Source organism: Coleofasciculus sp. B1-GNL1-01, from assembly GCF_040220235.1.
Classification (GTDB): Bacteria; Cyanobacteriota; Cyanobacteriia; order Cyanobacteriales; family Coleofasciculaceae; genus Coleofasciculus.
The window spans coordinates 173,014-223,647 of sequence record NZ_JAVJTO010000051.1 but is presented as its reverse complement, the minus strand read 5'-3'; the positions used below and the strand labels follow the sequence as shown (position 1 = coordinate 223,647).

45 protein-coding genes (1 of these 45 only partly in view) are annotated in these 50,634 nt (G+C 46.2%); 20 read left to right on the top strand and 25 right to left on the bottom strand.

From position 1 onward, the window contains the following. Positions 1-63: 63 nt before the first annotated feature. The 3 genes from RID53_RS13215 to RID53_RS13205 all read right to left on the bottom strand — a co-directional run bounded on the left by RID53_RS13215 (position 64) and on the right by RID53_RS13205 (position 2,412). Positions 64-879 carry a phosphatase PAP2 family protein gene (locus tag RID53_RS13215; RefSeq protein ID WP_446388530.1) on the bottom strand — a complete coding sequence of 272 codons (816 nt, stop codon included), beginning with the start codon at positions 877-879 and terminating at the stop codon, positions 64-66. Between the two features lie 17 nt (positions 880-896). Then, positions 897-1,406: a cupin domain-containing protein gene (locus RID53_RS13210; protein ID WP_446388529.1), complete on the bottom strand. Its 510-nt coding sequence runs from the start codon at positions 1,404-1,406 to the stop codon at positions 897-899. Positions 1,407-1,617: 211 nt separating this feature from the next. Then, positions 1,618-2,412 (bottom strand): class I SAM-dependent methyltransferase, encoded by a 795-nt coding sequence (locus RID53_RS13205; protein WP_446388528.1) that lies wholly within the window; start codon positions 2,410-2,412, stop codon positions 1,618-1,620. 441 nt (positions 2,413-2,853) lie between these two features. Between RID53_RS13205 and RID53_RS13200 the strand changes: the two genes are divergently transcribed. Further along, a complete protein-coding gene (locus tag RID53_RS13200; protein WP_446388527.1) occupies positions 2,854-3,180 on the top strand; it encodes a hypothetical protein in 327 nt (108 codons plus the stop codon). A gap of 240 nt (positions 3,181-3,420) precedes the next feature. Further along, positions 3,421-5,871, top strand: a complete 2,451-nt coding sequence (locus RID53_RS13195; RefSeq protein ID WP_446388526.1) for a VIT domain-containing protein — start codon at positions 3,421-3,423, stop codon at positions 5,869-5,871. A 224-nt stretch (positions 5,872-6,095) separates the two neighbouring features. On the opposite strand, the gene rpsU is transcribed toward RID53_RS13195, so the two are convergent. After that, on the bottom strand, positions 6,096-6,287 hold the full coding sequence (gene rpsU, locus RID53_RS13190; RefSeq protein ID WP_006103066.1) for a 30S ribosomal protein S21: 192 nt from the start codon (positions 6,285-6,287) through the stop codon (positions 6,096-6,098). Between the two features lie 364 nt (positions 6,288-6,651). Beyond that, a complete protein-coding gene (locus RID53_RS13185; RefSeq protein ID WP_446388525.1) occupies positions 6,652-6,939 on the bottom strand; it encodes an RNA recognition motif domain-containing protein in 288 nt (95 codons plus the stop codon). Positions 6,940-7,158: 219 nt separating this feature from the next. Between RID53_RS13185 and RID53_RS13180 the strand changes: the two genes are divergently transcribed. Then, the gene (locus RID53_RS13180; protein WP_446388524.1) at positions 7,159-9,549 is read left to right on the top strand and encodes an exonuclease domain-containing protein; all 2,391 of its coding nucleotides are present in this window, start codon (positions 7,159-7,161) and stop codon (positions 9,547-9,549) included. Between the two features lie 19 nt (positions 9,550-9,568). Here RID53_RS13180 and ppsA read toward each other — a convergent pair whose 3' ends face one another. From ppsA to RID53_RS13165, 3 genes are all read right to left on the bottom strand, one after another. Continuing rightward, positions 9,569-11,956 (bottom strand): phosphoenolpyruvate synthase, encoded by a 2,388-nt coding sequence (ppsA, locus tag RID53_RS13175; RefSeq protein WP_446388523.1) that lies wholly within the window; start codon positions 11,954-11,956, stop codon positions 9,569-9,571. Positions 11,957-12,282: 326 nt separating this feature from the next. Next, positions 12,283-13,302 (bottom strand): type I glyceraldehyde-3-phosphate dehydrogenase, encoded by a 1,020-nt coding sequence (gene gap, locus RID53_RS13170; protein ID WP_446388522.1) that lies wholly within the window; start codon positions 13,300-13,302, stop codon positions 12,283-12,285. A 525-nt stretch (positions 13,303-13,827) separates the two neighbouring features. After that, the gene (locus tag RID53_RS13165; protein WP_446388540.1) at positions 13,828-14,196 is read right to left on the bottom strand and encodes a PAS domain-containing protein; all 369 of its coding nucleotides are present in this window, start codon (positions 14,194-14,196) and stop codon (positions 13,828-13,830) included. A 353-nt stretch (positions 14,197-14,549) separates the two neighbouring features. Here RID53_RS13165 and RID53_RS13160 point away from each other — a divergent pair, with 353 nt between their 5' ends. Continuing rightward, complete coding sequence (locus RID53_RS13160) at positions 14,550-14,813, top strand: hypothetical protein (RefSeq protein WP_446388521.1); 264 nt, start codon at positions 14,550-14,552, stop codon at positions 14,811-14,813. A 359-nt stretch (positions 14,814-15,172) separates the two neighbouring features. Here the strand turns inward: RID53_RS13160 and RID53_RS13155 are convergent, their stop codons facing one another. The 3 genes from RID53_RS13155 to RID53_RS13145 all read right to left on the bottom strand — a co-directional run bounded on the left by RID53_RS13155 (position 15,173) and on the right by RID53_RS13145 (position 16,279). Beyond that, positions 15,173-15,379, bottom strand: a complete 207-nt coding sequence (locus RID53_RS13155; RefSeq protein WP_446388520.1) for an RNA-binding S4 domain-containing protein — start codon at positions 15,377-15,379, stop codon at positions 15,173-15,175. A 34-nt stretch (positions 15,380-15,413) separates the two neighbouring features. After that, entirely contained in the window at positions 15,414-15,860 is a 447-nt protein-coding gene (gene msrB / locus RID53_RS13150; protein WP_446388519.1) for a peptide-methionine (R)-S-oxide reductase MsrB, read from the bottom strand. A 191-nt stretch (positions 15,861-16,051) separates the two neighbouring features. Further along, on the bottom strand, positions 16,052-16,279 hold the full coding sequence (locus RID53_RS13145; RefSeq protein WP_446388539.1) for a photosystem II protein, Psb35-related: 228 nt from the start codon (positions 16,277-16,279) through the stop codon (positions 16,052-16,054). 140 nt (positions 16,280-16,419) lie between these two features. On the opposite strand from RID53_RS13145, the gene RID53_RS13140 reads away from it, so the two are divergent. The 3 genes from RID53_RS13140 (at position 16,420) to hetR (ending at position 19,948) form a co-directional block, all read left to right on the top strand. Continuing rightward, the gene (locus tag RID53_RS13140; protein ID WP_446388518.1) at positions 16,420-18,321 is read left to right on the top strand and encodes an FAD-dependent oxidoreductase; all 1,902 of its coding nucleotides are present in this window, start codon (positions 16,420-16,422) and stop codon (positions 18,319-18,321) included. 183 nt (positions 18,322-18,504) lie between these two features. After that, a complete protein-coding gene (gene patX / locus RID53_RS13135; protein WP_446388517.1) occupies positions 18,505-18,771 on the top strand; it encodes a heterocyst-inhibiting protein PatX in 267 nt (88 codons plus the stop codon). Between the two features lie 277 nt (positions 18,772-19,048). After that, the gene (hetR, locus tag RID53_RS13130; RefSeq protein ID WP_446388516.1) at positions 19,049-19,948 is read left to right on the top strand and encodes a heterocyst differentiation master regulator HetR; all 900 of its coding nucleotides are present in this window, start codon (positions 19,049-19,051) and stop codon (positions 19,946-19,948) included. 149 nt (positions 19,949-20,097) lie between these two features. On the opposite strand, the gene RID53_RS13125 is transcribed toward hetR, so the two are convergent. Beyond that, entirely contained in the window at positions 20,098-20,868 is a 771-nt protein-coding gene (locus tag RID53_RS13125) for a TIGR00297 family protein (protein ID WP_446388515.1), read from the bottom strand. Positions 20,869-21,176: 308 nt separating this feature from the next. Here RID53_RS13125 and RID53_RS13120 point away from each other — a divergent pair, with 308 nt between their 5' ends. After that, positions 21,177-22,409 (top strand): RNA-guided endonuclease InsQ/TnpB family protein, encoded by a 1,233-nt coding sequence (locus RID53_RS13120; RefSeq protein WP_446388514.1) that lies wholly within the window; start codon positions 21,177-21,179, stop codon positions 22,407-22,409. A gap of 130 nt (positions 22,410-22,539) precedes the next feature. Beyond that, positions 22,540-22,968, top strand: a complete 429-nt coding sequence (locus RID53_RS13115) for a VOC family protein (protein WP_446388513.1) — start codon at positions 22,540-22,542, stop codon at positions 22,966-22,968. A gap of 60 nt (positions 22,969-23,028) precedes the next feature. Here RID53_RS13115 and RID53_RS13110 read toward each other — a convergent pair whose 3' ends face one another. Then, positions 23,029-23,631 carry an esterase/lipase family protein gene (locus RID53_RS13110; RefSeq protein WP_446388512.1) on the bottom strand — a complete coding sequence of 201 codons (603 nt, stop codon included), beginning with the start codon at positions 23,629-23,631 and terminating at the stop codon, positions 23,029-23,031. A gap of 255 nt (positions 23,632-23,886) precedes the next feature. Between RID53_RS13110 and RID53_RS13105 the strand changes: the two genes are divergently transcribed. Further along, positions 23,887-24,996: an S-(hydroxymethyl)glutathione dehydrogenase/class III alcohol dehydrogenase gene (locus RID53_RS13105; RefSeq protein ID WP_446388511.1), complete on the top strand. Its 1,110-nt coding sequence runs from the start codon at positions 23,887-23,889 to the stop codon at positions 24,994-24,996. 273 nt (positions 24,997-25,269) lie between these two features. Here RID53_RS13105 and RID53_RS13100 read toward each other — a convergent pair whose 3' ends face one another. The 8 genes from RID53_RS13100 to RID53_RS13065 form a co-directional block, all read right to left on the bottom strand. Continuing rightward, positions 25,270-26,973, bottom strand: a complete 1,704-nt coding sequence (locus RID53_RS13100; RefSeq protein ID WP_446388510.1) for a dihydrolipoyl dehydrogenase family protein — start codon at positions 26,971-26,973, stop codon at positions 25,270-25,272. Between the two features lie 138 nt (positions 26,974-27,111). Next, positions 27,112-28,266 (bottom strand): threonine-phosphate decarboxylase CobD, encoded by a 1,155-nt coding sequence (cobD, locus tag RID53_RS13095; RefSeq protein WP_446388509.1) that lies wholly within the window; start codon positions 28,264-28,266, stop codon positions 27,112-27,114. 94 nt (positions 28,267-28,360) lie between these two features. After that, entirely contained in the window at positions 28,361-28,642 is a 282-nt protein-coding gene (locus RID53_RS13090) for an HU family DNA-binding protein (RefSeq protein ID WP_446335223.1), read from the bottom strand. A gap of 591 nt (positions 28,643-29,233) precedes the next feature. Continuing rightward, positions 29,234-32,059 carry an AMIN domain-containing protein gene (locus RID53_RS13085; protein WP_446388508.1) on the bottom strand — a complete coding sequence of 942 codons (2,826 nt, stop codon included), beginning with the start codon at positions 32,057-32,059 and terminating at the stop codon, positions 29,234-29,236. Between the two features lie 201 nt (positions 32,060-32,260). Further along, positions 32,261-33,040, bottom strand: coding sequence for a hypothetical protein (locus RID53_RS13080; protein WP_446388507.1), 780 nt, complete (start codon positions 33,038-33,040; stop codon positions 32,261-32,263). A gap of 7 nt (positions 33,041-33,047) precedes the next feature. Further along, positions 33,048-33,929, bottom strand: coding sequence for a PilN domain-containing protein (locus RID53_RS13075; RefSeq protein WP_446388506.1), 882 nt, complete (start codon positions 33,927-33,929; stop codon positions 33,048-33,050). 5 nt (positions 33,930-33,934) lie between these two features. After that, positions 33,935-35,038 carry a type IV pilus assembly protein PilM gene (pilM, locus tag RID53_RS13070; protein WP_446388505.1) on the bottom strand — a complete coding sequence of 368 codons (1,104 nt, stop codon included), beginning with the start codon at positions 35,036-35,038 and terminating at the stop codon, positions 33,935-33,937. A 396-nt stretch (positions 35,039-35,434) separates the two neighbouring features. Further along, a complete protein-coding gene (locus RID53_RS13065; RefSeq protein ID WP_446388504.1) occupies positions 35,435-37,087 on the bottom strand; it encodes an alpha-amylase family glycosyl hydrolase in 1,653 nt (550 codons plus the stop codon). Between the two features lie 855 nt (positions 37,088-37,942). Here RID53_RS13065 and RID53_RS13060 point away from each other — a divergent pair. Beyond that, a complete protein-coding gene (locus RID53_RS13060) occupies positions 37,943-38,887 on the top strand; it encodes a DUF4388 domain-containing protein (RefSeq protein WP_446388503.1) in 945 nt (314 codons plus the stop codon). A gap of 4 nt (positions 38,888-38,891) precedes the next feature. Here RID53_RS13060 and RID53_RS13055 read toward each other — a convergent pair whose 3' ends face one another. Further along, a complete protein-coding gene (locus RID53_RS13055) occupies positions 38,892-39,293 on the bottom strand; it encodes a hypothetical protein (protein WP_446388502.1) in 402 nt (133 codons plus the stop codon). A gap of 191 nt (positions 39,294-39,484) precedes the next feature. Here RID53_RS13055 and RID53_RS13050 point away from each other — a divergent pair, with 191 nt between their 5' ends. The 3 genes from RID53_RS13050 to RID53_RS13040 all read left to right on the top strand — a co-directional run bounded on the left by RID53_RS13050 (position 39,485) and on the right by RID53_RS13040 (position 43,780). Then, positions 39,485-40,231, top strand: coding sequence for a sirohydrochlorin chelatase (locus tag RID53_RS13050; protein ID WP_446388501.1), 747 nt, complete (start codon positions 39,485-39,487; stop codon positions 40,229-40,231). A 253-nt stretch (positions 40,232-40,484) separates the two neighbouring features. After that, positions 40,485-42,272, top strand: a complete 1,788-nt coding sequence (locus tag RID53_RS13045) for a tetratricopeptide repeat protein (RefSeq protein WP_446388500.1) — start codon at positions 40,485-40,487, stop codon at positions 42,270-42,272. A gap of 377 nt (positions 42,273-42,649) precedes the next feature. Continuing rightward, positions 42,650-43,780 (top strand): trypsin-like peptidase domain-containing protein, encoded by a 1,131-nt coding sequence (locus RID53_RS13040; RefSeq protein WP_446388499.1) that lies wholly within the window; start codon positions 42,650-42,652, stop codon positions 43,778-43,780. Between the two features lie 124 nt (positions 43,781-43,904). On the opposite strand, the gene RID53_RS13035 is transcribed toward RID53_RS13040, so the two are convergent. Both RID53_RS13035 and RID53_RS13030 read right to left on the bottom strand, forming a co-directional pair. Continuing rightward, positions 43,905-44,093, bottom strand: a complete 189-nt coding sequence (locus RID53_RS13035; RefSeq protein ID WP_446388498.1) for a chlorophyll a/b-binding protein — start codon at positions 44,091-44,093, stop codon at positions 43,905-43,907. Continuing rightward, positions 44,090-45,106, bottom strand: coding sequence for a succinate dehydrogenase/fumarate reductase iron-sulfur subunit (locus RID53_RS13030; protein ID WP_446388497.1), 1,017 nt, complete (start codon positions 45,104-45,106; stop codon positions 44,090-44,092). Before RID53_RS13030 ends, RID53_RS13035 begins: the two co-directional genes overlap by 4 nt. 567 nt (positions 45,107-45,673) lie before the next feature. Here RID53_RS13030 and RID53_RS13025 point away from each other — a divergent pair. Both RID53_RS13025 and RID53_RS13020 read left to right on the top strand, forming a co-directional pair. Next, positions 45,674-46,087, top strand: a complete 414-nt coding sequence (locus RID53_RS13025) for an AbrB family transcriptional regulator (RefSeq protein WP_446388496.1) — start codon at positions 45,674-45,676, stop codon at positions 46,085-46,087. Positions 46,088-46,192: 105 nt separating this feature from the next. After that, positions 46,193-47,035: a CPBP family intramembrane glutamic endopeptidase gene (locus RID53_RS13020; RefSeq protein ID WP_446388495.1), complete on the top strand. Its 843-nt coding sequence runs from the start codon at positions 46,193-46,195 to the stop codon at positions 47,033-47,035. Positions 47,036-47,221: 186 nt separating this feature from the next. Here RID53_RS13020 and RID53_RS13015 read toward each other — a convergent pair whose 3' ends face one another. Next, complete coding sequence (locus tag RID53_RS13015) at positions 47,222-48,097, bottom strand: tRNA (5-methylaminomethyl-2-thiouridine)(34)-methyltransferase MnmD (RefSeq protein WP_446388494.1); 876 nt, start codon at positions 48,095-48,097, stop codon at positions 47,222-47,224. A gap of 366 nt (positions 48,098-48,463) precedes the next feature. Here RID53_RS13015 and RID53_RS13010 point away from each other — a divergent pair, with 366 nt between their 5' ends. The 4 genes from RID53_RS13010 to RID53_RS12995 all read left to right on the top strand — a co-directional run. Then, positions 48,464-48,748, top strand: a complete 285-nt coding sequence (locus RID53_RS13010; RefSeq protein WP_446388493.1) for a DUF6812 domain-containing protein — start codon at positions 48,464-48,466, stop codon at positions 48,746-48,748. Between the two features lie 42 nt (positions 48,749-48,790). Next, positions 48,791-49,606, top strand: coding sequence for a TPM domain-containing protein (locus tag RID53_RS13005; RefSeq protein WP_446388492.1), 816 nt, complete (start codon positions 48,791-48,793; stop codon positions 49,604-49,606). Between the two features lie 120 nt (positions 49,607-49,726). Next, the gene (locus tag RID53_RS13000) at positions 49,727-50,281 is read left to right on the top strand and encodes a hypothetical protein (RefSeq protein WP_446388491.1); all 555 of its coding nucleotides are present in this window, start codon (positions 49,727-49,729) and stop codon (positions 50,279-50,281) included. A gap of 310 nt (positions 50,282-50,591) precedes the next feature. After that, positions 50,592-50,634 carry the 5' portion of a hypothetical protein gene (locus RID53_RS12995; RefSeq protein WP_446388490.1) on the top strand. Its footprint extends 488 nt past the window's final position, so the window shows 43 of its 531 coding nt (coding positions 1-43); its start codon is at positions 50,592-50,594; the stop codon falls past the right edge of the window.

Sequence of the window (50,634 nt, the reverse complement as noted above, 5' to 3'; positions counted from 1 at the left end):
TTTGTATTCCATAAACGTGAAAAGCGCTGTAAATACATTTTTATGTGCAATCAGATGAGCCACTTACCAAGTTTGGCGATGGAGAAGTCTAGGTACAACCTCAGTCGCGAATAGGGTAAGCAGACTGTAGCGCCAGTAGATGACCCATCCTTGATTCCGCCAGTCCCCTAATACCCATCTGGAACCGACAAAAAGGGTTAAGACTAAGATTAAACCGATTCCGCCAAAGAGTAATCGCCTTTTCCATGTTGAAGGGGGTATAAACTGAGGTTGGGTGAGAAAAAACCCTGTAATGACTCCTAAAGAACGCGCTAAAGGTTCCCATAAACTGGCGATAAAAAACGTCAGGATGACAACTGTAACCCGAACAATAAACCTTGGTTTTACCGGAATAGACCAGACTGTACCTATCCCCGCAAAAAGAATACCTACAATTAATCCGGCGACTACATCTATAGGAAAGTGAACCCCTAAGTAAAGGCGTGATATGGCAATTAAGGGGAGCAGAATTAGACTCCACACCCATAGCCAGAGGCGGTTGTGGTGTAAGGATAAGTAAATCCAAAAGGTTGCTGAACCTTGGACGTGTCCACTGGGAAAAGAGGCATTTTCACTCGTCGCGATCGCGTCAGCCGAGGCGATGTCCGGATTTAACTCGAAGGGACGAGGTATGTCAAACAGTTCTTTGAGGATTGTGTTACATCCATAACTAATCCCTAAGAGTAGTCCTAACTGGCGACCTGTCCATGGGTCAATTAACCAGTAATAGAGGGTTAGGAAAGCGATGTAGGCATATTCAGAACCAAGATTGGTAATCGCCAACACTAAAGGCTGCAAACGTTGTCCTAGCAGTTCCTGAATCCATTCAATCGTTGTCATCGTACCTGAAAATTTTGTTAAATTTGTGTCATTTTCTCAATTAAAGACTGATGTTGGGGATAACGCTTGATTAAGTCCTCTCGTTTGCCTAACTCAAAATCATTAAAATCAAAACCGGGAGCAACTGTACACCCAACTAAAGAATAGGATTGCGGGTCATTAACAGTCGCGCCAAACCAATCTCCCGCTTTAACTACGGCTTGAAACACCTCACCCTGATCAAAATTTTCACCTAACTTAATGGAACTATAGTTTCCCGATTGCTCAATAATATGAATGGTGAGTGAAGACCCAGTATGAAAATGCCATAACTCATCGGACTTGATGCGATGAAGCGCAGAAAAATCAGTCCCCGCTAATAAAAAGTAGATAGCTGTTGAAAAATTACGGCGTCCAGAAAAACGTTTTGGTAAACTCTCGTGGGCTATTTGTTCATCAGAAAGATAAGTCTCCTTGTAATATCCTCTTTCGGGATGTTTTTGAAGTCCAAGCTTTTCAATCCAGTATTCGGCGTTTTTTGTTGACATGTATTTTCAGGTTATAAATTAAGTCCTAACAATAAAGTATTATATCCTATTCATTTATGACTGAACTTGCATTCAGCTAAGCTGTTCGGCATTTAAACCTTAATGTCAAGAATCATGAAATCCTTGTAGTGCGTTAAGCGAAGCCATGCCGCAGGCTTTGCATCTTGCTCGCTATTAATACCCAATTTAAATGCATGACAGCTTAAAACCATTAATTTATACCTGAAATATTAGCCGTTTTACTTATATTATCTGCCCTGATCCCTTGCGTTATCGGCTTAATCCCAGACGTTACTTGATGAATCCATCCCACATATTCAGTTCGCACCTGTTTTAAAAAAGCCGCTATCATCCAATCTTCGACACTATGAGCAGCATAGTCCTTTGAATAAGGTTCTCGAAAGAGTTCTATCAACCAGTGAGCATAACGAAGTTTCCGTTGATCGCCATCCAGAATAATCAATTGTCCGCCAGGTTTCAGCAGGCGAAAGCATTCTTGTACAATTAACTGAGAAATCAGGGGCGGCGTTTCATGTAATACCATGGAGACTGTGACTAAATCAAAGGAAGCATTCTCAAAACCCGCAGCTTCAGCGAAACCCTGTTGCCATTGTATCTCTAGTCCTGCTTGCTGTGCTTTGTAATCTGCCACAATCAGCATATACGGAGACAAATCCAATCCGATAACAACAGCTTTCGGAAACGCCTGCTTTAACATCAATGTTGTCGAACCTGTACCACAACCGAGATCAAGAATTCGACTGGGTGGCTTTTCAATAGTCGTTATTAACTGTTCGCGAATTCGAGTTTCATTGGGTGGGGACGCATAAGCCGTCACAGTATCATAAGTAATAGCCGCTATAGGATTCAGATAGCCACCTTCAATACCATGAAAGTCGGGCTGGCTATAATAGTCGGGATAAATGAGATTAATTTGTCGGAAACGTTCACTCTGCTTTTGCCAATCAATGGTTTCATAGAACTGGAGTTTGTCTTGACCAATCACGATGCTTATGATTGGCTTTAAGAAAAGCTCTCCTATTCGGTTCTTACGGCTAGACATAAGTAGTCGGACTAAAGAAAACAGCAATTAAAAGTAAACCCTGTAGGGGCGACCTGCTGCACCAATGAACACCACCAACCGATTAATTATATCGGGTCGCCCTGGATTAGGTATCGGTAATTATCTGACATCGCCTACATTGGACTGGGGCGAGTCGAGACAAGTTAATTCTGACAGCGCCACATTTTATCAGCGACTATGGGTGTCAACTTAAGCTACAACCCCCTCACCCCCAGCCCCTCTCCCACCAGGGGAGAGGGGAGCAAGAAAGACAAAAAAGAAAGGGTATTCTTTTCACTGATAATCATTACAATCCCTAACCTTGCGGCAGAACCAGGAAATCTTCAGGGAGTTTTATGGTAAGCTAAGGAACATTCAAAATACTTGACTCTAAATTATGCAGTTAAAGTCTATCAAACAAAAAAAAACTTTTTCAACGCCATAAAAGTTATATCCACCAGTCTGATCAGTGGTGCAATTGCGCTAGAACTCTGGAATATTTATGCTTTATTCAGTGATCTGAGTGTCCCCACAATCCTTGAACCTGTTTTTTGGCTGGGGCGTTTTGCCGTTACCATTCATTTAGTGGAAGCGATTATCGCAGCAGCTTATGCGCCTTCTAGACAAAAGACACCCATCGTCTATGGAACTTATACGTTCTTTGTGGGTACAGTGGGTTTGTTAGAATTATTCGATCAGGAGGATGAGTAGATGTGGCGAAACTTTCCATCCTTGTTATCAGTCTGGATTACCCGATAGTCACAACTTAAGACTCTCGCACTCCCAACTCTTTTAAGTTATACTCATATCTTGCCTTACTGGTAATCAGCTTAAAGTACTCCTGTGGTGGGCAAGAGCAACGAACGATACTATAAGCATTTTGCATTTTATAACTCTTGCCCACCCTACATAAACTACATAAAGTTTCCAAACTTTTTTAATGAGACGTGTATGAAATTCATCGAGGCTATACCCATAACTTTATGCCTAAGTGGTATCTTCGTAGTCGTTCCGATAACCTTAGCTCAAGTTCCGGCTAAGGTTCCGACACGGGTAATTAGCCAAACGCTTACCAACACTCCAGAAGAACCTCCTGTTGGCGGCTTATATGTTCAATCGGAAGAGGGACAACAGCAAGTCTTTCCCCTCAAGCATACCGAGGTGAATGCCAAAGTGACGGGGAATGTCTCTCAAGTTGAAGTTACTCAAACCTTTGAAAATCCCTTTGCGGAACCCTTAGAAGCCGTCTATGTCTTCCCCTTGCCCGATGAAGCGGCGGTGTATGATATGGAGATTAGAATCGGCGATCGCACGATTAAAGGGGAGATTAAAAAGCGTGAGGAAGCCCAAGCCATTTACGAACAGGCGCGTCAGGAAGGACGAACGGCGGGACTCCTAGAACAAGAACGGGCAAATATCTTTACTCAGTCTCTGGCGAATATCAAACCCGGAGAACAGATTGATGTCACAATTCGCTACACCGATAGCCTAAAATTTGAGGGCGGTGACTATGAATTTGTGTTTCCCATGGTTGTCGGACCCCGCTATATTCCGGGTAATCCCAGTGGTAATCGTGGAAATACGAACCAAGTTCCCGACGCCTCCCGAATTACCCCGCCAGTTCTCAAGCCGGGAACTCGTTCGGGACATGATATTAATGTAACCGTAGAGATTAATGCTGGTGTACCGATTCAGGATGTGCGTTCTCCCTCCCATCAGATTCGCACCCAACGCCAAGGTGAAACCGTACAAGTACAGTTAGGCGGGGAAGACACAATTCCCAACAAAGACCTAATTTTACGCTATCAAGTCGCAGGCGATCGCACGCAAGCCACTCTCCTTTCCCAAGCTGATGAACAGGGTGGACATTTTGCCCTTTACCTCATCCCCGCCTTAGACTATCGCCCTGATGAAATTGTCCCCAAGGATGTCGTCTTTCTCATGGATACATCAGGTTCCCAACGGGGTGAACCATTGCTGAAGTCCCAGGAATTGATGCGCCGCTTTATTAATGGGTTGAATCCCGATGATACGTTTACGATTATCGATTTTTCTAATACGACGACTCAACTTTCGCCTCGACCTTTAGCCAATACAGCCCAAAATCGCACTCAAGCACTAAATTATATTAATGGATTGCAGGCAAATGGCGGTACAGAATTAATGAATGGGATACGGGCGGTGTTAAACTTCCCACCATCTGCACCGAATCGGCTGCGAAGTGTGGTGTTACTCACCGATGGCTATATTGGTAATGAGGCGGAGGTGATTGCTGAGGTACAACGACAACTCAAACCCGGTAATCGTCTTTATAGTTTCGGCGTCGGAAGTTCGGTGAATCGCTTCTTGCTAAACCGTTTAGCGGAGGTGGGGCGGGGTACAGCCCAAGTCATTCGTCAGGATGAACCCACGCAGGAGGTGGCGGAAACATTCTTCCGCCAAATTAATAATCCAGTCTTAACGGATATTCAGGTCAGTTGGCAAGGTGAGGGGACATCGGCGAAAATCTATCCCCTAGCTGCACCCGATTTATTTGCCAATCAGCCTCTGGTTTTGTTTGGACGGAAACCAGACCGTCGCAATGGCACGATTAAGATTACCGGAATGGCGGCGGGGGGTCAACGGTATGAACAAACCCTATCGGTGAATTTTGATCAGAGTACCGATAATCCGGCGATTGCACAATTGTGGGGACGCGCCCGGATCAAAGATTTGATGAATCAAATGTTTGGTGGTGAAACTAAGTCGGGTGTCGAGGCGGTGACACAGACGGCGTTAGATTATAACTTGTTATCGCAATATACGGCATTTGTGGCGGTGAGTGAAGAAGTGCGAGTGGAACCCGATGGAACACGGCGGCGGGTACAAGTTCCGGTGGAATTACCCGAAGGGGTGAGTTATGAAGGGATTTTCGGTGATACGGCGGATACAATAACACTCACTGGAGGTGTACCGACTAATTCTTCATTGAGATTTAGGAATCGCAGAATGCGATCTTCAAGGAGGAGTGCAGGTGGGTTTTCGCGAGGTTCGGCTGCACCTTTACCTGCTGCGCCTCTACCGACTTCCCAACCCCAGTCAGAGGAGGCTGATACCTTAAGCCAAGGTTCAACTCAACTTCAGGTGATCAAGATTGAAGGGTTAGAACCGGAACAAGCAGAAGATGCGATCGCGTCTCTGACTCAACATCTACAATCCTTGAATCTCCCAGAGGGTTTCACGGGTGAAATTATCTTTGAGTTACAGATTCGCGATGGTGCGGTTCAACGAGTGATCCTCGACGATATCGAGTCAACGTTACAGGATACCACCATTGTCGATCCAATTCGGCGATCGCTCTTAGGCTGGTCTACTTTAGAATCTGTTACTGGAACGATTCGAGTTACCTTGCGAGTTCCATAGATACGCTAAAACGTCGTTAAATAACTCAGGGAGAGGCGAACACTCCTAGGAATACGTTACTGAGGGCGGGTTTTTGTGAGAGGTTATCATTAACCCGCTTACCTGAGTAGCTAAACCCGCCCCTACACTTGACCTTTCACAACCGTTGAGGGAAAGCTTTTGACTTTTAAGGTCTGCGAAGCCGTACTAACGTAGGGGAAAAGGTCAAGAACACAAACAATTTCTTACCGCCGTTTGCGATATCTGCGTTGTTGTCGGTGTCTGGCTATTTCCTTGCGTTTGTGCTTTTCCAAGGGAGTTTCAAAAAAGCGGTTCTTCTTCATGTCTGAGAAAATCCCAGCACGAGATACTTTGCGCTTAAATCGCCGAAGTCCAGATTCAATTCCTTCATTTTCTCCAATAATAACTTGAGCCATGCTTATCTCCTTTGAAGCTCAACACAAAAAGGGCAGACATTTACCTGCCCTCAAATTTCAAAAGCCATAACAACTTAACTTCTTATCGTTCCTCAATTTCAGGGAAAAATAAGGAAATCAGCTTTTGACACTCCCACCGCTCTCCCACCGCTAAACATTTAATGCTATAGCGGTGAACAAGTTTTTTTTACAAGGCGCGGTTTATATCACCGCTCTCATGGAGTGTAGTGATATCAGTATGACATACGTGACATCCTCTGAGTAGGGGTTCAATGCCCCAAAGTTGGGGAGTCCATGTATCCCAACACTGACCTCACGGGTACAGATCGGGACTTATAGCTCCCCAAACCCCTTGCCAGTTAAGTTAAAAAGAACCACGGTTATAGCCACCGCGATTCCCATTGCTTCGTTCCCGTGGTCTTGCTTTGTTAACCTTCATTGAGCGTCCCATCCATTCAGCACCATCAAGGGTTTCAATAGCACTGTCTTCGTTAGACTCAGACTCCATCTCCACAAAAGCGAACCCTCGTGGACGTCCGGTTTCACGATCTTTGGGTACACTCACACGAGTGACGTTACCGTATTCGGCAAAAACTTCCGTCAAATCCTCTTGAGTGACATCGTAGGACAAATTACCAACGTAAATAGACATAAGGCACTTCCTTTTTACTGAACCTGTAGCGAGTTACATCGGAGAAGTGCCTGCGGACAAAATCGAAATCGAAAAAATCGAAACAAGCTTACTCTACCGAAAATCAACCGTATATACCATAGCATCGATTGCAGGAGTTTGGCAAGGTATTATCAGGTTCAAATATTAGTTCAGCATTTTGCCCATAATTATAGTCAGGCAAGTCAATATTTATAGGATATGACAGAGCAAGACTTCGTCGTCATTGACACGGAGGGAAAACACGCACTCAGCGAGATTGCCGTCATCGATAGTCAGGGCAAGATCATCTATGAAGCCTTCACTGAAGATCATCCAAACAATACAGCCATTCGACTGAAGTGCAAGAGTCTACGCAACATCGTGAGCGAATTTGCCACCCTGGTTCAGAGAAAAAAACTCGTCTGCCACTATGCTGCACACGACAGCAAAGTGTTGCGAAACAGCTTTATTCAAGCCGGAGTCAGGTTGCCCTCGTTTTCCTTCGAGTGTAGTTGTGAACTGGCACGACGATGTTTCCCCAATCTACCTGAATACTCGCTGAGATACCTGAGCAAGCATTTCCTTCTTAAAGTTAAAAACAGACTATTCGACGCCAATTGCGCTCATACGGCACGCTACGATGCCGAGTTTACTTATCATCTCTACCGGAACCTCAAGGAACACCTGGCTATGTACGAACGCCTCCGGAACACCTACAACCCATTTAGCAGTAGCCGCGTAGACACACCGTTCCAAGATCACATCGACCTGCAAGCGGTTTACCATAGCGAGTATGAAATCCTTAAGTCCATCATCAATGACATCAAATGCGATTCAAACCAGCAAAGCAAAGGTGCGGTTGTCATTGGCGAAGCCGGAGCGGGTAAAACCCACCTGATGATGAGACTCGCCAAAGAACGGCTGAAAACCAACCGCCTACTCTTTATCCGCCAGCCCAATAATGCCAATGCCGTTGTTTATCATACCTACGCTCGCATTCTTGAATCCTTTGCCGAGGGCATTCCCGACACTCCGCACACCCAGTTAGAGCAACTGCTTGCCAATAGCTTTGTCAAAATTCTCAAATCCATCGATCAAGTCACCACAACCCAAAAGGGAACGCAAATCCTTTCAGCATTGGAGCAAGACAGCCTCAGTCTTTACAGCCGCATTGGTTCAGAGGGAACAAAACGGAACCGCGATTGGTGGCAGTACATTGAACGTCACATCATGGACTGGTGGACGAATCGTTACACGGCGGCTGGATATTCTGCGGCAATACTCCAAGGGATTCTCAAGTTTTGTCGCTACACGGATCGGCGCAAAAAAGATATGGTGCGGCGATGGCTAGCCGTCAATGAAATTCCCGACGAACAGGCAAAAGACATCGGATTGGAAAACTGGCACGATGACATAAGTAAAGAGGAATTCTCCCTGGAAGCGATCACCACTTTTGGCACACTCTCCACTCTCGATGAACCACTGATTATTATTTTTGATCAACTCGAAGGACTCAGTGATAAGCCTACCCTGCTCAAAAACTTTGGCAGCGCCGTCAAAGAAATTTTAACCCACGTTCCCAACAGCCTGATTATTCTCAACCTTTTTCCCGATCGCTGGGAGCAATTTCAGCAATTCTTCGATGGCTCCGTTGTTGATCGTGTATCTCAGTACAAAGTACACCTGAATCGACCTAACAATGACAAGCTGCGTGATATCCTCAGTCTCAAAGCTCAATCTGTTGACCTTGACCTAAACCAGCTATTTGAGCGTAGTGAACTCGACGACATTCTTAGCCAAAACTCGATCCGTGCTGTTCTCAACCGTGCGGCTGCTTATTACCGCTACAAAGCTCAAAACATTCCTTTACCTTCGGCGCCTCTGGCTTCCTCAAAGCCAACGTCCTCCACGAGTCTCGAAACCCGACTGCACCGACTAGAGAACGAGGTTAACCAACTCAAGCAAGCGATCACAGGTATCACCACACCACTACAACCCCTCAGCGCCTTTCCTCAAGAGGCGATCGCTACCTCCGATGTCTCTACCGAACACCCCGTTGCGGATTACCTCCTCCAAAAGCAAAGAGAACTCGAACAAGACTACGATGCCTGTCCCCACATTATCAGCGATAGCGACGACTGGGGTAAACTTAACGAAATTGTCGCCGCCTTTGGGCTACTTCAGTCCATCGATATTGATCAACTGCGACTGGGCAAAAAAGTCCTTCCCGAACACTTACAGCTCAGAATTGGCGATCGCACGTTTGTGATTGGCTTTCTCAACATCAGTAGCTCTTCCTTTTTTCACCGCATCGCCAACTTCAATCAGCTTGTTCTCAGCCATCCTAAAACACAGTTTCGCCTCATCCGCGATGCTAGAGAACCCCAAATTATGGGCAAAAAAAGCCAAGAGGAAATTGGCAAGCTTAGCCACAGCCCAAACGGACTATTTGCCATCATGGACAAAACCGATCGGATTAACTTTGAGCTTGCCTATAACCTGATTGTCGATATTCACAATCGCGATGTAGATGCAGACATGGTAACAGCTTTGCACGTTCTTTCTGAACAGCTTGATACCTATTGGTTGACTACTATTATGTCCGGGTGAATACTTACCGGACTTGGGATCATTTACCTTCCTGTTGAGCGACTTGCTGCTTCACCTGACTCACACTATCTGGATTTAGGGAAATCGAATCAATTCCCGCTTCCACTAAAAATGCGGCAAACTCGGGATGATCGCTGGGTGCTTGTCCACAAATCCCCACCTTGCGATCGCACTGATGCGCGGTTTGAATCAGCCGCCGGATTGTTTTCTTAAGCGCCAGATTGCGTTCGTCAAACAGATGAGATAGATCGCCAGAATCCCGATCCACCCCCAACATTAACTGGGTGAGGTCATTACTGCCAATGGAGAAGCCATCAAAGCGTTCAGAGAACTCTTCCGCTAACTCCACATTAGAGGGAATTTCGCACATTACATAGACTTCTAACCCATTTTCCCCCCGCTTGAGTCCATTTTCAGCCAAGACGTGGAGAACCTTATCCGCCTCATCTAGGGTGCGACAGAAGGGAATCATGATAATCACATTATTAAAGCCAATTTCTTCCCGTACCCGTTTCAGGGCGCGACATTCCAAAGCAAACCCTTCCCGGTAGCGATCGCTATAATACCGAGATGCACCCCGAAACCCTAACATGGGGTTGGCTTCCTCTGGCTCAAATTGTTGACCGCCAATCAAGTCAGCATACTCATTCGTCTTAAAATCACTCATCCGCACAATCACTGGATTCGGATATTGGGCGGCGGCGATTTTGGCAATTCCTCTGGCTAAATTATCGACAAAATACTCGGTCTTATCCTCATACCCCTGAGTCAATTTTTGAATCTGCTGGCGTGCATCTTCATCCTCTAACTCATCCAAATGAATCAACGCCATCGGATGAATTTTAATCACATTATTAATAATAAACTCCATCCGTGCCAAGCCAATCCCTTCACAGGGTAATCGCCACCAGCGAAATGCTGCATCAGGACTGGCAATATTCATCATAATTTGGGTTTTGGTTTTGGGGATTTCTTCCAAGTTGAGTTCGGATTCCTCATACTCCAATATCCCTTGATAAATTAAACCGCGATCGCCTTCAGCACAGGAAATCGTAATCTCTTGACCATCCTCTAACGTACTCGTTGCATCACCCGTTCCTACAATAGCGGCAATGCCTAACTCCCGACTGACAATGGCGGCGTGACAGGTGCGTCCCCCATGATCGGTGACAATCCCGGCGGCTTTTTTCATAATTGGTACCCAATCGGGGTCAGTCATTCCGGTGACTAGGATGGAATTTTCTTTAAATTTATCAATCTCTTCGGCGCTTTTAATTCGGCATACTTTACCCGCCGCGATCGCATCCCCAATACTGAGTCCAGAAATAATTTCTTTCCCCTTTTCCTTGAGGCTATAGGTTTTTAATGATCCGGCTTCTTTTTGAGATTGAACCGTTTCCGGACGCGCTTGCACGATAAACAAGTCGCCTGTATCCCCATCCTTTGCCCATTCCATATCCATGGGTTTTTGATAATGGGATTCAATCGCACTTGCCCATTGACCTAGTTGTAAAATTTCCTCATCACTTAAGACAAAGGAATTACGCTCTTGGGACGACGTATCTATATTTTGCGTCGTCTCGCTTCCCCCTTTGGCGTAGATCATTTTCTTCTCTTTCGCGCCCTGTTTTTTTTCAATAATTGGCTGGAGATTGGCGTCCTCTAATAAAGGTTTAAACACCCGATATTCATCCGGCGTGACTGAACCCTGTACCACGTTTTCACCCAATCCCCACGCCGCATTAATCACAACTACATCGGGAAAGCCTGTTTCGGTATCTAAGGAAAACATCACCCCAGCACTAGCTTTATCCGATCGCACCATCTTCTGCACCCCCACTGACAGTGCTACCTTCAGATGGTCAAAGCCTTGCGCCTGTCGATAACTAATCGCGCGATCGGTAAATAATGAAGCATAACATTTACGACAGGCTTCGAGTAATTCTTCATAGCCAGTAACATTCAGAAAGGTTTCCTGCTGACCCGCAAAACTGGCTTCCGGTAAATCCTCAGCCGTCGCGCTACTTCTCGCCGCGATATCGACATCTTGGGTATCATAACGTTGACTAAGTTGGTCGTAAGCCTCGCGAATTTCCCTGGCAATGTCTTCGGGAAATTCAGCATAATGAAATAGCTTACGGATTGATTTCCCGACTTTTTCTAGAGGGGTTTTATCACTGTCTAATTCTGATAAATGCGACTTGATTTTTTCATTAAGCTGATTAGAGTCAAGGAATTTACGGTAAGCCTCAGCCGTAGTCGCAAAGCCATCCGGGACGCGAACGCCTTCATCTTTTAGGCTACGAATCATTTCACCTAATGAAGCATTCTTTCCGCCAACTCTTGATACATCATCAGAGGTAAGATTTTCAAACCAACGAATGTACTGATTATTGTTGCTTGTCATAATTACCGTTAACCGCAAATAAAACTATAAAATAGGACGAATTCTTTTTTCTCCCCTCTCCCGTGCCATAAAAGCGAAGCATCCTTAGTCCTCCCTCCTCGCAGGGGGGAACGAGGGGGGTTGGGAGAGGGGCTGGGGGTGAGGGCTGACTTGTGTAAGGAAAGTGCTACAAAGACAAACCAAGCTCAATTGTTAATTGCTGAGATTAAGTAGGTTGGTGGAAATGAACTCAACCCTGTTAATTTATGTCAACACCTCTCAACCCCTTACAAATGACGAATGACGAATGACAATCCCTACCGTTAACTTTAATTGTCCCCACCTACTTAACTAGCCGTTTGCTGAGTTTTTGATTCCTTAATCATGCGAACCGCTTCTTTAATCATCTGAGAAGCATATCCCCATTCATTGTCATACCAACTCATAACTTTAACCAAGTCACCATCAACGACTTGGGTCATAGTTAAATCAACAATAGAAGCGTGAGGATCTTGAACGATATCCGATGAAACAATCGGGTCTTCAGAAACCGCTAAAATGTCTTGATAGCGTTCGCTTCCGGCTTCTTCTTTGAAGATACTGTTAATTTCGTCAACGCTAGTTGATTTGTCGGTGACGAAAATAATATCAGAAATAGAACCAACAGGAATCGGTGCCCGTACCGCTACCCCATCAAACTTATTTTGATATTGGGGAAGAACTTGGGTTGTCGCCACAGCCGCCCCGGTTGTGGTGGGAACTAAATTAGCCGCTGCTGTTCTACCGCGTCGAAATTTCTTACTCGGTCCATCAACAATTGCTTGGGTAGACGTATAAGCATGAATGGTTGTCATCATGGCTTTTTTAATCCCGATTCGGCGTCCCATGACTTCAACAACGGGAGTAATGCAATTGGTGGTGCAGCTAGCACAGGATACAATTTGATCCGATTCATTCGGCTGATTAACGCCATGTACGATGGTTGTAATTCCCTCGCTTTTAGCTGGTGCAGAAAGAATCACCCGCTTAGCACCTGCTTGGATATGTTTTTCTAAATCATGTTTTTTCGTAAAGATCCCTGTACATTCCAAGACAATATCGACACCTAAATCACTCCAAGGGAGTTGGACGGGGTCTTTTTCACTTAAGATTTGATAGGATTTGCCATCGATAACTAGACTATCCTTGGTACTGTCTACATTTTTATTATATTTTCCGTAGACTGTATCGTATTTGAGCAGATAAGCCAGATTATCGGGTGGGACTAAATCGTTAATCGCAACGACTTCTAATTCGGGATTGTCAAGAGCAATCTTAAAAACAGCCCGACCAATTCTCCCGAAACCATTAATAGCTATCTTTGTCATGATTAAATCTCCTGTTATTTTCGGTTATGTTATGAAGAGAATAGGTTTATCTGATGAATTAAGGATGTTCGGGAGCCTATTTGGGCTGGGTTGAGGTACTTTACCCACCTTCCTTGAGAGAGCCTGTTGGGTTTCGCGATCGCTCTATCCAACCGACTCGAACGTGATGGCTTGCTTGTACGCTCCATACTCCCGACAAGCGCCAGCAACCTGTCACCCTTAACTTTAGATGGGCAAAAAGCTAATTCTCGTCTGTCTGTAGGAAGAAATAATCAAGCTATACCCCTCAGACTTTTACTAGATGACACTCTCCGGAAAATTCCACAAGTAGCAGAAGGCAGAAGGCTGCAAGGAAAAGTACCCCAGGGATAAAGGGGGTAACTTCATCGGATTTTGTATCATTCCTTATTTTCGACAGATGAAGGAAATGGTAATCTAGATAGTGGCTACAATCTCACTTTCTTACCCCAGCGATCTCTCACGCTTGGGTTTTCCTGAGTCAGCCGATTGGTGAACTACAGCGACTTACTTGGTTGAGGTTACGGAGATAATCGCGATTGAGTTTTGAGAAATGTTATCTGCCAGGGTGCGGAAGCGTTTTTCACTCTCTTTGAGTGCCTCTTCTGCTTGTTTGCGATCGCTAATGTCAGCCAAGGCATCGGGAAAGGTAATCGCATTGCCGTTTGCGTCGTATTCTACCCGTCCCCGGGCAATGACCCATCGCTGTTTTCCGTCAGCATCGCCGACGCGGTACTTAGCCCCATAGTCTTCTCCCGTGGCGATCGCCTGTTCAATTTCAGCGGTGACTTGAGGGCGATCTTCAGGCTCAATGGCGTTGAGAAATTGATCGAGTGGCAATCCTGTCGCCACCTGCTCTGAGTCAACACCGAACAGGTGCGCGAAGGGTCTACCGATAAATTCGGATCATTATCTTTACAATTTTTGACATAAATGTAAAGTTTTAATGATATCTATTGAGCATTATGAAAGTTAAGTAACCCAAGGTATATAAAAAAGATTGGGCAACATCTCAATCTTTATTTTTTTGAAAAATCTGTGACATTAATCACAGCTAAACGCTTAGAAAATCACAAAGATTCTCCGACTTTATCACACTAAATGGTGAGAACAATCACTATCTTTTATGGATTCAATTACAATAATTTCCCGAAAAATGGGAGATGATTTAGGTGTAAGGTGATTGATTAGTTAGATTGATTGCGTTGAGAGCAAACGGGGAACTAACCATGAGAGTATTTGCCAATTATACGATCAGCGAAGGAGATATAGAACTTCTGTTAAAAGACACAGATAACAATGGGGACGTATCCTTCGAGGAATGGGATGCAGATGTCTTATCCCAAGACTGGGATGCGGATGCTTTTATCGACGAATGGGATGCAGATTATCCAGTACATGATAACAATAGGGACATCTGGTTTAATGACTGGAAGGAGTTTGAAACAAACTTAGACGACATACTAATTCACTGTCGCGAATGGGAACTGTAAGCTATCCCTAAAATTCATCAACAGCTTTCCATTTATTTTTGTCTCTGACCTTGCCCAGTTTCCTGGGCATCATTCTGAACTCAATACTTACAAAGTAACAGCTTTTTGTCGTTAATTTTTCTCATTTCCGTTAATCTCAATAAACCGACTTTCATGTTACAGATTAGGGCGGGTTGGGCAAACGTGTTAGAGATTGTTTAACATCGTTGAGTGCCTCTCACCCGCCCCGATAAACTCCTAAATACTTGTCCTCCATGGAGGATAACCATGTAGAGACAAAGACTCGCCTCTGGACGTTGGAGAATTCTTTCCCTATTTTATAAGCGGATAGGGTTCAAAAAATCGCCGCTTACCTATGGCTAAAGTGGAGTTCCCACCTTATAGGTTTCTCCTTGTACAGTTACCAAGTCGCCTGCAACTAATTTACGTCCGCGTCGAGTTTCAATGATGCCATTAACGGTAACATCACCATCTTGAATCATCAGTTTGGCTTCGCCACCTGTGGACGCGACACCTACCCACTTGAGGAACTGATCTAACTTAATAGTTTGGATTGGGTTGGTCATGCCAAGATAGACAAATCGCTGATCTGGAGTCAGATTAGGTAGTTGCAGATTTATCAGTTTCCGCCTCAGATTCTGATTCAACCTGATCGGACTTGACAAAGTTTAGCGAGGCAGAATTTAGACAGTAACGCTGACCCGTTGGTTCTGGTCCATCATCAAATACATGACCTAAGTGAGCATCACAAGCAGCACAGAGTACCTCAGTGCGACGCATCCACAAAGTATTATCGGCTTCATATTTGATGCTTTGTTCATCAATCGGTGCCCAAAAACTGGGCCAACCCGTGCCAGAATCATATTTGGTTTTGGAGGTGAACAAGTCATTGCCACAACAGACACATTTGTAGACTCCCGGCTGCTTATTGTCGTGATACTCCCCGGTATAGGCGCGTTCCGTTCCCTTCTGTCGGGCTACTTTATATTGTTCCGGGGTAAGCTGTTGTCTCCACTCCGCGTCACTCTTTTGTACTTTCTGAATCATGGTTTCAGCTATTTCTACACCTAATATGATAAAGTGATTCGTTGGCTTAGAGAAAAATTAGGGAGTTGTGAGTTCATAACCCACAACTCAAATCTCTACTTTTACTTTCCTACCGTCACCATCGTCCTTAAGAGCAAATGCGGCTAAAAGCGAGATGGCGGTGTAAAAGCGTTGATCAAACAGGGATGCGGTTAGGAAGGCAAATTATTGCTCGCATAAGCATCCATCTTGTAAGCTGGCGTGCGATCGCTGTAATTTGTTTTAGTACCCGTGATCGACTCGGCTAGCTGCTCAAAGGATTCAGAACGCCAGTTGCGCTCATGGATTGGCTTTCTCTGTTCGCCTCGGAAGTAAGCCTGAGTCCCTAATACAGCAACGGCGACCCAACCGACGACAAACAATGAAACTAGGATAACCATGGGGCTAATCATAATCGTTCTCCTTTGTTGAGCTATTTTGTAAATTTATGTTATTCACAATGTAACGAATTATTACAAAAAGCATCTGTGACTTGACTCTGATCCAGGAGTGATGATAATCACTATCCCCAACCCATTTTTTGATCGCGGTGAATGAATTAACAACAGAAGTCTTAGTTGTCGGCGGTGGTACAGGTGGCACAAGTGCAGCCATCCAAGCGGCACGTCGAGGCGTCAAAACAATTCTAGTCAGCGAGTTTTCCTGGCTAGGAGGAATGCTAACGACAGCCGGTGTCTGTGCGCCCGATGGCAATGAATTAGCCGCGTGGCAAACGGGGTTATGGGGCGCGTTTTTGCGAGAACTCCAACAGCGACAGCCCGGAGGACTGGATAATGGGTGGGTGAGTTTGTTTACCTACCACCCTAGAATTGGCGCTCAAATCTTTACAGATTGGGTGCAAGCATTACCCAACCTCAAGTGGATTGCAGGACAAACGCCGTTAGCGGTATTAAAAGCAGGGGATTGTGTCACGGGAGTGCAATTTGCTGATGTTGTAATTCACGCCAAAGTCACCCTAGACGCCACGGAATTGGGAGATGTACTGGAATTAGCCGAGATTCCTTATCGCTGGGGTTGGGAGTTGCGATCGCGCTTTGGTGAACCGAGTGCGCCTATTTCTGGCAATGACTTGACTCAACGCTATCCCGTTCAAGCACCAACCTGGGTCGTCATCCTCAAAGATTTTGGCACCGATACAGCGCCGGAAATTCCGCCCCCACCTGAATACAAACCAGAACAGTTTATCGGCGCGTGGGAGGGTTATGGGGTGGAATCCTTTCTCAATTACGGACGCTTACCTGGAGGACTGTTTATGCTGAACTGGCCCCAATCTGGCAATGATTATGGTGAGGGGGTGGGGCGCTTAGTGGAATCGGATGCATCCCGACAGCAGTTTCTCCAGGAAGCCCATTGGCATAGTCAAGGTTTTGCCTATTTTATTCAATCTCAACTGGGACGGCGTTATGGGTTAGCTGATGATATGTTCCCGGATGCGTCCCTCGGTGGTGGGGCTTACGCCCTACATCCTTACTATCGAGAAAGTCGGCGTCTGGTGGGGCTGGTAACGTTGCGAGAACAAGATATTTTACCGATACCGGGGGGTCAAGTTGCACCTTTACCCATCGATGAGTCAGGCGATTTTACTGGAATTGCGGTGGGAAATTATGCCAATGACCATCATTATCCCGGTTTCACCTTTCCCTTAGCCCCAAAATCCATCCGTTGGGGAGGGCGCTGGACGGGAACACCGTTTACGATTCCTTATGGTTGCCTTGTACCTGTGTCAATGAATGGTTTGTTAGTATGTGATAAAAATATTTCTGTCTCTCATATTGCCAATGGTTCAACGCGGTTGCAGCCTGTAGTGATGAATCTCGGTCAAGCCGCAGGAATGGCGGCGGCGTTGTCTGTGGAACTGGGTTGTCAACCGAGGGAGTTAGCTGTCCGGCGTATTCAAGAGGCGTTGTTGGGCGATACTATTGCCCCGGCTGTCATGATTCCCTTATTTAACCAATCCCTTGATGATCCCGATTGGCGGTATTGGCAACATTATTACTTGGATCATCCAGACGAGTATCCCAGTTCGGGCGTAGTTGATGAGCAGGGGGAGCAGGGGAAGCAGGGAGAGCAGGGGAAGCAGGGGAAGCAGGGGAAGCAGGGAGAGCAGGGGAAGCAGGGGAAGCAGGGGAAGCAGGGAGAGCAGGGGGAGCAGGGGGAGAATTTCCCCAATCACCAATCACTAACTAATTCCCAATCCCATGGCTTACTCTATTTCACTGGCATATTCCAACGTCGTGCTGACCAAGATTACACAATTACCCTGAGCGAACCTGAAAATCTTATCGGTCAAATTTGGATGTTGATTACGGTACAACCTGATGTTAATCAGCAACTCCAACATTATCCTCATCAGCAACAGCTACAAGGGTGGGGACGTTTTAATCCGGCGGGAAACTGGTTGCTGGTGAACTGTTTACGATGATCAGGGATTAGTCTGCTCCTGTTGCCCTAAAAAGGGCGGGTTTAGTTAGAACAATTTGAAGATAAACACGCTAGTCTACCATTAAACTTCACATAATCCACATTAACTCTGGCGGGAATTTTTCCTGAACCATGAGTAAAGAGTCCGTAACAGGGACTAGAAACCCTGACACGGACATCTGCTATGCGCTTTTACACTTCTGTTACTTTAGTGAGCCTGCTTACGCTCTCATTTGCTGTCCATGCTCATGATAGTCGCGATCGCTCGGTCTCACTTTTTCAGTCTACTCCTGCCCACTCGCTATTGTCTTTAGTGAAAACTGGAGATGCGGGTCCTCAAGGTCCTGAGACCAATCGCGGTGGACAACGGCGTTTCTTCACCTCCCAAGACACCCTCGCGCCCCAGATTTGTCACCGGGGTAGTGGACGGCGCGAATTTACTTGGGCATAGGTAGTTAGTGCCATTTGATATAATATATACTTTCCTGGAAGAATTATCCCCCCTAGTTGTGACCCATCCAGGGGGTCTTCCAGTTAATGGTATCTCCTGGGTTGTTTATCTTCCGTCGTCTATAATCTAAGGAGAATTTAGACTTTAATATTAGGGTGCTTTAAATTGTTAAGCGCATGTTTTGCTGTTTAAGTTGGACTCGCTGGTTTAGGTGAAGCCGTGGGTTCGTCATTACCTTTTATTCTGTTGTACCCATGCGATGTGACCGCTCCCTAAAATGACTAATCATCTCGATCTGATCAAGAGCCTTAGCCCCAGCGCCATGGATCAGATTATGATATATCTGGCTTTCAGCGCAATGAGAACCAGTGGACACCGACATGGGGCATTTCTAGATGCGGCGGCAACGGCTGCTAAATGTGCGATTTACACGACCTATTTGGAACAGAGTGAAAATATCCGGATGACCGGACATTTACACCATATTGAGCCAAAACGGGTCAAGGTTATTGTTGAAGAAGTTCGACAGGCATTAACGGAAGGAAAACTGCTGAAAATGCTGGGATCTCAAGAACCCCGCTATTTGATCCAGTTTCCTTACGTGTGGATGGATCAGTATCCCTGGCAACCTGGGCGATCGCGGATTTCTGGCACTAGCCTGCACAAGGAAGAAAAACGAATTCTCGAAGAAAAACTGCCGGATCATCTCCCAGATGCCCAGGTGGTGAGTTCCTTACAGTTCATGGAACTGATTGAGTTTCTGCACAGTCGTTCCCAGGAAGATTTACCCCCGGAACGGCGGGCATCTCTTTCAGAAGCCATGGCGGAGCATATCAAAAGGCGTTTGCTGTACTCCGGAACCGTGACGCGCATTGATTGTCCTTGGGGTTTACCTTATTATGCTCTGACCAGTGCCTCGTATTCGCCCGTAGATGGCAAAGAACGTACCTACACGATGGTGGAGGATACAGCGCAGTACTTCCGGTTGATGAAAGAGTGGGCAGAACGTCAGGACGGTGTGATGCGGGTGTTGGAGGAATTGGATATTCCACCGGAAAATGTTGATCAAGCCATGGCAGAACTGGATGAGATTATTCGCGCTTGGGCGGATAAATATCATCGCGATGATGGTAAAGCGATGGTTTTACAAATGGTGTTTGGTCGGCAAATAGAATAGTTATTTGTCAGTGGTTATTGGTCATTGATTTGTCCTTAGTTGTTTGACTGAGGACTTTTCTTTGAGGTTATGTCTGGCTAAAGAGCCATCATTTCTTTTTACCTTGCCACTTTTTTCCTTCCCTTGTGCCTTCTGGCTTCTGCTATAAACTATCCGGCTAGCCCCATGATACTGTGCCAGATGACGACAAACAGGATAGCCGCGATCGCACCAATTAACGTATTGATAAAATTCACGACTTCGTTGGTCATCCATTCGACCTGAGATTGCCAAGTGGCACCAATCACACTTTCTAGGTTAGTGGCAATAAAGGCAGCTAATACACAAAAATAGACACCTGTCAAGTCTATAAAGCCAACGCCCCAACCCAGAACCGCGATCGCAGCCGAGGCGACAGCCCCCGCCAGAGTTCCTTCTAAGCTAACTGCACCTTCGGTTCCGGGGGATACAGGTTGTAAGGTGGTGATTAAAAACGTGCGCTTACCGTAAGCTTTACCCACCTCACTGGCGGTCGTATCAGAAAGCTTAGTGGCAAAACTAGCGACGAACCCCAGTAGGAGAAAACTGCGATAGGGTTCATCCAGGAAAAGAACGCCCACCGCGCAAAGCGTACCTGTTAGGGCGGAACCCCATACATTTTCGGGTCCTCTAGCGCCTGAACGCTTTTCCGCGATCCCCGCCGCTTCTTTTTGTGCCATACCGATACGGGTAACCGCAGAACCGACGAGGAAATAAACCATAACAATCAGATACCCTTGCCAGCCTAACGTCCCCAAAATTACAATTCCCAAAGCCCAGGCGTGGAGAACTCCAGCGCGGGTGAGGAGTTGCTTGGGGATCACCCAGGCGATCGCTAATAATACTGTATTTAAGAGGACGGCAATAAGCCAAGGGTTGAGAGAATTGAAGGTTGCAAGCATTTACTAAGTGTTGAGTTTGATTGTGTAGGGGCGGGTTTAGGGACTTGGCGCAAGCTATTGATGATAACCTTTGTTCAAAACCCGCCCTGACCGAGTTTTGATTGTGTAGGGGCGGGTTTAGGGATTTGGCGCCAGCTATTGATGATAACCTTTGTTCCAAACCCGCCCTGACCCCACCGAAATCGCGAGGGGCTACGGGTTCAATCGTAGCGTAGCGCAGATAACCCGTAGGGGGATAGCGAGAAATGCCATCGGTCGAGCCCCGAAATATTTCTAACCATTGTCCCTATAGGTGGTATAATCTAGTGATGAAACAAGTTCTAACTATAGTTGTAAAGCTTCAACCTACGCCTGAACAAGCTGCCAAAATCGGGGCAACTCTTCAGGCGTTTGCTGCTGCCTGTAACTATGTTAATGAACACACAGATCCAAAACTGACTAATAAAATAGCTATTCAGTCCTTGACTTATCACACGATTAAAAGTGAGTTTGGTCTTGTGGCGAATATGGCGGTTAGGGCTTGTGCGCGAGTCTCTGCTAACCGGAAGGTGTCCAAGCAAAAGGGTAAGCCCGTTAAGAGCTTCGCCCCGACTAGCATGGACTGCGATAAAGACTTGTTTCGACTTCGTGAGCAAGATTGGACTGTAAGTCTTGCGACTATTCACGGCAGGGAACGCACCATCCTAAATGTGGGTAACTACCAGAGAGGTAAACTCAAGGGAAGAAGACCAACATCAGCTCAGTTGTGCAAACATCGTGATGGTTTGTTCTATCTGCACATCCAGATTAAGGATGACGCGCCTGACCCGTCAGACACCGATAAGGTTATTGGTATCGATTTAGGACGGCGTGACATTGCCGTAACCTCCGAAGGTCAAAAGTGGGACGGCGCAGGTATTCAACGAGTTCGCGATAAGTTTTCTCAGGTTAGAGCATCTCTCCAGAAAAAAGCCCCGAAAGGCACAAGGACAACTCGGCGTAGATGCCGGGAAATCTTGAAACGGCTGTCGGGGAGGGAGAGGCGCTATCAACAATGGCTCAATCACGGCATCTCTAAGGCAGTGGTCAAAAAAGCAGTCGAGTTAAGTGCCTCGATTGCTATAGAAGATCTCATGGGAATCAGGAAAAGAACTAATGAGCAGCCTAGAAGCAAGACTGAGCGCAGACGCTCTAATAGTTGGGCGTTTTACCAATTGCGTCAGTTCATTGAGTATAAAGCTTTAGGTGCTGGTGTTCGGGTTATTCCTGTTCCCCCAGCCTATACTTCACAACAATGCCATAAATGCTTACACATTCATCCAATAAAAGGAAAGTCCTACCGTAGCGGTAAGACTTTTAAGTGTGGGCATTGCGAATGGCAGGGGGATGCCGATTTCAATGGAGCTAACAACATCGCACTTGTGGGGCTGTCTATAAACCAGCCTGGAGGCACGGGGTTGTCATGTAGGTTAAACAGAACGATTGAATATGTTCAGCTTAGCCTGTTTGATTACTTCAGGGCTACTGAAAACCCAGACTTCAACGATAGCAAGTCTGGGTAGTTTATCATGGCGTATCTTAAGGGTTAAGAGGACGTTGCCGGGTGTATCGTAGGCGACAGTTTCGGGTATGCGATCGATGAATAACCGTTTAGGGTGATTATAGGATTAGGCAGAACTTCAAGTAGTAGCGATGAATCCCATTCTCTTCCATTTGGCATTTCCCGTTAGCGATATTGAGCAAACCAAAGACTATTATGGTAGAGGACTCGGCTGTGACATTGGGCGAGAAACCCGTCAAGCGGTCATTTTAAACCTCTATGGGCATCAACTGGTAGCCCATCTCACTGATGAACCCTTAACGCCACAACGGGGAATTTATCCGCGTCACTTTGGCTTGATTTTTACCACTGAAGCTGATTGGCAAGCCTTATGCGATCGCGCCCAACAGCAGCAGCTTCAATTCTATCAGCAACCGAAGCGACGCTTTCCGGGTGATGTGACGGAACATCGCACCTTTTTCTTACAAGACCCCTTTTATAATTTAATGGAGTTTAAATTTTATGCTCATCCAGAGGCAATTTTCGGCAGTCACGAGTTAGCGGCGATTGGCGATCGGTAATGTTTTGAGGTAACACCTATCATTAAAATAGGGCTAAAGCCCTTACTACGAACTACAAACCTAATTTGCCTTAATTTGATAAAAGGGTTCGGATAAAGCCGTAGCTACTGCTTGCATACTGTGAGGATTAATCACCATACAAGCATGGGCTAAAACAGGAATTTTCACATCTTGACCTACGGGCATTCGTGAACTATTACCCGGAATAATAATAAAATCCCAGGGTGTCCAAATTGAGGTAAAATTGAGGCGTTCTAACATCTGGACATCTCGGTTTAAATCCTCTAGCAAAGGATTTCCTGGGCGCATTTGCACGCAGGCGCGACGGTTCAATAGGTAGGCTAACCAGGTGCCGTGATGGGGGGCGGAAATGGTAATGTAACGCTGCACTCGGTTAATTCCACCTAATCGCTGCACATAATAGCGAGTGACGAGTCCTCCCATACTTAAACCGACTAAATCAATGGGTTGATTGAGGGGGAATGTTTGGTTGACAAAATTAGCTAATTGGGCTGCCATTTGGTCTAAACCCAATGTGGCGTTATTTGGTTTGAGGTCAAGGGTATAAACGGAAAAACCTTGTTTTTTGAGGTAGGGAGAGAGTTTGCGGAAAACTGATGAGGTGCGAAAAATACCGTGAACGAGAATAACTGGGTTTGTCATTGGTCATTGGTCATTAGTCATTTGTTAACCAATTTGTTTTGTGCATAATTTATAATTTAGATATAAGCATTATACCAAATCCGGGTTAGCTACCTCCCTTATAACCCAGTCCGCGCAGGCGGACTTTGTTTGTGTAGCTGCGATTTCAATCGCCTTGGCTGAGATGTTGGGTTTCCTACGTCAACCCAACCTACGGCTTCTGCCTTCTGGGATAGCGATACACTAAACGATAGTGAAAAAAGCAGGAGGGAAAACGTGGACGTTAAAGCAGCCGTCGCCTACGAAGCCGGGAAACCGTTAACCATTGAAACCGTTCAGCTAGAGGGACCCAAAGCTGGGGAGGTACTGGTCGAAATTAAAGCAACAGGGATTTGTCATACCGACGCCTATACCCTCTCTGGTAAAGACCCAGAAGGACTATTTCCTGCTATCTTAGGACATGAAGGTGCTGGTGTAGTCGTCGAGGTTGGAGACGGGGTAAAAAGCGTTAAACCGGGCGATCATGTGATTCCGCTCTACACACCCGAATGTCGGAACTGTGAGTATTGCTTAAGTTTCAAAACCAATCTCTGTCAGGCGATTCGGGCAACTCAGGGACGAGGTGTCATGCCCGATGGCACAAGTCGGTTCTCTAGTAGTGGCAAAATGCTGCATCACTACATGGGAACCTCTACCTTTGCCAACTATACCGTATTACCAGAAATTGCCGTGGCGAAAATTCGCGAAGATGCGCCTTTTGAGAAGGTTTGTTATATTGGCTGCGGCGTAACCACGGGAATTGGTGCGGTGATTAATACCGCCAAAGTTGAAGCCGGTTCCAGAGTTGTGGTATTTGGACTCGGTGGGATTGGCTTAAATGTGATCCAAGGGGCGCGAATGGTAGGCGCAAGTCAAATTGTTGGCGTTGATATTAATCCAGATAAACGGGAATTGGCAGAAAAATTTGGCATGACGGATTTTGTCAATCCCCGTGAAATCGAGGGAGAGTTAGTTCCTTATTTGGTGGAGTTAACTAAAGGTGGAGCCGATTATAGTTTTGAGTGCATTGGTAATGTCAATGTGATGCGCCAAGCCTTGGAATGTTGTCATAAAGGATGGGGCGTGAGTGTAATTATTGGAGTAGCTGCCGCCGGACAAGAAATTAGTACTCGTCCCTTTCAGTTAGTAACTGGACGGGTTTGGAAAGGAACGGCTTTTGGTGGCGCAAAGGGACGCACCGATGTTCCGAAAATTGTGGATTGGTATATGGAAGGTAAGATTAATATTGATGATTTAATTACCCATGTCATGCCCTTGGAAAAAATAAATGAGGGGTTTGATTTAATGCACCAAGGGGAATCCATTCGCAGCGTGGTTACATTTTAAGGCAGAGCGTAAAAACCCACTATTTTAGGGGCTGCTGAATAAGTGGTGAGGTGAGGGGGAGATGGGGAAGCTGGGGAAGCTGGGGAAGCTGGGGGAGCAAGGGTACATTGTCCCTGAGCAAGATGATGCCATACTTATGAACGATGCTACATTCGTCGGGAGCATCCCAATTTGGCACGTTGGCTCTTTGAATGGGGCTGAAACCCTTGCAATTGCGTTACTTGAGGTAATGCTTTGTCCAAAACGGGATGCTCCCCATTCGTCTGCATCAACTCACCACTTCCGTCGCCAGTTAAAAAAGCTTTCCAGTAGATTTTGTAATATCTTATTATCCTCTAACCGTTGACGTTGCCACTCCTGCGCTGTTTTATAAAGAATCTCTGACATTGTAGGCGAAGCTTGCGGCATTTTAGCCAGTGAACCCACTTTAATTTTATGGCGAATTAGTAGCGCGATCGCACCAATCAATTCATCAGCATTTGCTCCCACGATTAATCCACCTAAAATTGTCCCATTCCGACGCAGCACCAGTTTGCAAAATCCCGTCGTTTCACCCAGAATCTGCGCCTTATCCAAAGTTTTGAAATACTGTCGCACCACCCAAACATTCTTACCATAACGCCGTCTGGCTTGCGCTTCCGTTAACCCCACCCGTGCTAAGGTTGGATCAGTAAAAATTGCCCAAGGAATGCCCTGATAATCCACAGTCCATCGTGGAAAAAATAAAGCATTTTTGATCGCAATACTGGCTTCGTATTCGGCAATATGATCAAATTGATAACCGCCAATCACATCACCACAAGCATAGATTCGAGGATTAGTGGTTTGCAGTTTTGGATTGAGTTTCAACCCCTTTCGGAAAAACTTGACCCCAACCCCGGCTAAATTTAACGATTCAATATTAGGCGTTTGACCCGTCGCCAACAAAATTTCATCGGTTTCAATTGCTCGATTTCCCACTTGCACCCATTTTTTCCCCTCAATCCACTTTATCTGAGTCACCGGACTTTGAGTCAAAACACGAATTCCTTCGGCTTCTAATTGCGCTTGCACCAGACGCGACGCCTCTGCGTCTTCTTGGGGAAAAATAAGAGCCTCACTCACCGCCAGTGTCACCTGGCAATCCAGCCTCGCTAATGTTTGAGCGAGTTCGATCGCATTGGGAGTGCTACCAACAACTAACCAATTTTTCTGTAACTGAAATGGAATAGTTTCTTCTAGGTTCTTCGGTTTTCCTTGAGGACTAGGTTTGGTTACTTTATCGGTTTCTTGAGGAACGGTATCAGTCAAATTTGCACCGATAACTTTGCCTTTAGACGTGTCTACATACTTCCAGATATCTCTAGGGGTACAGTAACGGATTGTCTCTAGCCCATCAATATCAGGAATTTCTGGGCAAGATCCCGTTGCAATCAGATACGCCCTGGCTCGCAAGCGTCGGTTATTGACAACAAAGCCTAGGTGAGGCAAGCGACAAAATTCTCCATTGCCAGAAATTATATCTACACCGAAAGATGCCAAAATTGCTGGAGAAGTCGCTTCAGAACAGGTAGAAACCACCATCTCTGCCCATTCCATTGCGTCAGGAATTTCTACAGTAGGAAAGTGGGCGGTTGACTCAAGAGGACTCAGATACGTTCTAATATCCTCTTTCTCTGCTTCCCCAACCTGCCATGGCTCGTCTCTACATACTTCCCCTGATTGTTTAACTAACTGTTTTTCTAACTCAGCCGTATCGGGAATTGAGTAATTTATAGCCGAATCAATTCCAAATTTAGGTGCTTTCCGTACTTGCTGAAGAACTCGCCCCACCTGCATCAATGCCTGATTATAAAGTGCTTCTTGACCTAACCAGTTACTCTGAAGGTTTTCTGGTTCAATCAAGGCAACACGAGCCTTTAAGTAAGTCGCAGCCAAGGCAGCATAAGCACCCGCCCTGCTATTACCAATTACAATAAGGTCATAATCTTTTGTCATTTTTCATTTGTCATATCATTTCCGCTTGTCTCCCCAATTCTATAAAATTTTCACACCAATACTCCCAATTCCTCTGCGTCCCTCTACGCTAACCTCTGCGTACCTCTGCATTTAAAAAATAATTCCGATTCATAATTCCTAATTTATAACAGCGTTTAAAGCATCTAATAAACGTTGATTATCCGCTTGGGTACGAATAGCGACTCGAAAATAACCATCGCCTAATTCCGGAAAGCTCAAGCAATCCCGAATTAGAATACGATGGTGCTTGAGTAGGTGTTCCTGCAGTTGGGAACAGGAGTGTTCTGACTGTACCAGTAGAAAGTTAGCCGCGCTGGGATAGGGATGTAACCCTGGTAACGATGATAACCCTTGAAACAGATACGATCGCGCGGCGGGTAGCCAGTCCCAAGTTTGGTGTTGAAATTCCTGATCCTGCACCACCGCAATCGCAGCCGCCTCAGCCAGGACATTTACCGACCAAGGATCACGCCACTGTTGCCAGCGTTGTAGCCGTTCAGGATGAGCGATCGCATAACCTAAACGGAGTCCAGGAAGGCTGTAGAATTTAGTTAGCGATCGCAAAATGACCAGATTGGGATAATCCTGAACCCACCGAATCAGGCTTTGCTGCTGATCCGGTGGCAAAAAGTCCATAAAGGCTTCATCCACAACCACCAAAGCAAATTGTTCCAAATAAGGCAGCAGGCTGGCTTTATCCCATAATTGACCTGTCGGATTATGCGGGTTATTCAGCAGCAAACCCTGACGTTTGCCAGGAACAAGCGGCAATGTAGGGGCGGGTTTAGGGATTTTGTTTTGGCTATTGATGATAACCTTTGGGCAAAACCCGCCCTGACTGAGTGTTGAGACAACTCCCCCATCTTCCCCATCTCCCTCATCTTCCCCAAATAAAAGACACGCCCTGATTCTGGCATTAAACGCCCTCAGCGCCCGTTGGTAGTCGCTAAAGGCGGGAGTCAAAATAATCGTTTCCTCCAGTTCTGAGAGTTCCCTGGCTGCCCAGGTTAACAACTCAGCCGAGCCATTCCCCGGTAGAATCCAGTCAGGGTTCACAGTGGGATGGAGTTGACTCAGAGCTACTCGTAACGGGTAGTAATCTGGTGCAGGGTAAGCAACTAAGTCATCTAGATGAGACTCAATCGCCGCGATCGCAGATTTTGGCGGTCCCAAAGGATTGATACTCGCCGAAAAATCCAGAATCAGGGAAGGGGAACAACCTACCTGCGCCGCAGCCCAGGCTAGATTTCCCCCGTGAATGGGTCGTTTCAAGGATCACGTCTCCTCAAAATCCGTCCGTAGAGACGTAGCATGCTACGTCTCTACATTGTCTGTTATCTTCACCAATCAGGCTTGACTCACACCCTTACTTGGGAGGGGCAACTTTTTCCTTAAACAGCTTTCCAGCAGAAAACGCCGGAACCTTCGTCGCCGGGATTTCCATCTTATCGCCAGTTTTTGGGTTGCGTCCCTCACGGGCTTTGCGTTCCCGCGATTCAAAGGAACCGAAGCCAACTAAGGTGACTTTATCGCCCTCAGAGACAGCTTCCATAATTGATTCCAATGCCGCAGTTAACACCGCATCCGCCTGTTTTTTTGTCACAGCAGCTTTTTCCGCCACTTTATCCACTAATTCGCCCTTGTTCATCATAAATCTCCTTATTTCTGCGTGAATCAAAGGTCAACGCTTACTCTAACCCATTAGTCTAGAGTTCAGTATTTGACCCCCAGAACCAGGGATTTCCGGGAAAAATGCCTGAAATACCCACCGGCTCGAAGTTTCACTGCATTATTCTAATGGCTGATTGCCAGATATGGAACGTTGAAACCTTTAAATTATGTAGATTTCGGGATTTTTGAGTATAAATACCGACTATATTTTTTAATATTCCGCTAAACTTGCCGGAAAAACGGACATTAGATCCCCGACTTCCGTAGGGGCGCACGCTCCGTCATTGGTGTCAACTTAAGCGCCAAAAGCAGGGGAAGCTGGGGAAACAGGGGGAGTAATGTAGAGACGTGCCATGGCGCGTCTGGGAGCAGGGGGAGCAGAGACACCCTCGCTGAAAATTAGGATTGGCAAGGGTTGTGGCTTAAGTTGACACGCATGGGCGGGAAACGTTCCCTCCCCTTGGTAAGGGGAGGGTTAGGGAGGGGTTGTGTCAAAATATTGCGTTCTGGCAAGAGCTTAAGCTGACACCAATGGGCACTGCCGTGTCCCTATAGCTGAACCGATAGTCTAGAAACCACCCCTCGTGGGAAACCCTCGACGCTGTAACACTTCCTGAGCCTCTCGCCCTGGTGTGTAGTTGTAGCCAAAGGCATTACGTTCTGAGTCATCCAAAATCTGGGGAGTCACTAACACAATTACCTCTTGCCTCTGATTCTGCCGTTCTGTACTTCTAAACAGAGCACCTATAATCGGCAAATCACCCAAAATAGGCACTTTTCTTACAGTTGTGCGGTCTGATTCCTGGATAATACCAGACAGTATTAGAGTTTGCCCATCTCGTAGGCGAATTTGTCCAGAGGTCAGTTCCCGCGTATTCAATAGGGCTATTTGGTTCGTATCATCTCCAATTGAAAGGTCTTGAACACTGCCAATGGAAGTTACTTCCGGATTAATGGCTAAAGTGACAAAACCATTATCATCAATCCTATCTACGACTAATTCAAGGATTAAACCGGCTTCCCGGATCTCTGCCGTTACAGTTCTAGTAGTAAGACCATCTGCTGATTCCGTCTCACTACTAATATTACCGACAACCTCTTGAGTTAGATTAACTGTAGCTGTTTGTCCTTCTTGGACAACGATGGTTGGGTCTGTCAATATTTTCGCGTTACCACTCGTAATTTGAGCTTGTAATTCCCCCAGGAACTCGGTTGGAAACTGGAACAGGGATGGTAAAGATGTTGTAATTGTTCCCGTTGTACCTTGTGATGCAGTTCTGGTTATGTTCCCTTCAGCATCCACGTTTACAGTAATAATGTTGTCCGTTGCCGGGGTAATCGATATAATGCCTGCTTCCAGAGGGTTAGTTAAATTGACAAAAGGATTGGGAAAAGCTCCAGCACCTCGCCCTTCTATTCTTCGGACACCACCAGGACCAACTTCTATCGTTCCTGGTACAGTTCCCGGCACAAATATGGGGTTGTTTGGATCAACGAAAACATTGGCATCTTCAAAGGGGTTGGGAATAATCGGTGGAGAGACAGTACTTCCTGTCACCTGTGGTTGGCTTGGCGGTCTAAAGTCACCGTAATTAAAGACAGCTGCACCCTGATCAACTGCGAAAAAGCCATCATCAATACCGAAGGAGAAGCTCGTGTTGAACGCATCAGTTCCCAAGAGGTTGATATCAACAATCTTGACATTAATGGCTACCTGACGCCGCCGCAAATCTAGCTGAGTCAACAAAGCTGAGGCAATTTCAACTTGGCGCGGTTCCCCAATCAAGGTGATGGAATTTAGGCGTTCATCTGTCGCTACTCCTAGACCAGTGAGTAATAAAGGTCCGTCTCCTTCCTCTGCCTTTAGTGGTCTAATCTCTGTTGTTGTTTCTTCAATCCTGCGGCGATCTGCACCCTCTCCTTCAGTCGTAATGGTTGTCCTCGTTACAATCCTTTGAGTTTCAGCCCCTTGTGCCCCTAGGAATGCTGAAGCGTCAGCAACGTTAACCTGATTTAAACGAAGGGTACGGCTAATAATATTGCGAGCTGCATCAGGTAGGTTAGCACCAACGAATATAGTACGTCCCCGACGGTTTGCCTGGAGTCCAGAGAGTTGGAGGACGTAGTTAAACACATCTTGAACGGGTTCATTTTCCAAATCCAAGGAAATTGTTTCCTGGGCTGCCGCTTCTGCTTCTGCCTGACCATCCTCTCCTCCAGCAAAGGCAAGGTTCAATCCAGCAGAACGCGCTAAGAGTGCCAAGACTTCTCGCACAGGGGCTTCTCGTAAGGAGAGGCGGGGGACTACCGCCGCTGTTCCTAGGTCAATCTCGCTGGCGGCGGCATTCAGATTAGAAACCGCGATATCCCCCACAGGTGGCGCAACCGCCCTGGGTAAAAAGGGAGGTGCAGGGGCTACAGGTTGTACCGTACCAGCAGGTGCACTAGGAACCCCATCGATAGTAATTTGAGGATCGGGAACTAATACCTCAGGTGAGGGGGCGGGAACGACGGGAGTAGGTTGAGCTTGGTTGGGTTCAGGAGAGTCCGGTGTCGGGGTTTGGGCAACGACTGGGGGTGAATTGAAACGTTGGGATTGAGATCGGGAAGTGGCGGGAGATGAGAACTCTGAAGTGGAGCGAGTTGTCCCTGGATTGGGTAAATTTGCAGCGGTTGAGACTGATTCCCTCGGTGGCGGAGTAACCGGAATGGAACTGTTCTGTTGATTTTCTAGTGTTGGATTAAGATTGAAATTCGCTGGAGTGGTAATCTCAGATTGAGCGGCAATATTACTCGAAGCGGCGTTAATTGTTTCTGTTCCCTGCATTCCTGCACTTCTGCTTCCTAGCTGAGGAATACTGACATTTCCTCTACTCCTAGCGCTATTCGGTTTAGTGGATGAGGAGGGTAGCGTTGGTGGAGTAATTGACGCTGACTCCCCAGAAGGCGAGGAAATCGGAATCGAAACGGCGGCTTGATTGCTGGGAGCAGGATTAATTCCTAGAGTAATTGCCTGAGATTCTTGCTGGAGAATTTGACCCTGAGGTGAATTTTCATTCCCACTCACCGTTACCCGAATGCTGTTGGGTTCGATTTGACTCACCGTAACAGCGGTAATACCAGCCATAGGGTTGTCTTGACGAAAGCTGTTGCCTTCGGGCAAATTCAACCGAACATTGACAATATCCGCCACCCAATCCTTACCCCGGTTCACCGGGAAAACTTGGGGGCGCTGATCCCCAGCTTGGGTTTCTAGAATCAGCTCTAAACTACTACCTCTGGGATTGAGCCGAACATCGGTAACTTGAGCCGTCGCCGCCCAGACGGGTTGGGTTATCGATAGAGAGACGGCAGTCGCGATCGCGATTCCACTGAACAGTTGCTCCTGTCTCACAATTCACTCCTCACTTATGACCTCTAAACCACCTTAATCATAATTATGCTGGGGGTAAATTAGAAATTAATCAAGGTTAAGAATTTCTCCCCCTGCTTCCCCTGCTTCCCCTGCTTCCCCAAGGGCGGGTTTAGTCAAGCTATTCGACACCAACACAACGTTATCTGTAAAACCCGCCCCTACAGCCCTACTCCCCTTGCTTTACTGAGCTTCTCCTTCAGCGGCGGCTGCCGCTGCCTGCTCTTGCTTTTGTTCCTCACTCAAGGGCATCAACACATCCAGTCTATAGCTTGTTGTCAGAGTCGGTGGAGCACCGGGAATGATTTCTTCATCTTTCTGCACAATGGGTGTCACCGTACCTTTGTCATCGACTAACAGCCCTTGCGGTGTGCTGATATCTGTCGTCAACTCTTTCACCACGACTAGGGTTTGCAGTCGCTCAATACTCCGTAAAATTGACTGGATTTCGTTAAAGCTGCCCTCCATCTCTAAATTAAAGCTTTGGCGTTTGAGTTTGCCGTCAACGGCTGCTCCCAGGGAACTATCGGTAACGATATTGCTTTCTTCATTGACTTGAACAGGTTCATAACTCGTCAATGTTCCGTCTGCGTCTTTGATAAACCGATTCACATCGAGCAGCAAGGTATTTACCGATTCTTGATCAGCAAATAAACCAGTCACCGTTTGGTTTTGCTGCTTTACCTGAGCTAATTCTTGTTCTTTCTGTTGAATCTGCTGCTGAATTTCTTCGGGATCTTGGAGTTGACCCTCTTTTTCTTGACGCTGCGTCTTCAAGCCCTGGTATTCTTGCCACACGGGCTGCACCACGTTCATGGCTAGATAAGCGGCTCCCAAAACGCCTAAGACAGCGAAGACAATTCCGGACACTTTTGGCGTGAAGGTAATCCCAAACGCCACCGGATAACTGGGTTCTTCCTCCTGCTCTTCAACGGGGATAAAATCTGGATCAGCATAAGTCATAGTTACATCACTCCGTAGTTGTCTCGGTTGGGCTTGGGCTTGGGCTTGGGCTTGGGCTTGGAGCTGCGCTAGGTGTCTCCGTTGCCTGATTTTGCTCAATCTGCTGTAAGGCTTTGATCCGAGCCACTAATCCCACCGCTCCTTTGCGGTCAATTTCGCGCAATAGCTCAGAGGCGGGGACATTTGTCAAGCTCGTTTCAACGGTATAGCCTACCACTTTGGGCAACTCGTAGGTTATCTCAGCCACCGTCTCGCCGCCTTCCTTTTCCGGTACTTCTAACTCAGCAGGGTTCTCCTCCAGTTGAGCGCTAACGATATGAGTTTCTTCCTCTTGAAAGAAGGGGGATTGCTGTAGCGTCAGCAGAAAGTTGTTTACATCATCAAATGAACGTGCTAAACCAGAAATCTCCACGTTAATTGTGGGTAAGGGGGCGCTACCCTCAGTCCCCTCCGCCGCTTGGGTTTCGGTTTCCGTTTGTTCAATCGCTTGAATTTGGACTCCGGTGGGGACGCGATCGCGAATATCCTGTAGAATGGCTGACCAAGGCTTAATTTGATTAAAGACCGTTGCCAAGGCTTCGGTTTCTTGTCTCACCGCTTGGATTTGATTATTCAGGTTATTAATTTTATTTTTTTCCGCTTGCAAGCTTTGCAGTTCGGCGTCGATTTCAGCAATTTCCTGATTTAACTTGGCATTTTGCTGAGGTAACCACAAAAAACCGACTCCGGCGACTAACGCCAGCGGCAGTAACCCGACAATCACGCCTATAATCAGCGGCGTCATTTCCCCCATTTGAATCTGTTTTTTGGCTTTGGGGGACTCAGACCCTTTATCGGGTTGGCGATATTCGGGTCTATCTTTAAGAAAATTAATATCGAGACTATACATTAGGGTTAAACCTCCCGCAATCCTAATCCTAGTACCGTTCCCAATCCGGGTCGTTGTACTGGGGGAACATCTTGCTCCATCTCTAAGGATAGTGCCGCAATCGGATCAACCTGAGTGGTAGGCAAGCTTAATCGTTGGGTGAAAAATTCATCCAGTTGTCCAATTCCGCCACCAGGTCCAGCGAGGAGGAGTTGAGCCACTTCTAGATTTTCACTCTGATTTAAATAAAAGTCGATGGAACGACGCAATTCATCGGCGAGTTCCCCTAAAACTCTCAGCAGTGCTGCCATTCCCGGATTAATGCCCGTAGCACCTGTGCGAATGCCATCTACGGGGGTGTTGGGTATCGTCATTCCCTGCAAGAGTTCCGTGTTTCTGGATGTCGGTAAATTCATGGCTCGCGACAAGGCACTCTGGAGTTGGAATGTGCCAATGGGAACGGTGCGGGAAAACTGGGGAACCCCATCGACAATAATCGCAATTTCGGTACTATCAAATTCTATATCCACTAATACCGCCGCTTCTTGGGGCGCAAACTGTCGCAGTTGCTCGCGGATGGTGCGAATCAGGGCAAAACTATTGATTTCCAGGACATCCACCTTTAACCCCACCAGTTGGAAGGTATCCAGATAGGTGTCTGTCACCTCGCGGCGTGTTGCCACCAACAAGACTTGTACTTTTTCAATCCCATCTTCGTCCATGAAGAAGCCCAGTTTTTGGTAATCTAAATCCACTTCTTCGCGCGGATAGGGTAAGTATAGACCGGCTTCATGGTTGAGAACCATATCTCGCAGTTCAGTGTCATCGAGTTCAGCTGGAATCGGAATAATCCGAATCACCGCTTCCCGCATGGGGACAGCCGTGGCGACTTGCTCGACTTTGAGTTTATGTTCATCAAGAATTTCAGTCACAAGTTCAGCTAAACTGGCGGCATCGATAATCTTCCCTCCGTCAAACAAACCTTCGGGGACTTCATGGGTGTGAAGGCTCACCAGCTTGTAGCCCTGACCTTGCTTACGCAGTTGGGCGATACTAATACGTTCTGGTGCTAATTCTATCCCGATACCCTTTTTACCCTTAGAAAATAGATCTTGGAAACGGTTAAACATAGCTCAGGTGGGGACTGGTGTCAAAATTATAAGTCTAAACTGGCTTGAGTGTTGATTATTCATCCATACTTTTGCGGCTGGATACCCCATCTTAGCGTTGGGGAGGAAGTCGCGCCGAATCATGGTTTACATGCAGGTTTTTAATGGTGCATCACCCAGGAACCTGCTTGCCCTGTTTTAGTGCCTTAAACCACTACTCGCAAGATGTCCACCTTTTAGATGAACCCAGACAGTCGTTTATGCTTAATCTCTACATACATCCCTATATACTATGATAAGCTACCTTCCCCATCTTCCTCGGCAACAGGGAACAGGAGGGAGCAGGGAATTTAAGCAATCCCCTGGGAAGTGAGAAGCTCCGGCTTCTATGAAGTAAGCCGGAGTAGTTCACTTGTATCACTGCCAGACGAAAACTTTGGCTTCGTACTCTCCCAAGTCCAATTCCAATTTGCCTTCCACCACTTCAACATCGTAGTCCCTCGTCCATTCATGCCACTTTCCTGACTCCGGAATTTGGGACACAGCGTATCCCTCCAAGAAGTGATCCGAAAAATTGGCAATGATAATTAGCTGCGATCCTTCATCATTCCAGCGAATGTATCCCAGAACTTTGGCTTCGGGATCTTCATAGAAGAAATCAATGTTGTCTCCATAGAGAGCATAATTCTCTTTCCGCAGTCGAATCAAACCTTTGTAGTAGTCCAATAACCCCTGACTTTCTTCATTTTTCAACAGAGTCCAATCCAGTTTAGATGACTCAGGCTTTAACGGTTTATATTCTCCAAACTCCTCACCCATTAAAATTAACGGGATGCCGACAGCCGTCATTAAAAGAGCCACACCGAACTTGATCCGTTTAAATGCCACTTCATCAAAGATTTCATGATCTGCCAACTCCACCATCAACCGTTCTTGATCATGGCTAGTCAGATAATTTACGAGATTAACTGCCCCCATAAAGCCTTGACGCTTACCATCAAGGGCATCCTTGAGACGCTCTACATCGAAGGTATCACCAAAGATGTGATCCTTGAGGCAGTAGGCAAAACTATCATGCCAGCAGCCATCCATCGGACCATCCACATTGGTAATACTGGGAGTTTCTGGGATGTGTTCAGCGACATTGTAAAATGGCTTATCTCCTGCCTTTTTATGGGCTTGTTCAGTAATCCAATGCATGAAATCATAATTTTCAATTTGCTTCGCCGCATCGTAGCGAATACCGTCGATATGATATTCCTCAATCCAGAATAGCACCACATCGCCAATGAATTTCCAGGCGGGTTTAATCTCTAAGTTCTCGTCATAGTGTTCATAATTAAACTCTGGTCCCCAACTAAATTCATGAGGGGGTTCATGGTGATACCAGTAATCGTGGTCAATCTGGGTTAAGGGGTGTTCGGATTCTGAATGGTTGAAAATTCCATCGACAATTACTCGAATACCACGAGAATGGCACTGATCAATTAAATGCTTCAACTCTTCGGTTTCACCATAGCTAGACTCTAAGGCAAAGAAATGGCGCACATTATAGCCCCAACTATAGTCTCCCGGATATTCCATCATCGGCATCAGCTGAATGGCATTGATCCCTAGTTCGCACAGGTAATCTATTTTCTCAACAACGTGTTTGAATTGACCGCGTGGATGGGAATCATCTTCGCCACCAGAGAAGTCTCCAATGTGCATTTCATAGATGACTAATTCGTGATTTTGAGGCAAGGGGGTGTCGTCATGCTGCCAGGTGTAGGTATCAACAATCCTTTGTCCGTCCTTAATTCTCACTACACCATTCTGGGTTTCGTCATCAATCACTCCTGTCGCGTAGGGATCGGTGACATCAACCCATTGATCGGGTTCCAAAAACCAGGATTTAGATTGCACACAAAACTTGTACTGGTAAGTGCCATCCTCAAGCTCAACTGAGGTGCGGAAATAACCATCCTCTCCTTTCTCCATCTGGATGTCTTGCCAATCTGAGAAACATCCTTTCAATACAGCGCCTTTGTTGTAAGGGGCGAATAATTTAAATTCAATTGATCTAGCCATCAAACTCTACCTTTTAATGCTTCAAATTACTGTGGTTTAGGGATTAATTTTAATTTAAGCAACTTTATTAATCCGATGCCTCTAGCTAAGGAGATACAATAGAATGGCTCTTGTTATAGAGAGACTGTCATTGATGGTGTATGGGCAGGGTTGGGAGTACGCCACCTTAAAACTGATACCAAGTTGCGTTCAAAGATAGCAGATAGAGTAGATGGGGTGAGGGGGTGAGGGGGTGAGAGGGAGAAAAAGAAAGTTCTACATTAGACTGCAATTTGGTATGAGTCCTATCTGCTCTATACGGTAAAACTGTCAACTCTGCTCTGCGCGATCGCAGACAGGTTCGATGCTCCACGGCAAGCACTGGTGATTCTGTCTAGCTGTAGTCCTGATCAAGTTCAAGGATTTAACTGTATCAATTTTTACAATGTTAGAGTTTTTGATTTTTGTTTAGATTGAAGATTGTGAGCAATCGCTAACATCTTAGATGATTATTCAGTGATTTTACGGAGATAATCCACCAGCAGAATAAGCGTCAAATTGAGATGACCTACTCAATAGCACCATACAATCCCCTTTGTCTTTTTGGGAGTCGGTATAGATACTTAGGAATAAAGACTGAGCCGATCGCTTAACAAATTTTAGTATTTTAGAGTAAACCTTCAGCGCTAAATGCCAGGTTCCTGGCGGCAAATCACCAAGTTTTCGTATAGCAGATAACAAAAAGCCGACAATTTGCTCACGGCTAGTAAAGAATTGAAAAGCAAGGCGTCTGAAACCTTACGAAGTAAGCCAATAAAGCGTAGTATGCGTTAGTAGTAGAGCAAATTATCCTGCGTAGCGTTCAATTCAACAATTATGTCGATTACCAGTTCCTTATCCGACTTTTCGATACCAGAAATTTTCCAGTTTCTAGAGAAAGGACAGAAAACTGGAGTGTTGACGCTAGGAGCATTGCCAGAAGACCCCACACCACTCAACACAATTTATTACATTTGGGTTTACCAGGGACGTATTGTGGCGGCAGCACATCAATTAGATCATCAAGGTTTAGTGAAATTGATTGCTGAACAGATGGGAGTGAGCCAGCGTGTAGTAACAAAACTTGTACAGCTATGTCCGACTGATAAACCCTTGGGGTTGAGTCTCAAACATCACGGAATCTTGTCAATCGAACATTTAAAGCAGCTTTTTCAGAATCAGGTATTGCAGCGAGTGTGTACGTTATTTGAACTCAAGGAAGGTCAGTTTAAATTTATTCCAAACGCTCCCATCCCCACCAAAGAAATGACGGGATTGAGCATCTCAGCGACAGAAGCCACATTGAGAGGGTTGCGATTACTGAAAAATTGGGATAATCTCCATGATAAACTACCTGATCCAAATTCAGGATTAGCTAGTATCATGGCGGGTAGTCCGGCTTATCGCTTGTATCCTTTAGAGGAGCAAGTATGGGAACGATCGCAAGGGACAGTTTCATTGTCTGCGATCGCTAAAGAACTAAATGTTCCCGTTGAACAAGTGCAGCATGTCGCATTTACCCTGATGACTGTAGGTTTAGTTGAGGAAGTACCTCTGTTGGCTGGTATTTTGCCCACTCAAGAAATTGAGCCTTTACCGGCTCAGTTGTCTAAAGCGTCAGAGAAACAAGGGATTACGCCATCACTTTTGCAAAACTTAGTGGGTTTCTTGCGGAGTAAAGGAGGTAATCGTCAAGAGCGAAATTGGAATTATGTTTCCACGCATTCCTCCCCCACTTCATTACCATTCCTGAAACGAGAGAAAGAAACGATTCAATGCTAATCGCTTAATTGTCCGATTGAACATCAAAGGCGGCAACGATTTGAGCGAAGTAGTTGGAATACCACAGCCAGTAGTGATGCTCAATCATGGTTAATTGCTCCAATACAGTGTCTTTTCCATATTCTTTTGCCATATTTTCTTGCAGAGCGGCAAGTGATATATTCTCTCCATGATCGACCATTTTCCAAATTGAATGAAATACGGTAACTGGACAAATTTTAACTCTCGCCAACCGATGATATTCTTCCATTGATGGGGGTTTAAATTTCCATTGAAATCCTTTAGACGGTGTTTCCACATTCAGAACAATTCCTTCCTGTCGATATAATCCCATCTGAGGATTATTCTGTTTTTCTTGCTGATCGACTAATTCCTGACCGACGTTTAAAGGATAGTCTTCACTCAAGTGAGGGGGACTAAGCGCACCAATTCATCAACGGTGGGGATATCATCAGCTTTTGCCACCTGCTTGACGAATCGCCAAGGTTGGGTAATCGTTCGACCCTCAATCATCGTATGCAAGGACAATTGCAGGGGAATATGGTACTGTGACGATACAATTGTTTATTAAGTAATCCCCATTAACGATTAAGACTCTTGCCTAGCTCCTCTGCTTATCTACTTATTGCTCATGGAAGCCGAGATCCACGTCCTCAGCGAGGACTAGAGGAATTGGCACAGTTACTCCAGAAGCAGTTAGCGAGTCAAGGTGAGGCAAGTCAAGCCTTGAGGATTCGCGTCGGAACTGCCACGTTAGAACTAGCACCTCTACCCTTACATGAACAAATTTGTCAGTTTGCGACTCAAGCGATAAGAACTGGCTACCCACCGATCCAAGCTTTGCCCTTATTTCTCTTACCGGGGGTACACGTGATGGAGGATATCCCGGAAGAAGTAGCGATCGCACAACAACGGTTAGGGGAAAAATTAACCATCAACTTGCAACCTCATATCGGAGTACATCCCCATTTAGGACAACTGCTGGTGAATCAACAGCCACCCCTAAATGCTCCGATTAAAATTCTAATCTCTCATGGCACACGTCGTCCTGGTGGTAACCAGCCAGTCGCCGCCTTAGCCAAACAATTAGGCGCTATAGATGCTTATTGGTCAATCGAACCAACCCTCAGTCAACGAGTTGCTACCTTAGCGGAAGCTGGGTATCAGCATATCGCCATTGTGCCTTACTTTCTGTTTGCTGGCGGAATTACAGACGCGATCGCGCAATCTGTCCTTGATTTACAACAGCAATACCCTCAACTCCAACTTGAGTTCGGTGAACCCCTTGGCGCAACTCCCCAGTTAGCGGAGTTAATCTTAGATTTAACCAGACAGAGGGTGTAGTCCAGTTATATCTAGGGCTACGCAGATACGCGAGGGTGAATGCCCCTGACTGGTATGCTGGTGGGCAGTACCAACCCTACGGTATATCAAGAATTTCGGCGATCGCAAAATGCTGACTGGAGCGTGCCATTGAGGTTAGGACATTCTTTACTGTTCCCTGCTAAGCAGTTCCCCTTTCCCTTTTGGGATCAGACTACACTTAAAATGACCCCAAACGGATGCTTTAGGGCGATAAGCCAGGTGCTAGGCTGCCATGATCGATCAGGTTTTCAATAATCGTTATCGTGTTGTCAGGATTTTAGGCTCAGGTGTCTCAGGATTAATTTACCTAGCCGCCGATACTCGCCATCCCGATTGCCCGGTTTGCGTAATTCGACAACTCAAGTTGCCCACAAAAAATCCTCAGGCACTTCGTAGGCTGCAATTTCTCTTGACTCATAAATCTGAAACCCTGGAACGGTTGGCACAAACTAACCAAAATCCAGAAATTGTCAACTATTTTGTCGAAAATAAAAAATTTTATCTAGTCGAAGAATTTGTTCCCGATCATCCCTTAAATACATTGAAGAAAAAATCCGGTCAACAGCCCAAGGACGATCAAGGGTTGATCCGGTTTCAAGAAATGCTAACCTTGGCAGCTAAACCCCTTGAACCCGAAGTAGAATCCCCCTTGATATCCACCTCGACCCAAACATCCATTGCTAATTCTGGCAATTGGGAAATATTTCCCGAAAAAGCATTGCCGAAATCGACGAATCAATCCAGACTGAAGCGATGGCGTTTGCCCATTTTGGTAGGAGGAATAAGTTTAGCCCTTGGGCTGGGATTAATGGGGCTGCTAAGCCAAAATCCAGACCGGGAAAAAGCGCAAGAGTTTTTTGAACAGGGAGTGGAACACCTAAAAAGTGGTAATGTGCAGGGCGCGATTGAGGCGTTTGATGAATCAATTCAGCTTAATCCTAACAACCCATTAGCTTATGGGAATCGGGGCATAGCTTACGATGATTTGGGAGCGCATCAAGCCGCTATAGAAGACTACACTAAACTTATCGAGCTTGCTCCAAGTAATACAGATGCTTACTATCAGCGAGGACTAGCCCGTTACGATTTGGAAGATTGGCAAGGTGCTGTAGAAGACTTTACCGAATTAATTCAACGAAAGTCCAATGATGATCAAGCGTACTACCATCGAGGAATCGCCAACTACCAACTGAACCAGTATAAAGCTGCGATCGCAGATCTCGATCAAGCAATTCAGCTCAATCCCCAAAATGCCCAAGCTTACGCGGCACGAGGATTAGTGCTGGGGGCGATGGGTAATAAACAAGAAGCCATGGCAGACTATACTCAAGCCATTGAGTTAAATCCCAATGATGCTAAGGCTTATTACAATCGAGGTAGAACCCGATTTCATTTGGCAGACTATAGGGGTGCTGTAGACGATTATACCCAGGCGATCGCGATTGACCCTACAGATAGTATGGCTTACACAAATCGCTGTCAGGCAAAGTTTAACCTAGGAAACTATCGAGACGCGATCGCAGATTGTACGGAGGCAATTACTCAGAATCCAAATAACCACATCGCTTACAACAATCGCTGTATTGCCTACTTAAATCTTAAAGAGTATCAAAAAGCACTCAAAGATTGCAGCCAATCAATTCGCATTGAACCCAGTTATGAGAATGCTTACATTAATCGTGGGGAAATTCGTCGTAAGTTAGGCGATAACCAAGGAGCGCTCGAAGATTACACCCAAGCCATTCGACTCAATCCCCAAAACAGCGTCGCCTACACCAATCGCGCCCGTGTCCGCCGAAAGTTTGGCGATAACTCTGGCGCTCTAGACGATTATACCGAAGCCATTCAACTTAATCCCAATAATGCCTTTGCTTACTCGGGTCGAGGATTAACCCATGCTGAACTAGGGAATACAATGGAAGCGATTAACGACTTAGAGCAAGCCTCTAAGCTACATCTCGACAACGGCAGAATTGATCAATATAATGAAGCGCAGCTCCAACTTAAGACCTTGCGCTGAATAAGTTGTCATTTGTCATTTGTCATTTGTCATTCGTCATATTAGCTTTTCGAGAAGCAAGCTACTTCATTTGCTGGACTCACATATAGGAGCTAGCTCACTTGTATTGGTGTAGATCTCTTTTACATGTAGCCAAAGTCTTCAAGGCAGAAAGGTCTAAGGAAAAAAACCTAAGTGAGAATAACACGTTGCATTCAAAGATATAACTTTCTCTCCCTGCTCCCCCAGCTTCCCCAGCTTCCCCAGCTTCCCCAGCTCCCCCTGCTCCCCCTGCTTTTCCTACGGTGTATCCAAAAAAAATTGTCACATAATTCTGATCAATGACTTGAGCATAAGCCACCATAAAACTAGACCTTGAGGTTTAATGACCATCAACCATGAGTACCAAACGCTTGCCTATTGCTATATCGGGAATCCTTGCTACTGTGACTGCGATTGGTGCTACGACTCTCCACGCGATCGCACCAATTGACTGGCTGAATCTCTGGCTAGGCTCAACCGTTGTAGTGGCTCAAGATATTGATGAACAAATTAATATCCAGGTTTATCAACAAGCCAGTCCAGCAGTGGTTTCCATTGATACGGTAGAGGGTACAGGGAGTGGCAGTATTATTAGCGCCGATGGATTAGTCCTCACCAATGCTCATGTTGTCGCAGGTTCCCCTACAGTTACAGTAACCCTAGCGGATGGCAGACGCCTGAGTGCGGATGTGGTGGCGTTTGGGGAGAATGGTTTAGATTTAGCGGTTCTCAAAATTCGCACTCCCAGCAATTTACCGACGATTTCTCTGGCTCCTCGTCCCGTACAAGTTGGACAACGGGCATTTGCTATCGGCAATCCCTTTGGCAGGTATCAAGGCACGTTTACCGTAGGGATTGTTAGCCGTATCGACCAACAACGGGGCTTAATTCAAACCGATGCCACGATTAACCCAGGAAATTCTGGCGGTCCCCTACTGAATAGTCAAGGTGAATTAATTGGGGTAAATACAGCGATTTTAGGCAGTCCTAGCGGCGGGAATCTGGGGATTGGCTTTGCGATTAGCATCGATAGAATTCGCCCGTTTCTGGCGGCTGTAGGCAATGGACGTGCGTCCCAGACGGTGCAGCAGTCCAGCCCCTCTCCGACTCACCGTCCCCCCCAACCCTTAGCCCTCAATGGTACAGTGATTCCCGGTCGGCTGGATCAGGGAAGTCATGTTTTAGCAGACGATAACAGCTTTTTTGACATCTATGCCTTTGAAGGCAGAGCGGGTCAGCAGGTGCAAATCGATATGACCAGTGGGGAAATCGATTCTTATTTAATTTTGCTTGATCCCAATGGCAATGATTTAGCCCAAGATGATGATAGTGGTGGTGGTACGAATGCCCGATTATTTGTCACTTTACCCAGCGATGGGATTTATTTGTTAATGGCAAACGCTTATGAAGCCGGACAAACCGGATCATATAATTTACGGGCGGTGGCGATTGGGGGGAATTCAGTGACGCACGATTCTCGTTGGTAGTCAGGGTATCGGGTGTCGGGTGTCGGGTGTGGGGAGATGGGGGTGTAGAGACGTAGCATGCTACGTCTCTACACTATTCTGTTCCCTGTTCCCTGCTCCCTAACAAAGGACAAATGACCAATAACTAAATCAAACCCAACCAGCCTAATAAACCTTTACCAGTAATCAACTCGATCAGCAATAAAGCCACAAATGCGATCATGGCAAACCGTCCGTTGATTTGTTCGGCGTAAGGTGTCCACCCAAAAGCGGGTTCGGGTTGGTTGGGGGTTTCTGTTGTCGATTCTTCTGGGGTGGGTGTTTGAGATGTCATGATTTTGGTAAAATTTCTTCCTCTGGTGTCTCAGATTTCAAGGTTTGGACGGATTCAATCAGCGATCGCACTTGGGCGGTGTCTTCGGAGGCGTCAAATCCTAGGGGGAATTTACCACGGGCGAGCATCCGTAATCCGAGGGGACTTAAACTGAGCATTCCTTTAATATCTCGGAAGAAGTTCGCCACCACTTGGATACCAAATTTGCGCTCATCAACCCAACCTCCTTGTTTGACCAAATCAATTAAGACTTTGCGATGGCGGATTGAGCGGCTGGCTTGCTTGTCTTTGCGAGTCAGAATTTCTTGTTTAATTTTACCGATTTGATCCATGGGGGCGACATCCATCGGGCAAACGGCGTTACACATTAAACAGCGGGTACATCCCCACACTCCCTGAGTGCCTTGATTGTAGTTTTCCAGGCGACTTTCTATGGCGGTATCGCGAGAATCGGCGACTAGACGTTGGGCTTTGGCGAGGGCGTGAGGACCAACAAATGTGGGATCAACCTCGCGAGCATTACATTCTGAATAACAAGCGCCACACATGATACAATTACCATTCTGATCCAGGCGCGATCGCTCTTGGGGACTTTGTAAAAATTCCCGTTCTGGAATGGTTCGTCCGGCTGTGCTAACGTAGGGTTCAACCGCTTCTAAGTTGTCCCAAAAGCTCCGCATATCCACGACTAAATCCTTAATCACGGGTAAATTACCCAGGGGGGCAATTGTGATTTCCGGAATCTCCGGGCGATGATGCTCAGGGAGCTGCGCCAATTCATTGCCCACATTTTCTTTACAAGCCAGTGCGGAGCGACCATTGATCCGCATCGCACAGCTACCACAGATTGTGTTGCGACAATTCTTGCGAAATGCTAAAGTTCCATCTTGCTCCCACTTAATCCGATTCAGGCACTCCAGAATTGTGTTTCCTTCCTCCACATCTAACTTGTAAGTCTCGATAGTGGGGGAGGTATTTTGAGTCTGTCGAATGATTTTAAAGGCAACTTGCATAGTGATATGCTCTCTTTGTATCTCAACACCTATATGAAAATTACCACCTTCTCAGGAGTCACAACCTACCCATTGACCATCACCCCCTCATTTCCTGATCGCCCATAAATATAGATGAGAAATATTGCCAGAAGGTACTCGCTCAACTTGTCCGTGAGCATTTAGCCGCGATATTTAGCAAACTGACTACAGTCTAAGACAATCGGCGGTCACTCAGCATTCATCCTTGGGAGTGTTGATTTTCTGTTGATAGATGCTCTCTCCCTTGTGTCTGGTCAAATTTTTCCCAGATGACCTGCCAAATCTCCAGATGGATCACTGATCTGAACATACTTCAGGTTCGATCTTTTGCCACGGAGTCCTATCTTGGTTAAAATTTTAACCTAAGAAGCGGCTTTGGCGTCTCCGGAAAATCCTTATGGCTCAAATTCCTAGAAATTTTAATAAATGATCAAAAAAATCTTGACCAAAACCAGAGATTTAACGATATATTTTTTATATAGCCAAATACACTTGGCAGCATACGACGTTTACCATCCTGAAAAATAAAGGATAGTCTGTGAAATTATGGCAGAGACCCAAGCTAATGCATTAACGGGGAAAGCCTTACTTCAAAAAGTAAAAGAGCTTTCTCACTTGCCTCGGCGAGAAACAGCAAAACGCTGTGGCTATTACTCCGAAAGTAAAACAGGTCAGACCCGCGTCAACTTAACTGATTTTTATGATGCGGTGTTAGCGGCGAAGGGTGTTCCCTTAGATCCAGAGGGAGCAAAAGATGGTCGTGGTCGGGAACCGACATATCGCGTCAGCGTCCATAAAAATGGTCAGATTGTGATTGGCTCAACCTACACTCAGGAAATGGGATTGAAGCCCGGTGATGAGTTTGAAATTAAACTGGGCTACAAGCATATCCATCTAAAACAGGTGGATCTGGATACATCTGAGGAGTCCGAAGAGGAATTGGAAGCCGCAGAGGTTTGAGGCAGTTCATGCTAAAAAGGATGGGTTATGCAAAGTATCCATCCTTGGCAGCATGAAAGTAGCAGCGTAAAAATTATAGCTCCTCACCGTTTGCCGATCTCGCTTATGGCTATGTTTGATCAGGCAGATAATCCGTGTATTATTTGGCTAATAAGCGCATCGGCGCTAGTAAAAGTCGCGGTTTTTTTTCTGGCTTGGTCTGCGTTGTGGTTGCCCTTAGCCATCGCGATCGCCACCCGACTGAAATGGCATCCTCCTAAGCCTTTGGCAGCACAGAAAAAGTTGCCATTCGTCGCTGTTCTTTACCTCATTGCCCCCCTGATTATCTGGGGGGCAACACAGATAGAAGATACATCGTTTCCCGACTATGGCTGGGACTGGACGACGCGGATTTTGATATCCTTAGTCGGGGGATTGGGCGTGGCAATTTTGAGCTTAGGAATCAGCTTTACGGGACAATGGCTAGTAGGCTGGGTGGATTGGCATGGAGAAAATTGGCAGCAATTGACCCGGATTGGACTGCCAATATGTGCAATAGGACTAGGGATTGGATTAATCGAGGAATTGGTGTTTCGCGGGTTCCTTCTGACGGAACTCCAACAGGACTATTCTCTAGCAATAGCGGCGGTAATATCCAGTCTGATTTTTGCTCTATTACATCTGATTTGGGAACAGCAACAGACGCTCCCTCAAATTCCTGGATTGTGGCTAATGGGTATGGTATTAGTTTTAGCCCGGTGTGTAAATGGGGGGAGTTTAGGCTTAGCCTGGGGACTTCATGCGGGTTGGATTTGGGGATTAACCTGTCTTCAGGAAGCCAAACTGATTTCTTATACCAGAAAAGGATCGATATGGATAACGGGAATAGGAGATAATCCCTTAGCTGGGATATCGGGTATCTTGTGTTTACTCGGTGTGGCTGCTTTCCTATGGGGGATTAGTCATTAGTCATTCGTCCTTTGTCATTCGTCATTCTCCCCCATCTTCCCCATCTCCCCCATCTTCCCCATCTCCCCCATCTTCCCCATCTCCCCCATCTTCCCTATCTTCCCCATCTCCCCCATCTCCCCCATCTTCCCTCTGCTTCCCCTGCTTCCCCTGCTTCCCCCGCTCCCCCTGCTTCCCCTCGCTCCCTCATCCCTCTTTCGCCGACCAACGTTTTTGCCAGTGTGAGGTGGGTTCGAGAGTAGAAGATTGCTGCTCAATTTGCCGCCGTTGCAGAATAATCTCAGCCTGATCCGCAAGTTGAGGATCACGATAGGGAATAGCCGCACGGGTTTGCAAATGTTGACGCGATCGCTCCGAGAAAGGGGGTAGAGTGGAAGCGTCAAAACTTGCCACAGTTCCCGGTTGTCGTCCCCCTACAGGGGGTGTCGAACCAATCTTAAATCCAGCCGTTATTAAGCCGCTACGGACAGCTGCCGCACAGGAATAGGTTGCTAGTCTACCTGTTTTGGCACAGCATTCAGCTAATTGCTGAAAAAATTCCACTGTCCATAATTGGGGACAGCGACGGGAAGAAAAGGGATCGAGAAAAATAGCATCAGCTTGGAGGTTCAACTGAGACAATTGCTGGATGCTATTTCTGGCGTCGCCGAAATAAAGTTGCGCCTGAAGCTGATCCGTTTTAACTTCTGAGGTTGTCACCAGACACTCTAGGAGTTCGGGAATCGGGTGATTCCAGCCACTGAGAAAATGATGTGCGATCGCGCTTCGCGGTACAGTCGGGTCTAATTCCAGGGCGACTAATTCAACTTGACATCTGGGATTAATCGTCCAAATCGTTTCTAGAGCCGCCGCCGTATTGTAGCCTAAGCCGTAGCAGATATCCAGCAGACGCACAACCTGCTGTTGGGCTTTTTGTTTCAGATGACAAGGTTCCACAAATTTTAACAACGCTTCCGTTTTTGCCCCTTGAGTGCTGTGGAAATATTCACCAAACGCTTCAGAAAAGAAGGTGAATGAGCCATCGGCTGTGGGTTGAGGGGTAAAGCTGGGGATGTTTGCCATGGTTCGCCTCAATGATATTTCAAGATTTTATCTTCCTCTACTCCCCCTGCTCCTTTCTTATGCAGGTGGGTTATCAGTCCTAACTGTTGTAGGGGTTGACCTATACCTCACATAGCTCACATAACTCACGTTCCTCCACTTTCCAGGGCATTTTGTACGGTTTAAATTGACTCAAACTCCCATCCAGTAGTCTTTATAGGACGTTAAGCTTTAGCTTGGCGTTGAATCCTAAGGCGGTTTAAAGCTTGTACTTCCCCCTTGACAAGGCTCACTTAAAGAGGCTATAACATAAATAACTCACAAGAATGAGCAAAAAACGAACAGGGTGTCAGCAGACGGCATAAATGAAATTTGAGGAAGAATTCGATGAGAGTCCAAATTTTAACCCTAAATAACGTTCAAATATTCGGTGATATGGCAGTTTCTGCCCTTCCTAACAGCTATCGCTCTCGACTCTCCGATATGCTCAATAATTCTCGAAATTTCATTGTGTTGACGGATGTAGAAATCCACCAACCGGGACAGCCACTCACGCAAATGTCCTCTCTGTGCATTAACAAGCCTGCGATCGCATTTTTATGTGAGGCAGAGGTGACACCCACTTCATCTCAGACTCTGGAAACTGATCCAGTTTCGGTAAGTGCATCCTGACGACTGTGACAAACTTACTCCAGCTTTTAGAGGAAATACATCATGAAAACAATAACTACTAAAATCAAACAGGCAATTTGGGCAGTTCCCTTCTGTCTCACTGTCCTCTCACCTCTTTCCGCCCACGCCTTAACCGTTGAAGAGGTTCCTAATCCTCAACAGCTAAATGGCACTTGGGTAACAGATATGGCAGATATTCTCAGTCAGGATACGGAACGCCAACTCAATCAAATGATTTCCGAGTTGGAAATTGAAAATGGCACAGAAATTGCAGTGGTGACTGTACCTGAAACGTCTCCCGCCGCCTCACCCAAAGCATTTACCACTAAATTGTTCAATCACTGGGGGATTGGCAAAGCGGATGAGGACAACGGTGTACTGTTTTTGATTTCCATAGGCGATCGCCGCGTTGAGATTGAAACCGGATACGGTATCGAACCGATTTTACCCGATGGCCAGGTAGGTCAGATTATCGAAACTAAAATTACTCCGCCTTTTAAGCAAGGTGACTTTGACACGGGTACATTAGCCGGAACCAAAGCATTAGTTGTTCAATTAGGCGATGACGTCAATACAACCGATACTATCCAAACGAATAGAAAAACGACCAACAGTACGACGGCTGTATCTTCATCTCAATTATCTAGTGAAGAAACCTTTTCTAGATGGACGTTGCAATCATTACTTCTATTTATAGGAGTACCTGTGGGCATCATTGTCCTACTCGCTGCTAATCGCAATAGTAACCGTTCTTCCAGGCGTCGTTATTCTAAGCATCGTTATTCTAGGCGTTCTTCCAATGGCGGTATCAGTAGTGGTGGTTCTAGTGGTTGCAGTTTTGGTGGCGGTGATTTATAAGATCATGTCCGGTTGAAGACTGACAAGGTTTGACTGCCGCAAGTCTAGAACAGATGCTTGCTAAATGTGTGCAACATTATTCCTCAAATTGACCTTTTGCAGACAACCAAGGAGTTAACCATGAATAAGAAACAGACAACTCAGCTTCAGGAAGTTACAGCTTTCCCCCATAACCTAATCAACATCAACAGTTTATCGGAGATTAAAACCATGAAACCTTTGGCACGTCAACTCAAACAGATGATTTGGACAGTTCCAGTTTGTCTAACCTTTTTCTCCCCTCTGGCTGCCCAAGCCCTAACCGTTGAAGAAAGCACATTCGACGAAACAAAAGCAGTCATTACTGAAACGAGTACTGTAGTCGCGAGTAATACGACATCTGCTGAAGACAGTATTTATAAGTCGTCTAACGAGGCTATTTTGGCACTACTCATACTATTAGGCATACCTGTTGGAGTGCTGATTCTAGCCCTAAATAGCGATAGCAGTTCTAGCGGTTATCGTTCTGGTAGTCGTCGTTCTTCGAGTAGTGGCTACAGTGGCTACACGGGCGGTGGCTTTAGCGGCGGTTCTAGTGGTGGCGGCGGTTGCAGCGGTGGCAGTGGCTCCAGTGGTGGCGGCGGTTGCAGCGGTGGCGGTTCCAGTGGTGGTGGCGGTTGCGGTGGTGGTTTCTAAACGGAATCAATATTGGTTCGTAGTAGGCACTTTAGTGCCAGAAGCGCTAAAGCGCTTACTACAAACTCTTACATCTAACATCATTGGTTTGTAGTGGCGCTGTCTTCGCCATCAGCGATCGCATCACTTTCTACCAACTCTTAAGTTAGTTAATCGACACTATCAAGTTGTAAAGAGATATTACAACAATCAACCTCTCGCATAAAAGCCAAGACTCAATAGCGAGTAAGAGACAGACGACGCAGATTCAAGAATTGACAGCGTTCTCACATAACCCAATCAACATCAAGTTTTTTTGGAGATTGAAATCATGAAATCTTTTGCCCCTAATTTTAAACAGATACTTTGGACAG

Bases quoted from the DNA above. Each gene is read 5' to 3' on its own strand.
- ppsA (WP_446388523.1), bottom strand. From the start codon at position 11,956: ATGACAAGCAACAATAATCAGTACATTCGTTGGTTTGAAAATCTTACC.
- RID53_RS13115 (WP_446388513.1), top strand. From the start codon at position 22,540: ATGAATCCCATTCTCTTCCATTTGGCATTTCCCGTTAGCGATATTGAG.
- RID53_RS13020 (WP_446388495.1), top strand. From the start codon at position 46,193: ATGGCTATGTTTGATCAGGCAGATAATCCGTGTATTATTTGGCTAATA.
- RID53_RS13030 (WP_446388497.1), bottom strand. From the start codon at position 45,106: ATGCAAGTTGCCTTTAAAATCATTCGACAGACTCAAAATACCTCCCCC.
- RID53_RS13045 (WP_446388500.1), top strand. From the start codon at position 40,485: ATGATCGATCAGGTTTTCAATAATCGTTATCGTGTTGTCAGGATTTTA.
- RID53_RS13005 (WP_446388492.1), top strand. From the start codon at position 48,791: ATGAAAACAATAACTACTAAAATCAAACAGGCAATTTGGGCAGTTCCC.
- RID53_RS13120 (WP_446388514.1), top strand. From the start codon at position 21,177: ATGAAACAAGTTCTAACTATAGTTGTAAAGCTTCAACCTACGCCTGAA.
- RID53_RS13215 (WP_446388530.1), bottom strand. From the start codon at position 879: ATGACAACGATTGAATGGATTCAGGAACTGCTAGGACAACGTTTGCAG.
- RID53_RS13160 (WP_446388521.1), top strand. From the start codon at position 14,550: ATGAGAGTATTTGCCAATTATACGATCAGCGAAGGAGATATAGAACTT.
- RID53_RS13185 (WP_446388525.1), bottom strand. From the start codon at position 6,939: ATGTCTATTTACGTTGGTAATTTGTCCTACGATGTCACTCAAGAGGAT.
- RID53_RS13080 (WP_446388507.1), bottom strand. From the start codon at position 33,040: ATGACTTATGCTGATCCAGATTTTATCCCCGTTGAAGAGCAGGAGGAA.
- RID53_RS13010 (WP_446388493.1), top strand. From the start codon at position 48,464: ATGAGAGTCCAAATTTTAACCCTAAATAACGTTCAAATATTCGGTGAT.
- RID53_RS13060 (WP_446388503.1), top strand. From the start codon at position 37,943: ATGTCGATTACCAGTTCCTTATCCGACTTTTCGATACCAGAAATTTTC.
- RID53_RS13090 (WP_446335223.1), bottom strand. From the start codon at position 28,642: ATGAACAAGGGCGAATTAGTGGATAAAGTGGCGGAAAAAGCTGCTGTG.
- RID53_RS13110 (WP_446388512.1), bottom strand. From the start codon at position 23,631: ATGACAAACCCAGTTATTCTCGTTCACGGTATTTTTCGCACCTCATCA.
- RID53_RS13040 (WP_446388499.1), top strand. From the start codon at position 42,650: ATGAGTACCAAACGCTTGCCTATTGCTATATCGGGAATCCTTGCTACT.
- RID53_RS13025 (WP_446388496.1), top strand. From the start codon at position 45,674: ATGGCAGAGACCCAAGCTAATGCATTAACGGGGAAAGCCTTACTTCAA.
- RID53_RS13065 (WP_446388504.1), bottom strand. From the start codon at position 37,087: ATGGCTAGATCAATTGAATTTAAATTATTCGCCCCTTACAACAAAGGC.
- RID53_RS13195 (WP_446388526.1), top strand. From the start codon at position 3,421: ATGAAATTCATCGAGGCTATACCCATAACTTTATGCCTAAGTGGTATC.
- RID53_RS13075 (WP_446388506.1), bottom strand. From the start codon at position 33,929: ATGTATAGTCTCGATATTAATTTTCTTAAAGATAGACCCGAATATCGC.
- RID53_RS13035 (WP_446388498.1), bottom strand. From the start codon at position 44,093: ATGACATCTCAAACACCCACCCCAGAAGAATCGACAACAGAAACCCCC.
- RID53_RS13000 (WP_446388491.1), top strand. From the start codon at position 49,727: ATGAATAAGAAACAGACAACTCAGCTTCAGGAAGTTACAGCTTTCCCC.
- RID53_RS13155 (WP_446388520.1), bottom strand. From the start codon at position 15,379: ATGACCAACCCAATCCAAACTATTAAGTTAGATCAGTTCCTCAAGTGG.
- msrB (WP_446388519.1), bottom strand. From the start codon at position 15,860: ATGATTCAGAAAGTACAAAAGAGTGACGCGGAGTGGAGACAACAGCTT.
- RID53_RS13015 (WP_446388494.1), bottom strand. From the start codon at position 48,097: ATGGCAAACATCCCCAGCTTTACCCCTCAACCCACAGCCGATGGCTCA.
- RID53_RS13100 (WP_446388510.1), bottom strand. From the start codon at position 26,973: ATGACAAAAGATTATGACCTTATTGTAATTGGTAATAGCAGGGCGGGT.
- hetR (WP_446388516.1), top strand. From the start codon at position 19,049: ATGACTAATCATCTCGATCTGATCAAGAGCCTTAGCCCCAGCGCCATG.
- pilM (WP_446388505.1), bottom strand. From the start codon at position 35,038: ATGTTTAACCGTTTCCAAGATCTATTTTCTAAGGGTAAAAAGGGTATC.
- rpsU (WP_006103066.1), bottom strand. From the start codon at position 6,287: ATGGCTCAAGTTATTATTGGAGAAAATGAAGGAATTGAATCTGGACTT.
- gap (WP_446388522.1), bottom strand. From the start codon at position 13,302: ATGACAAAGATAGCTATTAATGGTTTCGGGAGAATTGGTCGGGCTGTT.
- RID53_RS13210 (WP_446388529.1), bottom strand. From the start codon at position 1,406: ATGTCAACAAAAAACGCCGAATACTGGATTGAAAAGCTTGGACTTCAA.
- RID53_RS13125 (WP_446388515.1), bottom strand. From the start codon at position 20,868: ATGCTTGCAACCTTCAATTCTCTCAACCCTTGGCTTATTGCCGTCCTC.
- RID53_RS13145 (WP_446388539.1), bottom strand. From the start codon at position 16,279: ATGGTTATCCTAGTTTCATTGTTTGTCGTCGGTTGGGTCGCCGTTGCT.
- patX (WP_446388517.1), top strand. From the start codon at position 18,505: ATGCGCTTTTACACTTCTGTTACTTTAGTGAGCCTGCTTACGCTCTCA.
- RID53_RS13180 (WP_446388524.1), top strand. From the start codon at position 7,159: ATGACAGAGCAAGACTTCGTCGTCATTGACACGGAGGGAAAACACGCA.